The sequence below is a fragment of the Rhizobium sp. C1 genome (assembly GCF_021026335.1).
Taxonomy (GTDB): domain Bacteria; phylum Pseudomonadota; class Alphaproteobacteria; order Rhizobiales; family Rhizobiaceae; genus Ensifer_A.
The window spans coordinates 57672-114183 of record NZ_JAJNCY010000001.1 but is presented as its reverse complement, the minus strand read 5'-3'; the positions used below and the strand labels follow the sequence as shown (position 1 = coordinate 114183).

General features: G+C 61.1%; 57 protein-coding genes and 1 pseudogene (2 of these 58 only partly in view). 27 read left to right on the top strand and 31 right to left on the bottom strand.

Annotated elements, in window-relative coordinates:
• On the top strand, positions 1 to 699 hold the 3' portion of the coding sequence (locus LQK83_RS00525; RefSeq protein WP_230835341.1) for an MFS transporter. Its footprint begins 567 nt before the window's first position; only the last 699 of its 1266 coding nucleotides appear in the window; the start codon falls outside the window, past its left edge; it ends in the stop codon at positions 697 to 699.
• Between the two features lie 9 nt (positions 700 to 708).
• Here the strand turns inward: LQK83_RS00525 and LQK83_RS00520 are convergent, their stop codons facing one another.
• Complete coding sequence (locus LQK83_RS00520; protein ID WP_230835340.1) at positions 709 to 1629, bottom strand: DMT family transporter; 921 nt, start codon at positions 1627 to 1629, stop codon at positions 709 to 711.
• Positions 1630 to 1857: 228 nt separating this feature from the next.
• On the opposite strand from LQK83_RS00520, the gene LQK83_RS00515 reads away from it, so the two are divergent.
• Genes LQK83_RS00515 through LQK83_RS00505 form a run of 3 tightly spaced genes read left to right on the top strand, consistent with a single transcriptional unit; the run spans position 1858 to position 2922 of the window.
• On the top strand, positions 1858 to 2067 hold the full coding sequence (locus LQK83_RS00515) for a YgaP family membrane protein (RefSeq protein ID WP_230835339.1): 210 nt from the start codon (positions 1858 to 1860) through the stop codon (positions 2065 to 2067).
• Entirely contained in the window at positions 2064 to 2582 is a 519-nt protein-coding gene (locus LQK83_RS00510; RefSeq protein ID WP_230835338.1) for an RNA polymerase sigma factor, read from the top strand. Before LQK83_RS00515 ends, LQK83_RS00510 begins: the two co-directional genes overlap by 4 nt.
• A gap of 4 nt (positions 2583 to 2586) precedes the next feature.
• Positions 2587 to 2922: a carboxymuconolactone decarboxylase family protein gene (locus LQK83_RS00505; RefSeq protein ID WP_230835337.1), complete on the top strand. Its 336-nt coding sequence runs from the start codon at positions 2587 to 2589 to the stop codon at positions 2920 to 2922.
• A gap of 238 nt (positions 2923 to 3160) precedes the next feature.
• Here LQK83_RS00505 and preA read toward each other — a convergent pair whose 3' ends face one another.
• The 3 genes from preA to LQK83_RS21710 all read right to left on the bottom strand — a co-directional run bounded on the left by preA (position 3161) and on the right by LQK83_RS21710 (position 6841).
• Positions 3161 to 4474: an NAD-dependent dihydropyrimidine dehydrogenase subunit PreA gene (gene preA, locus LQK83_RS00500; protein WP_230835336.1), complete on the bottom strand. Its 1314-nt coding sequence runs from the start codon at positions 4472 to 4474 to the stop codon at positions 3161 to 3163.
• Between the two features lie 22 nt (positions 4475 to 4496).
• Positions 4497 to 5828 (bottom strand): NAD(P)-dependent oxidoreductase, encoded by a 1332-nt coding sequence (locus LQK83_RS00495; protein WP_230835335.1) that lies wholly within the window; start codon positions 5826 to 5828, stop codon positions 4497 to 4499.
• Positions 5829 to 5962: 134 nt separating this feature from the next.
• On the bottom strand, positions 5963 to 6841 hold the full coding sequence (locus LQK83_RS21710) for a helix-turn-helix domain-containing protein (protein WP_230835334.1): 879 nt from the start codon (positions 6839 to 6841) through the stop codon (positions 5963 to 5965).
• Positions 6842 to 6975: 134 nt separating this feature from the next.
• On the opposite strand from LQK83_RS21710, the gene pobA reads away from it, so the two are divergent.
• The 5 genes and pseudogenes from pobA (at position 6976) to LQK83_RS21570 (ending at position 11814) form a co-directional block, all read left to right on the top strand.
• Entirely contained in the window at positions 6976 to 8145 is a 1170-nt protein-coding gene (gene pobA, locus LQK83_RS00485; RefSeq protein WP_230835333.1) for a 4-hydroxybenzoate 3-monooxygenase, read from the top strand.
• Between the two features lie 271 nt (positions 8146 to 8416).
• A pseudogene (locus tag LQK83_RS00480) lies at positions 8417 to 8734 on the top strand (DUF2325 domain-containing protein); the annotation flags it as partial.
• Entirely contained in the window at positions 8727 to 8954 is a 228-nt protein-coding gene (locus LQK83_RS00475) for a hypothetical protein (RefSeq protein ID WP_230835331.1), read from the top strand. The pseudogene LQK83_RS00480 and the gene LQK83_RS00475, both read left to right, overlap by 8 nt.
• 16 nt (positions 8955 to 8970) lie before the next feature.
• The gene (locus LQK83_RS00470) at positions 8971 to 9285 is read left to right on the top strand and encodes an antibiotic biosynthesis monooxygenase family protein (protein ID WP_230835330.1); all 315 of its coding nucleotides are present in this window, start codon (positions 8971 to 8973) and stop codon (positions 9283 to 9285) included.
• Between the two features lie 327 nt (positions 9286 to 9612).
• On the top strand, positions 9613 to 11814 hold the full coding sequence (locus tag LQK83_RS21570) for a calcium-binding protein (protein WP_269065133.1): 2202 nt from the start codon (positions 9613 to 9615) through the stop codon (positions 11812 to 11814).
• A 99-nt stretch (positions 11815 to 11913) separates the two neighbouring features.
• Here LQK83_RS21570 and LQK83_RS00460 read toward each other — a convergent pair whose 3' ends face one another.
• From LQK83_RS00460 to LQK83_RS00445, 4 genes are all read right to left on the bottom strand, one after another.
• Positions 11914 to 12285: a DUF423 domain-containing protein gene (locus LQK83_RS00460; RefSeq protein ID WP_230835329.1), complete on the bottom strand. Its 372-nt coding sequence runs from the start codon at positions 12283 to 12285 to the stop codon at positions 11914 to 11916.
• Positions 12278 to 12688: a group II truncated hemoglobin gene (locus tag LQK83_RS00455; RefSeq protein WP_230835328.1), complete on the bottom strand. Its 411-nt coding sequence runs from the start codon at positions 12686 to 12688 to the stop codon at positions 12278 to 12280. The genes LQK83_RS00460 and LQK83_RS00455 overlap by 8 nt, the downstream gene beginning before the upstream one ends.
• A gap of 259 nt (positions 12689 to 12947) precedes the next feature.
• Positions 12948 to 15179: a sensor domain-containing protein gene (locus LQK83_RS00450; protein ID WP_230835327.1), complete on the bottom strand. Its 2232-nt coding sequence runs from the start codon at positions 15177 to 15179 to the stop codon at positions 12948 to 12950.
• Between the two features lie 375 nt (positions 15180 to 15554).
• On the bottom strand, positions 15555 to 16193 hold the full coding sequence (locus tag LQK83_RS00445; RefSeq protein WP_230835326.1) for a TetR family transcriptional regulator C-terminal domain-containing protein: 639 nt from the start codon (positions 16191 to 16193) through the stop codon (positions 15555 to 15557).
• A 282-nt stretch (positions 16194 to 16475) separates the two neighbouring features.
• Between LQK83_RS00445 and LQK83_RS00440 the strand changes: the two genes are divergently transcribed.
• From LQK83_RS00440 to LQK83_RS00390, 11 genes are all read left to right on the top strand, one after another.
• Positions 16476 to 17726: a Zn-dependent hydrolase gene (locus LQK83_RS00440; protein WP_230835325.1), complete on the top strand. Its 1251-nt coding sequence runs from the start codon at positions 16476 to 16478 to the stop codon at positions 17724 to 17726.
• 193 nt (positions 17727 to 17919) lie between these two features.
• The gene (locus tag LQK83_RS00435) at positions 17920 to 18354 is read left to right on the top strand and encodes an endonuclease domain-containing protein (RefSeq protein ID WP_230835324.1); all 435 of its coding nucleotides are present in this window, start codon (positions 17920 to 17922) and stop codon (positions 18352 to 18354) included.
• Positions 18351 to 19808, top strand: a complete 1458-nt coding sequence (hydA, locus tag LQK83_RS00430) for a dihydropyrimidinase (protein ID WP_230835323.1) — start codon at positions 18351 to 18353, stop codon at positions 19806 to 19808. Before LQK83_RS00435 ends, hydA begins: the two co-directional genes overlap by 4 nt.
• Before the next feature lie 3 nt (positions 19809 to 19811).
• On the top strand, positions 19812 to 20468 hold the full coding sequence (locus LQK83_RS00425; protein WP_230835322.1) for a LysE family translocator: 657 nt from the start codon (positions 19812 to 19814) through the stop codon (positions 20466 to 20468).
• Between the two features lie 157 nt (positions 20469 to 20625).
• Positions 20626 to 21417 carry an ABC transporter ATP-binding protein gene (locus LQK83_RS00420; RefSeq protein WP_230835321.1) on the top strand — a complete coding sequence of 264 codons (792 nt, stop codon included), beginning with the start codon at positions 20626 to 20628 and terminating at the stop codon, positions 21415 to 21417.
• 165 nt (positions 21418 to 21582) lie between these two features.
• Positions 21583 to 22470: an ABC transporter permease gene (locus LQK83_RS00415; protein ID WP_230835320.1), complete on the top strand. Its 888-nt coding sequence runs from the start codon at positions 21583 to 21585 to the stop codon at positions 22468 to 22470.
• The gene (locus LQK83_RS00410; protein ID WP_230835319.1) at positions 22467 to 23339 is read left to right on the top strand and encodes an ABC transporter permease; all 873 of its coding nucleotides are present in this window, start codon (positions 22467 to 22469) and stop codon (positions 23337 to 23339) included. Before LQK83_RS00415 ends, LQK83_RS00410 begins: the two co-directional genes overlap by 4 nt.
• Positions 23340 to 23410: 71 nt before the next feature.
• A complete protein-coding gene (locus tag LQK83_RS00405; protein ID WP_230835318.1) occupies positions 23411 to 24397 on the top strand; it encodes an ABC transporter substrate-binding protein in 987 nt (328 codons plus the stop codon).
• Positions 24398 to 25029: 632 nt separating this feature from the next.
• Positions 25030 to 26226, top strand: a complete 1197-nt coding sequence (locus LQK83_RS00400; protein WP_230835317.1) for an efflux RND transporter periplasmic adaptor subunit — start codon at positions 25030 to 25032, stop codon at positions 26224 to 26226.
• A gap of 16 nt (positions 26227 to 26242) precedes the next feature.
• Complete coding sequence (locus tag LQK83_RS00395) at positions 26243 to 29563, top strand: efflux RND transporter permease subunit (protein WP_230835316.1); 3321 nt, start codon at positions 26243 to 26245, stop codon at positions 29561 to 29563.
• Between the two features lie 231 nt (positions 29564 to 29794).
• On the top strand, positions 29795 to 30478 hold the full coding sequence (locus LQK83_RS00390) for a Crp/Fnr family transcriptional regulator (RefSeq protein ID WP_230835315.1): 684 nt from the start codon (positions 29795 to 29797) through the stop codon (positions 30476 to 30478).
• Positions 30479 to 30604: 126 nt separating this feature from the next.
• Here LQK83_RS00390 and ureG read toward each other — a convergent pair whose 3' ends face one another.
• The 19 genes from ureG to urtA all read right to left on the bottom strand — a co-directional run bounded on the left by ureG (position 30605) and on the right by urtA (position 45305).
• The gene (gene ureG / locus LQK83_RS00385; protein ID WP_230835314.1) at positions 30605 to 31216 is read right to left on the bottom strand and encodes an urease accessory protein UreG; all 612 of its coding nucleotides are present in this window, start codon (positions 31214 to 31216) and stop codon (positions 30605 to 30607) included.
• A gap of 82 nt (positions 31217 to 31298) precedes the next feature.
• Positions 31299 to 31997, bottom strand: coding sequence for an urease accessory protein UreF (locus LQK83_RS00380; protein ID WP_230835313.1), 699 nt, complete (start codon positions 31995 to 31997; stop codon positions 31299 to 31301).
• Positions 31972 to 32439, bottom strand: a complete 468-nt coding sequence (locus LQK83_RS00375) for an urease accessory protein UreE (RefSeq protein ID WP_230835312.1) — start codon at positions 32437 to 32439, stop codon at positions 31972 to 31974. The genes LQK83_RS00380 and LQK83_RS00375 overlap by 26 nt, the downstream gene beginning before the upstream one ends.
• A gap of 133 nt (positions 32440 to 32572) precedes the next feature.
• Positions 32573 to 33181: a LysE family translocator gene (locus LQK83_RS00370; protein WP_230835311.1), complete on the bottom strand. Its 609-nt coding sequence runs from the start codon at positions 33179 to 33181 to the stop codon at positions 32573 to 32575.
• A gap of 21 nt (positions 33182 to 33202) precedes the next feature.
• Positions 33203 to 33493: a type II toxin-antitoxin system RelE/ParE family toxin gene (locus tag LQK83_RS00365; protein WP_230835310.1), complete on the bottom strand. Its 291-nt coding sequence runs from the start codon at positions 33491 to 33493 to the stop codon at positions 33203 to 33205.
• Entirely contained in the window at positions 33490 to 33765 is a 276-nt protein-coding gene (locus LQK83_RS00360) for a hypothetical protein (RefSeq protein ID WP_230835309.1), read from the bottom strand. Before LQK83_RS00360 ends, LQK83_RS00365 begins: the two co-directional genes overlap by 4 nt.
• 160 nt (positions 33766 to 33925) lie before the next feature.
• The gene (locus LQK83_RS00355) at positions 33926 to 34465 is read right to left on the bottom strand and encodes a peroxiredoxin (protein ID WP_230835308.1); all 540 of its coding nucleotides are present in this window, start codon (positions 34463 to 34465) and stop codon (positions 33926 to 33928) included.
• Between the two features lie 285 nt (positions 34466 to 34750).
• Positions 34751 to 36463 (bottom strand): urease subunit alpha, encoded by a 1713-nt coding sequence (gene ureC, locus LQK83_RS00350; protein WP_230835307.1) that lies wholly within the window; start codon positions 36461 to 36463, stop codon positions 34751 to 34753.
• A gap of 126 nt (positions 36464 to 36589) precedes the next feature.
• The gene (locus LQK83_RS00345) at positions 36590 to 37216 is read right to left on the bottom strand and encodes a Urease operon accessory protein (RefSeq protein WP_230835306.1); all 627 of its coding nucleotides are present in this window, start codon (positions 37214 to 37216) and stop codon (positions 36590 to 36592) included.
• Positions 37217 to 37218: 2 nt separating this feature from the next.
• Positions 37219 to 37638, bottom strand: coding sequence for a lysozyme inhibitor LprI family protein (locus LQK83_RS00340; protein ID WP_230835305.1), 420 nt, complete (start codon positions 37636 to 37638; stop codon positions 37219 to 37221).
• 2 nt (positions 37639 to 37640) lie between these two features.
• Positions 37641 to 38078 (bottom strand): lysozyme inhibitor LprI family protein, encoded by a 438-nt coding sequence (locus LQK83_RS00335; RefSeq protein ID WP_230835304.1) that lies wholly within the window; start codon positions 38076 to 38078, stop codon positions 37641 to 37643.
• On the bottom strand, positions 38078 to 38383 hold the full coding sequence (locus LQK83_RS00330) for an urease subunit beta (protein WP_112696384.1): 306 nt from the start codon (positions 38381 to 38383) through the stop codon (positions 38078 to 38080). Before LQK83_RS00330 ends, LQK83_RS00335 begins: the two co-directional genes overlap by 1 nt.
• Before the next feature lie 19 nt (positions 38384 to 38402).
• A complete protein-coding gene (locus LQK83_RS00325) occupies positions 38403 to 38705 on the bottom strand; it encodes an urease subunit gamma (RefSeq protein ID WP_109857016.1) in 303 nt (100 codons plus the stop codon).
• Between the two features lie 25 nt (positions 38706 to 38730).
• A complete protein-coding gene (locus tag LQK83_RS00320; RefSeq protein ID WP_230835303.1) occupies positions 38731 to 39555 on the bottom strand; it encodes an urease accessory protein UreD in 825 nt (274 codons plus the stop codon).
• A gap of 138 nt (positions 39556 to 39693) precedes the next feature.
• The gene (gene urtE, locus LQK83_RS00315) at positions 39694 to 40389 is read right to left on the bottom strand and encodes an urea ABC transporter ATP-binding subunit UrtE (protein WP_230835302.1); all 696 of its coding nucleotides are present in this window, start codon (positions 40387 to 40389) and stop codon (positions 39694 to 39696) included.
• A gap of 1 nt (position 40390) precedes the next feature.
• Entirely contained in the window at positions 40391 to 41152 is a 762-nt protein-coding gene (gene urtD / locus LQK83_RS00310) for an urea ABC transporter ATP-binding protein UrtD (protein ID WP_230835301.1), read from the bottom strand.
• Positions 41149 to 42309, bottom strand: coding sequence for an urea ABC transporter permease subunit UrtC (urtC, locus tag LQK83_RS00305; protein WP_230835300.1), 1161 nt, complete (start codon positions 42307 to 42309; stop codon positions 41149 to 41151). Before urtC ends, urtD begins: the two co-directional genes overlap by 4 nt.
• Positions 42306 to 43829, bottom strand: coding sequence for an urea ABC transporter permease subunit UrtB (gene urtB, locus LQK83_RS00300; RefSeq protein ID WP_442966706.1), 1524 nt, complete (start codon positions 43827 to 43829; stop codon positions 42306 to 42308). The genes urtC and urtB overlap by 4 nt, the downstream gene beginning before the upstream one ends.
• A gap of 189 nt (positions 43830 to 44018) precedes the next feature.
• Entirely contained in the window at positions 44019 to 45305 is a 1287-nt protein-coding gene (gene urtA / locus LQK83_RS00295; protein ID WP_230835299.1) for an urea ABC transporter substrate-binding protein, read from the bottom strand.
• Between the two features lie 471 nt (positions 45306 to 45776).
• On the opposite strand from urtA, the gene LQK83_RS00290 reads away from it, so the two are divergent.
• The 7 genes from LQK83_RS00290 (at position 45777) to LQK83_RS00260 (ending at position 53124) form a co-directional block, all read left to right on the top strand.
• On the top strand, positions 45777 to 46679 hold the full coding sequence (locus LQK83_RS00290) for a branched-chain amino acid ABC transporter permease (RefSeq protein ID WP_230835298.1): 903 nt from the start codon (positions 45777 to 45779) through the stop codon (positions 46677 to 46679).
• A 4-nt stretch (positions 46680 to 46683) separates the two neighbouring features.
• A complete protein-coding gene (livM, locus tag LQK83_RS00285; protein WP_230835297.1) occupies positions 46684 to 48069 on the top strand; it encodes a high-affinity branched-chain amino acid ABC transporter permease LivM in 1386 nt (461 codons plus the stop codon).
• Complete coding sequence (locus LQK83_RS00280; protein ID WP_230835296.1) at positions 48069 to 48935, top strand: ABC transporter ATP-binding protein; 867 nt, start codon at positions 48069 to 48071, stop codon at positions 48933 to 48935. Before livM ends, LQK83_RS00280 begins: the two co-directional genes overlap by 1 nt.
• On the top strand, positions 48935 to 49663 hold the full coding sequence (locus LQK83_RS00275; protein ID WP_230835295.1) for an ABC transporter ATP-binding protein: 729 nt from the start codon (positions 48935 to 48937) through the stop codon (positions 49661 to 49663). The genes LQK83_RS00280 and LQK83_RS00275 overlap by 1 nt, the downstream gene beginning before the upstream one ends.
• Before the next feature lie 21 nt (positions 49664 to 49684).
• The gene (locus tag LQK83_RS00270; RefSeq protein WP_230835294.1) at positions 49685 to 50047 is read left to right on the top strand and encodes a DUF6867 family protein; all 363 of its coding nucleotides are present in this window, start codon (positions 49685 to 49687) and stop codon (positions 50045 to 50047) included.
• A 117-nt stretch (positions 50048 to 50164) separates the two neighbouring features.
• Complete coding sequence (locus tag LQK83_RS00265; protein WP_230835293.1) at positions 50165 to 51286, top strand: branched-chain amino acid ABC transporter substrate-binding protein; 1122 nt, start codon at positions 50165 to 50167, stop codon at positions 51284 to 51286.
• Between the two features lie 200 nt (positions 51287 to 51486).
• The gene (locus LQK83_RS00260) at positions 51487 to 53124 is read left to right on the top strand and encodes an acyl-CoA synthetase (RefSeq protein ID WP_230835292.1); all 1638 of its coding nucleotides are present in this window, start codon (positions 51487 to 51489) and stop codon (positions 53122 to 53124) included.
• Positions 53125 to 53130: 6 nt separating this feature from the next.
• On the opposite strand, the gene LQK83_RS00255 is transcribed toward LQK83_RS00260, so the two are convergent.
• The 4 genes from LQK83_RS00255 to LQK83_RS00240 all read right to left on the bottom strand — a co-directional run.
• Positions 53131 to 53544 carry a hypothetical protein gene (locus LQK83_RS00255; RefSeq protein WP_230835291.1) on the bottom strand — a complete coding sequence of 138 codons (414 nt, stop codon included), beginning with the start codon at positions 53542 to 53544 and terminating at the stop codon, positions 53131 to 53133.
• A complete protein-coding gene (locus LQK83_RS00250; protein WP_230835290.1) occupies positions 53519 to 53770 on the bottom strand; it encodes a type II toxin-antitoxin system prevent-host-death family antitoxin in 252 nt (83 codons plus the stop codon). Before LQK83_RS00250 ends, LQK83_RS00255 begins: the two co-directional genes overlap by 26 nt.
• Before the next feature lie 75 nt (positions 53771 to 53845).
• Positions 53846 to 54760 carry a response regulator transcription factor gene (locus LQK83_RS00245; RefSeq protein WP_230835289.1) on the bottom strand — a complete coding sequence of 305 codons (915 nt, stop codon included), beginning with the start codon at positions 54758 to 54760 and terminating at the stop codon, positions 53846 to 53848.
• Positions 54753 to 56512: the 3' portion of a hybrid sensor histidine kinase/response regulator gene (locus LQK83_RS00240; RefSeq protein WP_230835288.1), read on the bottom strand. Its footprint extends 1630 nt past the window's final position; the window shows 1760 of its 3390 coding nt (coding positions 1631-3390); the start codon falls outside the window, past its right edge; the stop codon is at positions 54753 to 54755. Before LQK83_RS00240 ends, LQK83_RS00245 begins: the two co-directional genes overlap by 8 nt.

Genomic DNA, 56512 nt, shown 5'->3' with positions numbered 1-56512 from the left:
CCTGAGCGGATTGACAACAAGGTCGCGCGCGGCCTCGCGCATGACGAGGGCGAGACCGGTCCTTCGGGCTTCAGCGTGCTGTTCGAACGCAAGGGCCTGCTGGCGCTCGCCGTCGTGCTGATGATCTTCCATTTCGGCAATGCCCCGATCAGCCGGCTGATCGCGCAGAGCTTCTCGATCCAGCTCGGAACCCCCTTCCGCACGACCGCCATCACCACAGGCGTTTCCCAGCTTTCGATGATCGTGATGGCTCTGGCCGCCCCCTTTCTCATCCGCCGCTTCGGGCTCGCCAGCGTGATCCTCATCGGCCTCATCGCCCTGCCGGTGCGCGGCGCGATTGCGGGCGCCTTCACCTCCTTCGGCTCGATCTATCCGGTGCAGATCCTCGACGGCGTAGGCGCCGGCCTGATCGGCATCGCCACGGCCATCGCCGTTGAGCGCATTCTCTCCGGCACAGGCCGGTTCAATGTCGGATTGGCGGTCGTCGGGACGATCCAGGGCATCGGCGCCTCAACGAGCAATATCGTGGCCGGCTGGCTGACCGATCTCGGCGGCTACAAGCTCGCCTACTGGTTCCACGGCGGCATTGCCTTCATCGCGGTCATCGTCTTCTTCATCTGGCGGCACGACATAGCACCGCCCCGGCCGGGAGATGGCGAACGCGCCGCCGAGCCGGAACCCGCGCCCGCTATCCCTTGAGCCTGCCGCTCAGTCGGGCAACAGGCCGGAAATCACGAGCCCCAGCGCCGTTACCAGTGCACCAACCCAGATGGTCACGCCAACCCAGCCGTGACCGATCAGGCCTTCCAGCAGAATGATGAAGGACGGCGTGAGATAGCCATAGGACAGCGTCTTGGAGGCCGGCAGGCGCATCGAGGCATATTGCAGAAGCATGAAGGTCACGGCGGTCGTCGCCACAGCCAGATAGAGCACCGCGACCCAGACCTCCGCCGGAAAGGCAGTGAGGTCCGTATGGATCAGCGCGGGAATGCCGGGGATCATCAGCCACGCACCTGTCGCCGCCACCGCCCAGAAACCGACAAAGATCGGCGGCTCGCCGCGACTGAACAGCCTGAGCAGCGGCGCATAGGCCGCATGACACACGATGCCGATGAAATAGATCGCCTCGCCGCGCCCGACGTCAAAGCCGAGAATGGCGTTGATGTCGCCGCGGAAGATCACCCACACGGAACCGATGGCGGCGACGACGAGGCTCAGCAGAACCGGTGGCTTGGTATGCTGACGCATGAGAAACCAGGCAAATCCGGCCGAGATCAGCGGCATGAGCGTGAACACCGCCCCCGTGGCCACCGGCGAGGTAAATTCCAGCGCCGTGAACATCGTGAACATGTAGACCGCCATGAGAAGCCCGAGCACCACATAGCGCCAAGGCTCCTTCGGGATCGTGAGCTTCACCTTCATGATTTGCGTGGCAACCACCCACATGACCGCGACGGAGAGAATGTAGCGCAGCGCATTGATTGCCGCCGCCGAAGCATATTTCGCCGCAATGCCGCCCAGCGAAAACGATCCGGAGATCATAAGCGCAAAACACAGCATCGCCAGATGCGCCATCCACTTCTCGCGGCCGGTGGCATGAGCGTTATGGGCGGTCTTGATCTCGGACATGCGGGGACTCTGGCATTGGCATTCACGAATGCCCTGAGCTTTCCACGATGCCGGCGGCAATTCCAACAGATATTGTTGAGACCACAGCACTTTTGTTGATTGAAGCCTCTGCCCGGCGCCTGAACCTCAGCCCGCGCAAAATATTCGCCAGTCCCGCGAATCCTTTTGGGCCCTCCCCGCCTCTTTACCGGCAAGACGATCCGTCTTGTCTGACGAAGGAGGGTTTACATGGCATTCTACCGCAATAACATCGGACGCGTACAACAGGTGGTGCGCATCGTGGCCGGAGCGACTTTCGTGGTTATCGGGCCGCTCATGTTGGCGGCCCCGTGGAACTGGCTGGCAGCGGCAGCCGGGATCGGCATGGTGCTCACCGGCTTCATCGGCTGGTGCCCGGCCTGCGCCGTCGCAGGGATCGGCAAGGGGGAAAGATCATGACTGCGGGCGCGATCCCTCACGAGACCTTCGAGGCAGCGCAGCGTGGCGACCAGGCAGCTATCCTGAAGCTACTGGAGAAAACCCAGCCCGATATCCGCCGCTATGCCCGCGCCTCATGCCGCACGTCCTCCGATGTCGATGATGCGACGCAGGAAGTGCTATGGCTCCTCTCTCGCCATATCGGCGCGATCCGCGCCTTCGCAGCACTTTCCGGTTGGCTGTTCAAGGTGGTGCAGCGCACCTGCATGAAGCTCGCCCGCGATGTCGGCCTGATCGCCCGGGACGATGATGCTCTCGAGCGGGTGCTCGCCGCCCGGCAGGAGAGCGAATTGCGCCTCGACCTCGCCGCCGCGTTCGAGGCGCTGCCGCAGTCCTATCGCGAGGTCGCCGTCATGCGCGACCTGCACGAGATGACGATCGACGAGATAGCCGCAGCGCTTGGCCTATCCCGGCAGGCCGTGAAGGCAAGGCTGCACCGCGCCCGCCTGCTGCTGCGCGAATATCTGGCGAGGTGAGATCGTGACCGCCTATCAGAAACCGCAAGACCTTCTGACCGTCCCGCATCTGGCAAGCCTTGCCCCGACAGAGGCCAAGGCCTTCCTCGCCTTCAACCATGCCTGCGAACGCGACGACGGCGAGATCCCGCGCAAGTATCGCGAACTGATTTCGCTCGCCGTGGCGCTCACCACGCAATGCGCCTACTGCCTCGACGTCCACTCGAAGGCCGCAGCGAAGGCAGGAGCGAGTGCCGAAGAACTCGCCGAAACCGCCATGATCGCCGCCGCCGTCCGCGCCGGCGGGACATTGGGCCATGCGCTCATGGCGTTGAGGTTGTTCGAGGGGCAGACAGAGTAGCGCAATAGAGGCAACCGCGACGGCGGCTCTCCCTCCCCCTTGTGGGGAGGGTTGGGGAGGGGCCTTTTTTTTGCCGCGAACTTCGGCGGTCTTGGCAAAGTCCCCCTCTGGCTGCCGCCATCTCCCCCACAAGGGGGGAGGCGGATGCGGTAACCGCCTGCCCACTTCGGCATATAGACATGACAAAAAAGAAGGCCCCCGTTTCCGGAGGCCTCGCTGTTCTCTCAATCCGATTTCTTCACTCCGCGGCGACCTTCGCCATCGGATTGTTCGGATGCGTCGTCCAGTTGGCATACTCGGCAGACACGACCTTGCCGGTGCGCTTGTCGATTTCGCCGGGCTGCTTTTCGACCATGGTGATGCAGCTTTCGACCGGGCAGACATCGATGCAGAGGTTGCAGGCGACACATTCCTCTTCGATGACCTCGAAGTGGCGCACGCCGTTGACCATGTTGGTGATCGCCTGGTGCGAGGTGTCCTCGCAGGCGATGTGACAGCGGCCGCACTTGATGCAGGCGTCTTGGTCGATATGCGCCTTGGCGATATAGTTGAGGTTCAAGTACTGCCAGTCGGTGACGTTCGGCACGGCCTTGCCACGGAAGTCGTCGAGCGTGGCATAGCCCTTCTCGTCCATCCACGCTTCAAGCCCGGTGATCATTTCCTGCACGATCTTGAAGCCGTAGGTCATGGCCGCCGTGCAGACCTGCACATTGCCGGCCCCGAGCATCAGGAATTCCGCCGCATCGCGCCATGTCGTGACGCCGCCGATGCCGGAGATCGGCAGACCGTAGGTTTCCGAATCGCGGGCGATCTCGGCGACCATGTTGAGCGCGATCGGCTTCACCGCCGGGCCGCAATAGCCGCCATGCGTGCCCTTGCCGTCGATGGACGGCGTCGGCGAACAGGTGTCGAGGTCGACGCCGGTGATCGAATTGATCGTGTTGATCAGCGACACGGCATCCGTGCCGCCGTTCTTCGCCGCGCGCGCCGGACGGCGCACATCGGTGACGTTCGGCGTCAGCTTGGTGATGACCGGCATGCGCGTATACTGCTTGCACCAGCGCACGACCATCTCGACATATTCCGGCACCTGACCGACGGCGGCGCCCATGCCGCGCTCGGACATGCCGTGGGGACAGCCGAAGTTGAGTTCGATGCCATCGGCCTCGGTCTCTTCGACCAGCGGCAGGATCGCCTTCCAGGCCTCCTCCTCGCAAGGCACCATGATCGAGGCGATCAGCGCCCGGTCGCGCCACTTCTTCTTCACAGCCTTCATTTCCTGAAGGTTGACCTGCAGCGGGCGGTCGGTGATCAGCTCGATATTGTTGAGGCCGAGAAGACGACGGTCCGCGCCCCAGATCGCGCCATAGCGCGGGCCGTTGACGTTGACGACCGGCGGACCTTCCTCGCCCAGCGTCTTCCAGACCACGCCACCCCAGCCGGCGGCATAGGCGCGCTCGACATTATAGGCCTTGTCGGTCGGCGGCGCGGAGGCGAGCCAAAACGGGTTGGGCGATTTGATGCCGACGAAATTATTGCGGATATCAGCCATTTTGAATTCCCCTTCCCGCGCTTCAGGCCAGAGCCTTGATGATGGACATGGCCGCATCGCGGCCCATGGCGACGGCGGAGACGGTCAGGTCCTCGCCACCGGTTGCGCAGTCGCCGCCGGCCCAGACACCGGCAACGGAGGTACGGCCCTCTTCGTCAATGACGATCTTGCCCTTCTCAATCCTGATCGTGTCGAGACCGGCAATGTCGAGCGTCTGGCCAATGGCGGTGAGGATCTGGTCGCAGGCGATATCCACCGTATGGCCGGTTTCCTTGAGAAGGCCGTTTTCGAGATGGGTATAGGCCATGGTGATGCCGGTGACATGGCCGCTGTGGCTGAGCACCGCCTTGGGCGCCAGCCAGTGGCGGATCAGCACGCCCTTGGAGGCGGCCAGTTCCTGCTCGTAGAGCGAGGCATTCATATGCTCCTGGCCGCGCCGGTAGCACATCGTCACCTCTTCGGCGCCGAGCAGTTTGGCCTGAACAGCGGCATCCACTGCCGTCATGCCGCCGCCGATGACGACGACGCGGCGGCCGACCGGCACATCGCTCTTCGTTTCGGCCTGGCGCAGGTTGGCGATGAACTCGACCGCATCGACCACGCCGAATTCATGTGTGCCCTCAACGGTCAGCGCATTGACGCCGCCAAGGCCGATGCCGAGGAAGACTGCGTCGTGCTTGGCCTTAAGGTCTGCCAGCGTGAAATCGCGACCCAGCATCTCACCGTCCAGCACGTCGATACCGCCAACGGAGAGGATATAGTCGGCCTCCTTCTGGGCGATATCGTCCGTCGCCTTGTAGGTGGCGATGCCATATTCGTTGAGGCCGCCGGCCTTTTCGCGATGGTCATAGACCATGACATTGAAGCCATGCATGGCCAGCCGATGCGCTGCCGCAAGACCCGCAGGACCTGCCCCGACGACGCCAACCGATTTCCCGTTGGACGCCGGGCGGGTGTAGAACTGCTTGCCCGCGCCCATCGCCTTGTCGGTCGCGTAACGCTGCAACCGGCCGATCTCGACCGGGCGCTCCTCGGCCGTGTTGCGCACACAGGCCTGCTCGCACAGCGTTTCGGTGGGACAGACGCGGGCGCACATGCCGCCCATGATGTTCTGGTCGAAAATCGTCTTGGCAGCACCGATGGCGTTCCCCGTCGAAATCTGACGGATGAATAAAGGCACATCGATGGAGGTGGGACAGGCCGTCATGCACGGCGCGTCATAACAGAAATAACAGCGGTCCGAGGCAACCAGCGCTTCGTGGTCCGAAAAGACCGGATGCAGCTCGGAAAAATTCTTCTCGTATTCGGCAGGCGAAAGCCGGCCAGCATGGATCCCAGGTTCCAGTCGTCCCATGTTGTTCCCCTATGTGTAACGGCTAGTGAGGGAACGCTAACTCAGTTCAAAAATTTTATCAAACGGTAAAAATATGCCCGCGACGATTTTTTTGGCCTGCCCAAAGCTTGGGCATTTTCGCCGATTATCGAAGATCAATTTTCAGCAAAAAGCCTTTGCTGCTCGCGGTTTCGATAGGCTTTCGGCGTGATGCCGGTCTGGCGCGAGAAGAGCCGGTTGAAATAGGCAGGATCGGAAAAACCGAGATCGAAGGCGATCTGCTGCACGGTCATGGAAGTGAAGACGAGATCGCGCCGCGCCTCTTCCATCACGCGCTCGGCGATCAGCTGTCCGACCGATTGCCCGGTGATCTTGCGGCAGACGCGGTTGAGATGCACGGGCGTGAGCGCAAGCTTCTCGGCATAGAATTCCACCGGCTGCTGCTGACGGAAATGCAGCGCGATCAGCGTCTTCAGCTTCTCGATCCGTAAGCTGTCGCGCTCCGCCTCCCCCGCCATCCTTCCGCCCGCAGCCCCGATGCGGCCAACGAGGATCATCGTCGCCGAGAGGCAGGCGCGGACGAACTCGCCATCGATGCCGAACCCCGCCGCCACTTCCGTATTGATGCGCCCGATGAGATCGCGCACCAGCCGCGCATCGTCGTTCGCCTGATCCAGCCGATGCGCCAGCGGGCTTTCCATCAGCGCCGGTGCCGGCACCACGGGAAGCCGCGAAAGCACGAAGGTCAGCACGTTGCCGTCAATATCCGGCGAAAAACGGAAGCCATGCACCCGCTCCGGCGGCACTGTCACCAGCGCGCCGGGCGAGAGCGGAATGGCGCGGTCCGGCAGCACCAGTTCCCCCTCGCCCCCGCGAATGTCGAGAAACTGAAAAAAGGCCTCATGCCTGTGCGGTCGGATTTCCCAATGGTTCACGCTGCTGCGCGCGGGAATGGATTCGGAATGAATCCAGAAATCGCCGACCGCCGCGCGGTCTTCGCCATAGAGCGCATAAGTGGGTATGGCTTGCCGCACTGCAGCATCTCCTGATGTTTCAAAAGTGCAATATTTTGACCGGTTTTTCCATTGTTCGCAAGCGGCGCGGATTTATCATTCAGCAAGATTGAAAGCGTCGGGTGGGAGCCCGGCGAAATGGGAGGAACTCGCTTATGCGCACTCAAGTCGCCATCGTCGGCTGCGGCCCGTCCGGCCTTCTGCTCGGCCAGCTTCTCACCAATGCCGGCATCGACAACATCATCCTAGACCGCGTCGACCGCGACTATATCCTGGGCCGCATCCGCGCCGGTGTGCTGGAAGTCGGCATGGTCGGCATGCTCGACAAGGCCAAGTCCGGCGACCGCATGCATGCCGAAGGCCTCGTCCATGACGGCTTCAGCCTCTCCTTCGACGGCGTCCAGCATCGCATCGACCTCAAGGGCCTGACCGGCACCTCCGTCATGGTCTATGGCCAGACGGAACTGACCCGCGACCTGATGGACAAGCGCATCGAGACCGGCGGCCTGACGATCTACAACGCAGCCAACGTCACCCCGCACGATTTCGACACCGACCATCCTTACGTCACTTATGAAAAGGACGGCGTCACGCATCGCATCGATGCCGATTTCATCGCCGGCTGTGACGGTTTCCATGGCGCTTGCCGCGCCGCCGTGCAGGACAAGGGCGTCAGGAATTTCGAGAAGGTGTACCCGTTCGGCTGGCTCGGTGTTCTCGCCGATGTGCCGCCGGTCGATCACGAGCTGATCTATGCCCATCATGCGCGCGGCTTTGCGCTCTGCTCGCAGCGTTCTCTGGTCCGTAGCCGCTACTATGTTCAGGTGCCGCTGACCGACAAGGCAGAAGAGTGGTCGGACGATGCCTTCTGGGACGAACTGCGCCGCCGCATTCCAGCCGACAAGGCGGAAGCCTTGAAGACCGGTCCGTCGATCGAAAAGTCCATTGCGCCGCTCCGGTCCTTCGTCGCCGAACCGCTACGCTTCGGCCGCATGTTCCTGGCGGGCGACGCCGGCCACATCGTGCCGCCAACAGGCGCCAAGGGCCTCAACCTCGCGGCCTCCGACATCCATTACCTCTTCTCGGGCCTGCAGGAATTCTACGGCGAGAAATCATTTGCCGCACTCGACGACTATTCCCGCCGCGCACTGTCGCGCATCTGGAAGGCCGAGCGCTTCTCCTGGTCGATGACCATGCTGATGCACACGTTCGAAGCCGAAGGCGAATTCGGCCTGCGCATGCAGCAATCGGAATTCGCCTACCTCACAAGCTCAAAAGCTCCGCAGCTCGCCATGGCGGAGAACTATGTGGGCCTGCCCTACTGACGACGAGACACAGAACACGCCTCCCAAGGCCGGCGGCTTCGAAAGGGGCCGCCTTTTGTTTTTCCGGACGAAAATAGGACGTTTCTCTTATCTGAAAAAAGATGACTCTTTTCATCCACTTTAATCTTTACCAAAATAATCATGTTTTGTATGTTGCCGTCACTGGACATCCTCTGGAGGGACGCAAGTGGCGAAAAAGACTTCGAAAAACGCGAGCAAGCAGGACTCGCGAAAGAATGGTGGCGACTGTAGTCCCGCCGAGACAAAGGCCGATCTGAAGAGCTTTCTCTATGTGGGCGGACGCGATTGCCAGGTGGCGCATCTGCGCCAGATCGCCTCGGCCCATGGGGCTGAGTTGATCCATCACGACGGCGGCCTGCGCGAAGCGGTCAGCCGCATCGACACGGTGCTTCCTTCCGTCGATTGTGTCTTCTGCCCCATCGACTGCATCAGCCACGACGCCTGCCTGCGCGTGAAAACCGGCTGCAAGAAGCACGGCAAGCGCTTCATCCCCTTGCGCAACGGCTCCAAGTCAAGCCTCGAACGCGCACTTCAGGACATCAAGGACGGACGGCTGAAACATGCGTGACCGAGACGATAACGGGCTTCGCGGAATGATGCGCCTGCATGATATAGCGGCCGCCTATGGCGATGGCTTGATCCCGGAGCTTTACGATCTTCTGGCGCGACCCGCACCGCCGGTCGAGATCGCCGGCAATGTCGTGGCCTTCCAGCCTCGCCGCGACGAGCCCTTGAATGCTCGCGAAACTCCGCCACATAAGGATGAGACCGCAGGTTCCAGAAACTGATAGCCAGAGGCCCCGCATGTATATCGCCATGAACCGTTTCAAGATCGCCAAGGGCTCGGAGAGCCAGTTCGAGGACATCTGGCGCAACCGCGATTCGAAGCTGAAGGAAAATCCCGGCTTCGTGGAATTCCACCTCCTGCGCGGCAAGACGCATGACGAAGAGGGCTTCACGCAATTCGTCTCGCATTCCACCTGGGAAAGCGAAGAGGCCTTCATCGGCTGGACGAAATCGGAAAACTTCCGCGCGGCTCACAAGACCGCAGGCGACAACCGCAGCATCTATCTCGGCCCGCCCGTCTTCGAGGGGTACACGTCCGTCATCGACGGCTAAGCCCCTGTCGGGGGTTGAGACGCGACGGCATGCAGCTTGGTCAAGTGCAGACACCCATTGACGCGTACGCGCGAGTCAAAGATCCATTTTGCGCTCAAGATACATAAGCAAAAACAGTATTTAAGCGCGAATTAATATAATCATTCCGCGTCGCCTCGTCCGCTTTTATATTGACGAGCACGTAAACGTAAGGAATGATGGTTATCAATTCGTCAATGCCGTTGAGGAGCGGCATGGGCGAAAGCGCCTGTCAGGGAGCCTCGTCGGGGACAGGTCCTCTCTTGATGGAACGCCGTGGTTGAAGCGTATCAGGGAGGAGATCGATTCATGGCCATCTCGAATTACACGACATCACAGCTTGGGATTCTTCAGGCCTTCGGCCTTTCGCCGACCGGGCTCCTGAATTACCAGGCTAACCCGCTCGGCGGTTTCAGCCTCGGCGGCATGAGCGGCCTGTTCGATGGCCTTTTGCCGGAAACATATGGTGGCAGGTCCATTAGCTTTACCGCGCCGAACTGGCTGGCGCAGGTCGGCCCCAGCCCCGAATTCACGAGTTTCGGTCTTTTCAACGGAACCTTTGTGCGGGCCTTTTTACCGGCGCCCACGCCCGCCGCATCCGCATCGACGCCGCAACCGCCGAACCCTTCGACCGGCATGTTCGGCTACAAAGACTATTCGGCAGAAAAATCTGCACAGCTGGTAGATACGGCATTCAAGCTGGCAACCTATGAGCAGATGGACAAGATCTTCGGCATCAATGTCGGCGGGATCGTCAATCAGATCGGCAATGTCATGCCCGATGGCCTGGCGGCCAACAGGATGCATCTCGAATTGCCCGCGGGATGGTCGAAAGTCGCCCCCGCGGCCCTCGGCCTGGGCCAGAACGCGCTCGATCCGGATGGCTATTACATCATCAAGAGCCCATTGACCGGCACCACCTACAGCGGCCCGCAAGCGCAGATCCTGGAGCAGCACGACAGCGCAGGCCACATCACCGGCCTTTCCGTGACCTTTATCGGCACGAACTCTCCCGTTGACGTGCTGGATTATCTCCAGCTCAACAGCGGAGAGATCGCTCCCAACATGGAGCCTCTGCTCAACGCCGTGCGCGATTACGCGGTCGCCCATCATCTGGGCGCGCAGGATGTGATCGTCACCGGCTATTCGCTGGGAGCGGCCTATACCAACGTCATGGCCCGCTTCGCCGACAGCCTGTCCGGCGGCTTCTTCGCCAACAGCAACTACATCGCCTACGAAGTGCCCTATATCTACGACCAGAAGGATCGGGTGCTGAATATCGGCTACGAGAACGACGTCGTGCATCGCGCGGCGGGCGACTGGGGCAGCCTTGCCCAGGCCGTAGCCGCCGCTCCAGGCCTGATCGGCCAGGATTACAACCTGCATTCCTCGACCGACAATCTGGTTCTGTTCAGCGACGATTATGCCAGCCCCACCTGGCCCGCAGGCCCGTTCGCGCTCTACAACATTGTCGGCGGCTGGAGCGCGCATGTCGCCGGCATCACGAGCGACGGCCTGCAGCGCATCATGAATTCGCATTTCTACGAATTCACCACCCGCGACAGTCTTGTCATCGTGTCCAATCTCAGTGGCCTGACCCGCGGCACGACCTGGGTGCAGGACCTCGACAGGCCTTCGGACCGCTACGACCACGTTGGCGATTCCGCCTTCATCGTCGGCACCGCCTATGATGACAAGATCGCGGGCAACCGCGGCAACGACTATATCGATGGCATGGACGGCAACGACATCATCCGGCCCGGTACAGGCGCCAACCGCATCGAGGGTGGCGCCGGCAACGACACGCTGCAGCTTCAGGGCACGATGAGCGACTGGACAGTGACCAAGCTTTCGGACGGGACGCTGGCATTCTTCTCCAAGTCCTACGGGATGAACATCGTCTCGGGCGTCGAACAGGTGACCTTCCTGGAGACCGGGCCTCTGCACACCCCCCGCAACTACGACATCGTGTCGGACCGGCTCGAAGATCAGACCTTCAGCGGTTCGTTCGAATGGCTCGACCAGGATGTGGCCTTCGTCAAGAGCACACAAGGGACGGCGGGCAACGACGTTCTGACCGGCAAGTTCGTCTTCGGCTTGGCCGGTGATGACATCATCAACGGCACAAGCGGCAACGACGTGCTTTACGGCGGCAGCGGCAATGACAAGCTGAACGGCGGCGCCGGCAATGACTTCATTTATGGCGGTGAAGGCAACGATGTCCTGACAGGGGGCGGTGGCAACGACCTGCTCAACGGCGGCCTCGGCAACGACCAGTTCGTCTTCGACGCCAAGCTTGCCGGCTTTGTCACCATCGAAGACTTCCGCCTCAGCGCGGACGAACTTGACATGATCGTGGTAAAGAACAGCGGCTACTCCAGCGCCGCCGAATTGCTGAGCCATGCCCACCAGACAGCGGACGGTGTGCTCTTCGACTTCGGCAGCGCGGACCTGCTGATCGCCCATGCCCACACGTCGGACATTACCAAGGACATGCTGCTTCTGGCCTGACCCTGGCAAGCAGCACATGGTCTCCGCCACGGACAATTTGGAGGCGGAAGACGCAAATGCAAAGCCCGGCGCCCGGATGTCAAACCGGGCGCCGGGCTTTCACGATTGAGGCCTCTGCGACAACAGCGCGCCCACGCCAATCACCAACCAGCCGGCCATCATGATCATGCCGCCGGACGGAGCAGACATCGGGAAAAGCCCGCTCCCGGTGAAATGGCGCTTCACCAGATCGCCGGCAAAAAGCAGAACGCCCAGAATGACAAGCAGCCCGGGCAGCGTGGCGAAACGCAGACGATCGCCCGCTGCGATCAGCCCGAGCAGCGCCGGCGCATGCACCAGGCACATAAGCGCCGCGCCGCCCAGAAGCCGCTGATCGTCCATATGCGATGCGGCGGCGGCAAGCCCGATGCCGCACATGCCAAAAAGCCCGGCAAACACGCCGAAAAGCCGAATTCGGATCGTCTCAGGCATGCGGCTCCCCCTCCTCGCGGTTCTGCATGTGATGCGCAAGCTGCTCCACCGGCTTCCAGATGATCTCCCTGAGCTTGGGATGCTCGATCGTCTCATCCATCGCCATACGGAAGCACAAGAGCCATTCGTCACGCTCGGCCGCGCCGATCGGCGCGCTGAAATGGCGCGCGCGCAACCGGGGATGACCGTATTTCTCGATATAGAGCTGCGGACCGCCCATATAGCCGGTCAGATAGTCGTAAAGCTTGTCGCGCGAACGCTCGAGGCTCGGCGGATGGATCGCGCGGCAGTTCTTCGCTTCCGGCAGCGTGTCCATCAGATCGTAGAAACGCGCGACCAGCTTTCGGATGGTCTCCTCGCCGCCGATGGCTTCGTAAAGCGTGATGGTCTCTTCTGTGCTCATCGCCAAATCCTGTCTGGAAAATATCCGGCAAGAGGGCGAGGCCTTCTGGGAGCGCATGAACGCACCTGGGCGGCGGCCCCTCCGCTTCTTGCAGCCAGACCCTGCATAAGCATGTGCGGAAAGAAGTAGCAAGGCGGCGATTTGGCGCGTCGGCGAAAGGGCGTGATCGCAACAGAAGCGGCAATGCATTCAGGCGGGGAGCAGCACAGGCGCTTGATGGCACGCGAAACTCTGCCTCGTCCCGACGTCACGGCGAAAGTTACAGGCGGCGACCGACAGCCCTTTTGCGAGCTGATGCATGTCCTTGCCCATTGCCGGCGAGGTTATGCCCCGCATTCCCCTTGCCGAGCAGCTCGCGGACATCGATCGACGGCATCGGCCTGCCGAGGAGATAGCCTTGCAGATCGTCACAATGATTGGCGCGCAGAAACTCCATCTGCCCCAGAGTCTCCACGCCCTCGGCCAGCACACGCAAACCGAGCCGTTGCCCCATCGCGATGATCGCGGAGGCGATGGACGCGGCGGCCTCGTTCGTCTCGATATCGCGAATGATCGAACGGTCGATCTTCAACCGGTCGACAGGCAGCCGTGCAAGCGCACCGAGATTGGAAAAACCGGTGCCGAAATCGTCGATCGCGATGGAAATCCCGAGCGCCTTCAATTCACTCATGATCGAAATGGCTTTGCTCTCGTCATCGAGCAGCATGGATTCGGTTAGTTCAAGCTCCAGCAGCGCCGGATCAATCCCGCTCTCGGCAAGCGCCGTACGAACCTGTTCGCGGATCTCCCCCCCCGAAAACTGCTGCGCGGACACATTGACGGAGACGCTGCGGCGAAGCCCGAAATCACGTCCCCAACGGGCAGCTTCCCGGCAGGCGCGCGTCAACACCGCCCCGCCGAGATCCACGATCAGACCTTCCTGTTCGGCAAGAGGAATGAAGGCCCCGGGCCCCAGCCGCCCCTGTTCGGGGTGCTGCCAGCGCGCCAGCGCCTCGAAACCGTAAATACAGGAGTCGTGCAGGCTCATCAGCGGCTGGAAATCGAGGTCGATGCGGCCAGTCTCGATCGACATCCTGAGCGTGTCTATCTGCTGTCTGCGCTGTTCCTGCAAGCGCGAAAATTCGGGATCGTAGAGTTCAATCCGGTCGCGCCCCACCTGCTTGGCCCGGTGCAGCGCTGTCGTCGCGTGGCTCAGCAACTCCTGCGCATCGCCGCCATGGCGAGGAAAGACGGCAAGACCGGCACTGACCGATACGTTCAACCTCAGGCGATTGATCTCCAGGGGCTTGCGGACTGAACCCAGAAACTCCTTGAGCGCGGTAGCGGCGTCCCGCCCTTCGCCCTTGCGAAGCACAACCACGAATTCGTCGGCACCGAGACGGGCAACCAGATCGCCCGGGCGCAGCGCAGCCACCATGCGCGCGCTGATCGCGCTCAGGAAGGCGTCCCCCTCGCTATGGCCATGCCGGTCGTTGATCTGCTTGAAATCATCGACATCGAGAACCGCGACCCCGACAGCCCGGCCTTCCGCAGAAGCCGAGGCAAGTTCCACCGCCAGCATTTCGGAAAATGCCGAACGGTTCGGCAACCCCGTCAGGCTGTCGCGCTCCGCCATGATGCGCAGCTGCGCGGTGACGCGTTCGCGCTCGAGGGCAAGCTCGGCAAGCCGCGCCCCGAGCGCAAGACAGCGGGCTTCGAACTCGCTCGGCAGCCGCGGCTGGCGCGAATAGAGCGCGAACGTTCCATGCACAGTCCCGTCGGCGTTGAAATAGGGCATCGACCAGCATGAGCGCAGCTCATAAGGCGCCGCGACGGGGCGGAAGGCTTCCCAGTTCGGGTCGGTGAGAATATCCTGCGTGTAGATCGGCACGCCCCGGAAGCAGGCCGTTCCGCACGTTCCCGCATTGTCGGCGACCATCATGCCGATCAGGCTTTGGCCGTATTCCGCGGCCATCGAGGGCGCGATGATTTCAGCGACCATGGAGCGGTCGGCGGAAAGGATCAGCAACGAGCCCCAGAACCCTTCGAGCAAGCCTTCGCAAAGCGAGGTGATGCGCGCAAAGACCTCCGCAACAGGACGATCAGCCGCCAGCATTTCCAGCACGTCGATCTGAGCCTCGAGCAGTACGCGCGACTGCATCGCCTCCGTCGACTGGCGGACCTGACCGCAAACAGCAATGACATCTCCGGATTCGTCGAACACCGGATATTTCGACGTCTGATTCCAGCGCGAACCGCCCTGCGGAAGTTTCCACTGATAAGGATCGAGGAATATCGGTTTGCCCGTGGCAAAGATCTCGGCGTCTTCCCTTATGTATTGACTGGACAGCTCTTCGGCGAAAAGGTCGCCATCGCGCCTGCCGTTGATTTCCTCCGGTGGCAGCCCGACGGAAAAGGCGCATTCCCGGTTGGCAAGGACATAACGCCCTGCCCGATCCTTGATGAATATCTCGTCCGGAAGCTGATCGAGAGCCGCAGACAGAAGATCCATACGCGCGGCCTGATCTTCAAGCCCGGACAAAGCAGCAAGAAGCCTTGTTCGCTCTGCATCACCGAGACCAGCGTGAGCATTCAGGACATGCTCAATCTCAAGGTACGACGACTTCCTGCCCTTCAAGTGCACCCCCCGGCCTCACGCGTCCGTCCGCTGTCTAAAAAAAACGTTATTCAAACCATTCACAGTGACGCGTAAAATACATGCAACATAGTTTCATTATGCAACACTACAACGTTTGCGTACAGACTGCTCGATTACAACGACTCGATGTTAACACGCCGTAAAAGACGAAACTTGCGTTAAATCAAAACAGCGATGCCATGCTCCGCCAGAATCGATCGCTACCCTTGATATCACAGTTTCACAGTCTCAGGGTCTGACCTGAAGTCCGCTCATGTAAAGCTGTTCGAGAAACCGGGCGGCATCCTCGAAGCGGCCGTCGCCGCTGCGGGCCGGCCCAAGGACAGCTTTCACCTGTACGTCGAAATCGGCATAGTGCTGCGTCGTCGCCCAGATGGAAAAGATAAGGTGATAAGGATCGCAGCGGCCGATCTTGCCCGCCTTCACCCAGGCACGGATCACCTCGGCCTTTTCATCGACAAGCTTTCTCAGATCATCCAGCTCTTCCACGATGGACGGCGCGCCGCGCAGGATCTCGTTTGCAAACAGCCGGCTTTCGCGCGGGAAGTCGCGCGACATTTCCAGCTTGCGGCGGATATAGCTCTTGATCTCGACTTCCGGATTTCCCTCCGCATCGAATTCCCGCAGCGGATCGAGCCATGTGTCGAGCACACGATCGATCAGCGCCCGGTGCATCGCCTCCTTGGTGCGGAAATAATAGAGCAGATTGGGCTTCGACATGCCGGCCACCTCGGCAATCTGGTCGATCGTCGCCCCCTTGAAACCGTGCATGGAAAAGACGTCCAGAGCCGCCTCGAGGATGATCTCCTCCTTCTCCTCCTGGATGCGTGTCCTGCGCTGCGTTTTCGCCGCTCTCGGTATCGCCATATCACCCCTCATCGTCCGCCACCTGAGCGGAATTGCCTTTTGAAAAGGCACTGCGAACTTAATATGCACTTATCGACGATTTTCTCTGATGTGACTGCTTTTTTCGTCTTGAGTGCAGCAACGGAAGCTGTAATGTTTACCAACCGGTCAAATTATCCGTCATGCAATTTACAAACGCAACGCGGATTTTGTGAAAAAACAAGAAAAGAAAACCGGTCGGAACAATGAGGCGAAGACCACGCAAAAGTGGCGCGCCGAGACAGAAAACTGAGGAGAATTTCCATGGCTGCACCGGGCCAGAACATGCGCGTCAATGCCGATCGTCTGTGGGACAGCCTCATGGACATGGCGAAGATCGGCCCCGGCATCGCGGGCGGCAACAATCGCCAGACGCTGACCGATGCGGATGCGCAAGGACGCAAGCTCTTCCAGTCCTGGTGCGAGGCAGCTGGCCTCACCATGGGCGTCGACAAGATCGGCAACATGTTCATGACGCGCCCCGGCACCGACCCGGATGCGCTGCCCATTTATGTCGGCTCGCATCTCGACACCCAGCCGACCGGCGGTAAATATGATGGCGTGCTCGGCGTTCTCGCCGGTCTCGAAGTCATCCGCTCGATGAACGACCTCAACATCAAGACGAAGCACCCCATCGTCGTCGTCAACTGGACGAACGAGGAAGGCGCGCGCTTCGCCCCCGCCATGCTCGCCTCCGGCGTCTTCGCCGGCATCCACTCGCTCGACTACGCCTACGATCGCAAGGACATGGAAGGCCTGCGCTTCGGCGACGAACTCGCCCGCATCGGCTGGATTGGCGACGAAGAGGTGGGTGCGCGCAAGATGCACGCCTATTTCGAATATCACATCGAACAGGGACCGATCCTCGAAGCCGAAGACAAGCAGATCGGCGTCGTCACCCACTGTCAGGGCCTCTGGTGGCTGGAATTCACGCTGACCGGCAAGGAGGCGCATACCGGCTCGACGCCGATGAACATGCGTGTGAACGCCGGGCTTGCCATGGCCCGCATCATGGAAATGGTGCAGACGGTGGCGATGGAAAACCAGCCGGGCTGCGTCGGCGGCGTCGGCCAGGTGAAATTCTCGCCCAATTCCCGCAACGTACTGCCCGGAACCGTTATCTTCACCGTCGATATCCGCTCGCCGGATCAGGCGAAGCTCGACGGCATGCGCGCCCGCATCGAGAAGGAAGCCGCCACTATCGCCGAAGCGCTCGGCGTCGGCTGCTCGGTCGAGGCCGTCGGCCATTTCGACCCCGTCACCTTCGACCCCACCCTCGTCTCTGCAGTGCGCAAGGCCGCGGAAGACCTCGGCTACAGCCACATGAACCTCATCTCCGGCGCCGGCCATGACGCCTGCTGGGCCGCCAAGGTGGCGCCTGCCACCATGGTCATGTGCCCCTGCGTCGGCGGCCTTTCGCACAACGAGGCGGAAGAGATTTCCAAGGAATGGGCGGGTGCTGGTGCCGATGTGCTGCTGCGCGCAGTGGTCGAGACGGCGGGGATTGTGGAGTGAATTCATGATGGCATTCCGTGCCGCCCCCTCATCCGGCCCTTCGGGCCACCTTCTCCCCGATGGGGAGAAGAGGGAGCACGCTTTTGCCGTCTCGGAAAATCAGCGAGGTCGGGCGCCAAGAGCAAGGCAAACGCCCGCTTCTCCCCCGCGGGGAGAAGGTGGCCCGAAGGGTCGGATGAGGGGGCGGAGCGACATGCGCAATCCGGACAAGTCTCTCACCAAGCGAACCCAACGCGGCACCTCATTGGCGCGCCAACTCCGACACGATGAAACGGAGGCGGAATTTCGTCTATGGGTCGATCTGAGAAACAGGCGCCTCAATGGCTACAAGTTTTCACGCCAGATCCCGCTCGGCCCCTATATTGCAGACTTTGTTTGCAGACAGAACAATTTGATCGTCGAAGTGGACGGATCGCAGCACGCTGAAAATCCCATGGACGAACTCCGCACGGATTGGCTGAACCGCCAGGGATACGCAGTCCTGCGCTTCTGGAACAACGAAGTACTGACGGAACGCCGCAGCGTTCTTGAAACGATTCTCGCGGTCCTTGAGGGAAGGATCGTCGAAAGATGTGACTCGACGCGCTTCTATCCGGCGCGGAACCATAACAAGGGAACAGCATCATGAGCAGCACAGTCATCAAGGGCGGCACGATCGTCACCGCCGACCTGACATACAAGGCGGATGTGAAGATCGAGCATGGGGTGATCGTGGAGATCGGCCCGAACCTCGCCGGCAATGAAATCCTGGATGCGACCGGCTGCTATGTCATGCCGGGCGGCATCGATCCCCATGTGCATCTCGAAATGCCTTTCATGGGCACCTATTCGTCCGATGATTTCGAGAGCGGCACGCGCGCAGGTCTCGCCGGCGGCACCACGATGGTCGTCGATTTCTGCCTGCCCGATCCTGGCCAGTCGCTCGTGGATGCGCTGAAGCGCTGGGACAACAAGTCGACCCGCGCCAATGCCGACTATTCCTTCCACATGTCGATCACATGGTGGGGCGAGCAGGTCTTCAACGAGATGGAGACCATCGTCAAAGAGAAGGGCATCAACACCTTCAAGCACTTCATGGCCTACAAGGGCGCGCTAATGGTGGATGACGACGAGATGTTCTCCTCCTTCCAGCGCTGCGCCGCACTCGGCGCGCTGCCGCTGGTGCATGCCGAAAACGGCGACATCGTCGCGCAGATGCAGCAGAAACTGCTCGCCGAAGGCAATAACGGCCCCGAGGCCCACGCCTATTCCCGCCCCGCCTCCGTCGAGGGCGAGGCAACCAACCGCGCCATCATCATCGCCGACATGGCCGGTGTTCCGCTCTATGTGGTCCACACCTCCTGCGAACAGGCCCATGAAGCCATTCGCCGCGCGCGCCAGAACGGCATGCGCGTCTATGGCGAGCCGCTGATCCAGCACCTGACGCTCGACGAGAGCGAGTATGCGAATGCAGACTGGGACCATGCCGCCCGCCGCGTCATGTCGCCCCCCTTCCGCGACAAGAAGCATCAGGACAGCCTCTGGGCCGGCCTTGCGTCGGGCTCGCTGCAGGTGGTCGCGACCGACCACTGCGCCTTTACCACCGAGCAGAAGCGCTATGGTGTGGGCGATTTCACCAAGATCCCGAACGGCACCGGCGGCCTTGAAGACCGCCTGCCCATGCTCTGGACCTATGGCGTGGCGACCGGCCGCATCACCATGAACGAGTTCGTCGCCGTCACCTCGACCAACATCGCCAAGATCCTCAACGTCTATCCGAAGAAGGGCGCAATCCTCGTCGGAGCCGATGCCGACATCGTCGTCTGGGACCCCAACCGCGAAAAGACGATCACGGCGGCGAGCCAGCAATCGGCCATCGACTACAACGTCTTCGAAGGCAAGAAGGTGAAAGGCCTGCCCCGCTTCACGCTCACCCGCGGCTATGTCGCCGTCGAGGAATCCAGCATCAAGACCCGCGAAGGTCACGGCCAGTTCGTCGCCCGAGACCCCTTCCCCGCCGTGTCGTCGGCTCTGTCGACCTGGAAGGAAGTGACGGCGCCGCGCAAGGTGCAGCGCACGGGCATTCCGGCGAGCGGGGTGTGAGCCATGGATTGGTCTAATCTCGCCGCATTCGCTGTCACTGAACTCCTGCTTTGCCTATCGCCGGGACCGGCAGTTCTGCTGGTCGTCGGTCTGTCGATGCGGCAGGGCTTCTGGCGGTCGCAAGCTGCGGCAGCGGGCATCTTGACGACGAACGCCATCTATTTCGCACTGTCGGCGGCAGGCGTCGCATCGCTGATCCTCGCCAGCGCAATGCTGTTTTATGTGCTGAAGATTATCGGGGCGCTTTATCTCGCCTGGCTGGGCATCAAGATGGTGGCTCCGCTGGTCGGAGCCTGGTGGCGCGGCGAGAAACACGACGCGCCCTTCGCGGAAGCATCGAAAATGCCACGCGCGAAAACCCCGCCACTGGAACTCTACTGGAAAGGCATCAGTCTTCAGGCCGCCAACCCGAAAAACCTTGCATTCTTCGTTGCCATCCTGCCCCAGTTCATCGATCCGCATGGACCGGTTGCGTTCCAGATGGTTGTCCTCGGCAGCGTTTCTGTCCTGCTGGAACTGCCGGTCTTGGTCATCTACGCCCTCTCCTTCTCCGCGCTGGCCAAGGTCATCACGGAACGGGTCGTCCTCTGGATAGAAGCCATCGCCGGCGGCATCCTGATGCTGTTGGCAGGTGCCTTGGCATGGGAGCGGAAGACTTGATGGCAAAGCAACTTGCATTCGGGGTCATTGCCGGATGACATAGGAGCAACCTCTAAAGAACAAGACAAGGACGACAAGTCCGGGGAACATCATCGGCGCGACGTACAAGAGAGCGAAAATCGCCAGCGCAGCGCCTCATAAAATACACTGGGTGAACATGGCAGAAAATCAGTCTTCCGTCGTTTCGGCGAAAAATCTGGGCCTGACCTTTCAGACGAATGACGGACCCGTCAACGCGCTGACCGGGGTCAATCTGGAGGTGCGCAAGGGCGACTTCGTGTCCTTTATCGGCCCGTCCGGCTGCGGCAAGACGACGTTCCTGCGCGTCATTGCCGATCTCGAACGTGCGACCGAAGGACAGATCCTCGTCAACGGCACGACGCCGGAAGATGCGCGCAAGAACCGCTCCTATGGCTATGTGTTTCAGGCCGCGGCGCTCTATCCCTGGCGCACCATCGAGAAGAACATTGCCCTTCCCCTTGAAATCATGGGCTATTCCAAGGACGAACAGAAGAAGCGGATCGAGCATACGCTTTCGCTGGTCAACCTCTCCGGCTTCGGCAAGAAATATCCCTGGCAGCTTTCCGGCGGCATGCAGCAGCGCGCTTCGATCGCCCGCGCGCTCGCCTTCGACGCCGATCTTCTTCTTATGGACGAACCCTTCGGCGCGCTCGACGAAATCGTCCGCGACCACCTGAACCAGCAGCTTCTCGAACTCTGGGCGCGCACCAACAAGACGATCTGTTTCGTCACCCACTCGATCCCGGAGGCCGTCTATCTCTCGACCAAGATCGTCGTCATGAGCCCGCGCCCCGGCCGCGTCACCGATGTGATTGAATCGACACTGCCGAAGGAGCGCCCGCTCGACATCCGCGAAACGCCGGAGTTTCTGGCCATTGCCCATCGTGTCCGCGAGGGGCTGAAGGCGGGGCATAGCTATGATGATTGAGTGCGGCATTCTCCGCTACTCTCCCCCCTTGAGGGGGAGATGTCTGCGTAGCAGACAGAGGGGGGTGCGCCACCCTCTGTCGTCCATGGGGCGCCCCCCTCTGTCACTTCGTGACATCTCCCCCTCAAGGGGGGAGAGTGACGCTGCGGCAAGCGGAGATCGCCCATGACCACCCTCCGCACCAAAGTCTGGCCCATCCTCGCAGTCCTCGTCGTCATCATTGCGGCATGGTATGCCGCAGCCCTGATCATGAACCGTACGCTCGCCGTCGAGGAAGCCGCCCGCAAGGGCGAGGTGCTGACCACGGGCGCGATGTGGCTGAAATCCTATTCCATGGACAAACCGCTGCTCCCCGCGCCCCACCAGATCGTCAAGGAAATCTGGAATTCCACAGCGACGATGAGCATCACGTCCAAGCGCTCTCTGGTCTACCACGCCTGGATCACGCTTTCCGCCACCCTCCTCGGCTTCGCCCTCGGCACGGCACTCGGCATCGCGCTCGCCGTCGGCATCGTGCATAACCGGGCCATGGACAAGTCGATGATGCCGTGGGTCATTGCCAGCCAGACGATCCCGATCATGGCGATTGCGCCCATGCTCATCGTGGTGCTGAATGCCATCGGCATTTCCGGCCTTCTGCCCAAGGCGCTGATCTCGACATATCTCTCCTTCTTCCCCGTCGTCGTCGGCATGGTGAAGGGGCTGCGCTCGCCGGAAATCATCCAGCTCGATCTCATGCACACCTATCATGCCAGCCGCACACAGGTGTTCTGGAAGCTGCGCTTCCCCGCCGCCATTCCCTTCCTCTTCGCCTCGCTGAAAGTCGGTATCGCCATTTCGCTCATCGGCGCGATTGTGGGTGAACTGCCGACCGGCGCGGTCGCGGGCCTCGGCGCGCGGCTCCTCTCCGGCTCCTATTACGGCCAGACGATCCAGATCTGGGCGGCGCTCTTCGTCTCCTCCATCGTGGCCGGCCTCCTCGTCTTCATCGTCGGCGGCATCGAGCGCCTCGTCTATCGTATGATGGGCGCCAGACCGGAGGCCACGGCATGAGCGCGATTGTCGTCATCATCCTGGCACTTGCCGTCTGGCTCGGAAGCTGGGCGCTGAACGAATATCTCGTCCGCCTGAAACCGGCGGGACCCGCTGCCGAGCGGCAGATCGGCTTTGCCGTGCCAGCCATTTTCGGCATCTGCCTTCTCGCGCTCTGGGAACTGCTTGCCCGCGGCCTCGCCATTCCGGAAATCCTGCTCCCCGCCCCCAGCATCATTATCGAAGCGGCGCTCAACGCCCTGCCGATCATCGGCATCGATGTCTGGCAGACGGTGTTCAAGGAAGTTCTGCCCGGCTACGTCATTGGCTGCGGCGCGGGCTTGCTCGCGGCATTCGTCATCGACCGCTCGCCTTTCCTCAAGGCGGGCCTGCTGCCGCTCGGCAATCTGGTCTCGGCGCTGCCCATCGTCGGCCTCGCGCCGATCATGATCATGTGGTTCGGCTTCGAATGGCAGTCCAAGGCGGCGATCATCGTCACGATGATCTTCTTCCCGATGCTGATCAACACGATCACCGGCCTTGCCGCCTCGGGCCACATGGAGCGCGATCTGATGCGCACCTATGCCGCCTCATGGCCGCAGACGCTGCTGAAGCTGCGCCTGCCCGCCGCATGGCCTTTCATCTTCAATGCGCTGAAGATCAATTCGACGCTCGCCATGATCGGAGCGATCGTGGCCGAATTCTTCGGCTCGCCCTCGGTCGGCATGGGCTTCCGCATCTCGACCGAAATGGGCCGCATGAACACGGCCATGGTCTGGGCGGAAATTCTGGCCGCCGCCATCGCCGGCTCGCTTTTCTACGGGATCGTCGCGCTGATCGAACGCAAGGTCACGTTCTGGCATCCCTCTGTCCGTGGGGGGCAGAGGTAAAAGGCAGGTTCGCCTGCCTCAATCAAGGTTCCGTCCGTGGTGGACGGGAGAAACAAAAAGAGGGTTGAACAATGAAAAAGACAATTGCTTCGCTCATGCTCGGCACCGCGCTCGCCCTTTCCGGCGTGGCGGCACATGCTGCCGACAAGGTCACGCTGCAGCTGAAATGGGTCACGCAGGCCCAGTTCGCCGGCTATTTCGTCGCCAAGGACAAGGGCTACTACAAGGAAGAAGGTCTCGACGTCGACATCAAGCCGGGCGGCCCGAACATCGCACCGGAACAGGTGATCGCCGGCGGCGGCGCCGACGTCATCGTCGACTGGATGGGTGCGGCCCTTGCTGCCCGCGAAAAGGGCGTTCCGCTCGTCAACATCGCCCAGCCCTACCAGAAATCCGGCCTCGAAATCATCTGCCCCAAGGATGGTCCGATCAAGAAGATCTCCGACTTCAAGGGCCACACGGTCGGTGTCTGGTTCTTCGGCAACGAAGTCCCCTTCTTCGCACTGATGAACAAGGAAGGCATTCCAACGGACGGCGGACCGAACGGCGTCAAGGTTCTGCAACAGAGCTTTGACGTCCAGCCGCTCATCCAGAAGCAGGCCGACTGCATTCACGTCATGACCTATAACGAACTCGGTCAGGCCATCGACGCCGGCTTCACGCTCGATAAGCTGACGGTCTTCGACTACACGAAGATGGGCGCCGACCTGCTCGAAGATGGCCTCTACGTGATGCAGGACAAGCTGAAGGATCCGAAGTTCAAGGGAGACATGGTGAAGTTCGTCCGTGCCTCGATGAAGGGCTGGGCCTATGCCAAGGCGCATCCGGAAGAAGCTGCCGGCATCGTTCTCGACAACGACTCCACCGGCGCGCAGACCAAGGAACACCAGGTCTACATGATGGGTGAAGTGGCGAAGCTCTTGGGCGACTCCACCGGCGTCCTCGACAAGGCCGCCTATGACCGGACGGAAGCCGCCGTTCTGGCGCAGAAGATCATCACCAAGAAGCCTGAAGGCGCCTGGACGCATGAGATCACCGACGCTGCGCTGAAGAAGTGATCGGCGCAAATCTGAAAACCGGTGCGCGGGCTCAAAGGCCCGCGCATTGCCGTTTTCAGAAGAACATCCCGCTGCTGCCAGCTTCTGACAGCAGTCGCTAAGGTCCGCGATTGAGCTTCCATCGGCAGCGCAATAAAGATCGCGTGCCTGCAATTCGAAGTCTCAGGGGCTTTCCGCCTTCGCATTCGACGCTTCGTGAAATGCATCAGGAGGCGATTTGCGAATAACAGTGTGCATCTTCTTCAAAACCATTTGCCGTGCAGCCGCGTAACGGTGATCAACAAGGGTGAGACGGGATTTTTTGCACCGCCGCAAAAAACTGGAATATCGCTGCGCAATATGTTGTATTAAAGCTCTATCGAATGGACCAGCTCACTTGTCATCTGAGTAGTTGATCCCCACATGCCGCGAGGTCGTTTTCGAGCAGTTGGGAGCACCGCCCCAATGTGATGGAAACATAGCATAAATTGATTGGTTATCTCGCATTTTTCAATGCTTACAAGCTGAACGACTATACGTTTTTCGACTTGAGAATGAGGGGCTTTCTGTCTGCAAGCGTGGGCATAGACAGGAAGAAAGGAAAGTCGCAGGGGCGCGTTTGACAACGTGCCGGCAGAGGGTTCGAAACAGACATGACGACGACGACATCCAAAGCAAACTGGCTGCTGGCAACGGTGGCTATTCTGATGGCTGCACCGGTTTGGGCAGAAGACGCGCCCGCGACGCCAGATGCAAAGCCCTTGATCAATGCCCCGTCCATCGTTGTCACCGCCGTGACCGAGCGGAAGCTGACGGATCGTGTTTTGACCTCCGGCACCATCCAGCCGGTCGAGGAAGTCTATGTGCAGCCGCTCGTCGAGGGCCTGTCGATCAAGACGCTCAAGGCCGATGTGGGCGACAAGGTGAAGGCGGGCGATGTGCTCGCAAACCTTATGGACGACACGCTGATCCTGCAGAAGAGCCAGCTCGAGGCCAACAAGGCAAAGGTCATTGCCGCCGGCGCGCAGGCAGAAGCTCAGCGCCTGTCTGTCAAGACCAATCTCGATGAGGCCAATCGCCAGCTTGGCCGTGGCGAAGCGCTCGCCAAGAGCGGTACGATCTCGACGGCCCAGCTCGACCAGTTGAAGGCCGCAGCCACCTCGGCGGCCGCCTCGCTGAACTCGGCCGAGCAGGCGATCAAGGCTAATGCCGCCGACATGAAGGTCATAGAGGCGCAGATCGCCGATATCGATCTCAAGCTCTCGCGCACCGCGGTCAAGGCCCCGGTCGATGGCGTCATCTCCGCCCGCACCGCCAAGGTGGGCGCTATTGCCAGTGGCGGCGGCCAGCCGCTCTTCACGCTGATCCGCGACGACGCGCTGGAACTGAAAGCGGACCTCGCCGAAGAAGATGTGCTCAAGGTCGCCAAGGGTCAGAAGGTGACGATCTCGCTCGCCGGTTCCGGCACGAAGATCCCCGGCACCGTCCTGAAGGTCGACCCGACCGTGAACGCGACAACGCGGCTTGGTTCGGTTGAAGTCAAGATCGACAATCCGGAGACCGCCCGTTCCGGCATGTATGCCCAGGCCGACATCACGGTGGCCGAGCGCACCGCTCCCTCGCTGCCCGTGACCGCCGTCACGACCAACAGCGAAGCGACAACCGCACGTCTCGTCAAGGACGACGTCGTTCACATCGTGCCGGTCGAAACCGGCATCCAGGACGGCCAGTATATCGAAATCCGCAAGGGCCTTGCTCCCGGCGACAAGGTCGTCGCCAAGGCGGGCGCCTATGTGCGCGATGGCGACCGCGTGAAGCCGGTCGAGTCGCTGGCCGCGACAACGAACTGAGAGGCGCGAGGCGACGATGAACTTTTCAGCCTGGTCGATCCGCAATCCCGTAGCACCCTTGCTGGCGTTTTTCCTGCTGCTCTTCATGGGCATTCAGGCTTTCAACAAGCTGCCCATCACGCGTTTCCCGAATATCGACGTGCCGGTCATCTCGGTGGCCGTCAGCCAGAGCGGTGCGGCGCCCTCCGAGCTTGAAAGTCAGGTCACCAAGATCATCGAAGACGCGGTCGCCGGCATAGCCGGCATCGACTACATCCAGTCGAACATCACCGACGGCCTATCGACAACTGCGGTCGTCTTCAACATCGAAGTTCCGACCAATCAGGCGCTTCAGGACGTCAAGGACGCGGTCGACCGCATCCGCAGCACGCTTCCCGCCTCGATCGACGACCCCAAGGTCTCGAAGATCGACGTCGAAGGTCAGGCGATCCAGACCTACGCCGTCTCCTCGCCCAACATGACGCTGGAAGAGCTGTCGTGGTTTGTGGACGACACCGTGAAGCGCGCACTGCAAGGCGCCAAGGGCGTCGGCCGCATCGACCGTTTCGGCGGCGCCGACCGCGAAATCCATGTCGCACTCGACCCGCTGAAGATGAAGTCCTTTGGCATCTCCGCCTCGGACGTCAACACGCAGCTGCGCCTGACGAATGCCGACCTCGGCGCCGGCCGCGGCCAGATCGCCGGCGGCGAACAGACGATCCGCACACTCGGCGATGCCCGCTCGGTGGCCGCGCTCGAGCAGAAGACGATTGCGCTTCCCAACGGCCGCTTCGTCAAGCTTTCCGATATCGGCACGATTACCGACACTTACAAGGAGCCGGTCTCGTTCTCGAATTTTGACGGCAACCCCGTCGTCACCTTCGCCGTGTTCCGCGCCAAGGGCGCCAGCGAAGTGACCGTCGCCGACGAGGTGCAGAAAGCGCTCGACAAGGTCAAGGCGAAGAACCCCAATGTGAAGATCGAGCTGGTCAATGACAGCGTCTACTTCACCTATGGCAATTACGAAGCCGCTATCGACACGCTGATCGAGGGCGCGCTTCTCGCCATCATCGTGGTGTTCCTGTTCCTGCGCAACTGGCGCGCCACGCTGATTTCGGCCGTGGCGCTGCCCCTCTCCGCGATCCCGACCTTCTGGATCATGGATCTCATGGGCTTCTCGCTCAACCTCGTCAGCTTCCTCGCACTGACGCTGGCGACCGGCATTCTCGTTGACGACGCCATCGTGGAAATCGAGAACATCGCCCGCCATATCCGCATGGGCAAGACGCCCTATCGCGCGGCAATCGAAGCCGCAGACGAAATCGGTCTGGCCGTGATTGCGACGACCTTCACGATCATCGCCGTCTTCGCGCCGGTCTCCTTCATGCCGGGCATTCCGGGCCAGTATTTCATCCAGTTCGGCCTCACCGTCGCCTTTTCGGTCTTCTTCTCGCTTATGGTGGCGCGCCTCATCACACCAATGATGGCCGCCTATCTGATGCGTTCCAAGGACAGCGTGCCGGACCACGGCGACCACGATGGCGCGATCATGCGGGCCTATACCGGGCTCATCCGAACGACGACACGTCCCGTCGCGCGCTATCTCACACTGCTGGCCGCGCTAGGCTTCCTCGTCGGCTCGGTCTACTTGCTGAGCAAGGTTCCCGGCAGCTTCCTGCCGCCGGAAGATTCCGGCCGCATCACGCTTTCGGTGGAACTGCCGCCCAGCACCTCGCTGGACCAGACCAACAAATCGACAGCCGCGATCTATGACAAGGTCAAGGATATCGCCGGAGTGCAGGACGTCTTCATCCTCGGTGGTTCCTCGCCCAAGGGCGACCTGTCGATCACCAAGGCCACTGTGACGCTGCTGCTGAAGCACAAGGAAGCCTCGCTGGTTACGGCTCTCGTCAACGACCTTGCCGGGAACCTGCCGGTGATCGGCCAGTATCTGCCGAAAGTGACCCCGAAGGGTCGCGTTCGTCCGCAATGGGATATCGAAAAGGAAGTCTTCGCCAAGCTGAAGGATATTCCGGACGTGCGCCTGCTGCGTCTCAACGACCGCGGCGACCGCGACCTCTCTTTCAACATCCTGTCGGCCAACGAGGCGGACCTGAACAAGGCCGTCGCCCTGCTGGAATCGCGTCTGCGTCAGGAATCGGTTCTGGCCAATGTCAGCTCGGAAGGCGCGCTGCCGCGCACCGAACTGCGCATCATGCCGCGTTCGGATCAGATCGCTCGCCTCGGCATCACCGTGCAGCAGATCGCCGAAGCGGTGCGCGTGGCGACGATCGGCGATGCGGATGCCGCGCTGCCGAAGATGGCGCTCGACAATCGCCAGATCCCGATCCGCGTCATGTTCAATCTGGACATGCGTCATGACTTGGCAGCGATCAAGGCGATCCGCCTGCGCACTGCTGCAGGTGCGACCGTTCCGCTGGCCAGCGTGGCCGATGTGATCTTCTCGGAAGGTCCGAGCTCGATCAAACGGCAGGACCGCAACCGCGTCGTGACCATCGGCGCCGACCTGCCGCAGGGCGTGGCGCTCGACACCGCCACCGCCCGCTTCAAGGCAGCCGCCAAGGAGGTCAAGCTGCCGGCCAGCGTCCAGTTCCTGGAAAGCGGCGACGCCAAGGTTCAGGGCGAGATGGTGCACAGCTTCGGCAACGCCATGCTGCTCGGCCTCCTCCTTGTGCTGATGGTGCTGATCCTGCTCTTCAAGGACGTCATCCAGCCGTTCACGATCCTGTTCTCGCTGCCACTCGCCATCGGCGGCGTGGCGGCAGGCCTGATCGTAACCGGCAATTCGCTGTCCATGCCTGTTCTCATCGGTATCCTGATGCTGATGGGCATCGTGACGAAGAACGCGATCCTGCTCGTCGACTTCGCCATCGAGACGATGCACAAGGGCGAAAATCGCGTGCAGGCCATGATCGAGGCCGGCCGCAAGCGCGCGCGCCCCATCGTCATGACCTCGATCGCCATGTCGGCCGGCATGCTGCCCTCAGCGCTGGGTGTCGGCGAAGGCGGCGCGTTCCGCTCGCCGATGGCGATTGCGGTGATCGGTGGCATTATTGTCTCGACCGTGCTGTCGCTCGTCGTCGTGCCGTCCTTCTTCCTGATCATGGACGACCTCTCCCGCCTGCTGGGCCGCCTCTTTGGCCGCATCATCGGCAAGAAGGAAGATGAGGCCGAACCTCCGAGTGCCGAAGAGCTCGGCGCGGCGGTCGCCCAGACCGGCCGCACCGTGCAGTCGCTCGACGAGCGCCTCACAGCGCTGGAAACAAGGGCGGACAAGGACGCCTCCAACCGGGCGGCGAGCAATATCCGCGCCCTGCCCAACCTCGCGGCGGAATAGCCGCCGCGACGACCTCCGACGAACACGATGGCCGGGTGAAAATCCGGCCATTATCAATTCCGGAGTTGATCGAAATCAAACCGGCCCCTTCTTGAACGCGGTATGACAAGACCAATGCAGCGTTGGGTGGCTTGGTTGACCAGAGCGACTTGGCGACAGGATCAACCCCGCGCGCTGCTGCGCTATGGGCGCTCCCTTGGTGGACGCCCATGAGGCCGGGAGATGTGAACTGTGATCAAGGTCTTGAAATTGAACGTTCGCGAAAAAGAGATTCTTCTGCGATCCTATTTTCTGAGCGAACTGCCGTCGTCCACGGCCGCCCGGATTGTCGAGCACGTGATCGTGGCAAGCCACGAAGCGCGTGATCCGATCTTCAAGCAGGGTGAGAAGGCGGACTATTTCTACACCGTGCTGACCGGCTTTGTCCGCGTCTTCCGTCTGAGCAAGGATGGCCGCGAAGCCGATATCGGCATCTACGGCCCCGGCGAGACTTTTGCAGAGGGCGTGATGTTCAACGGCGGCATCTACCGCTTCTGCGCGCAGTCGGCAGAGGCCGTCACGATTGCCCGTTATGAAGTCGACAAGATCAAGCAGTTTGCCTCCCAGGACCCTGCGATCGGAATTGCTTTGACAGCTTCGCTGTCACGCAATCTCGATCAGGCTCTGGAATGCGTCGCGGACGACCGTCTTCACACGGCCCCGCAGCGCGTCGCCAACTTCATTCTGCAGAACTGCCCGGAAAATGCGAATTCCGCCCGTTTCCGGCTGCCGTTCCAGAAGAGCCTCCTGGCCGGCAAGCTGGGTCTGGCGCCAGAAGCCCTGTCACGCGCCTTCTCGGCCCTGAAACCGGCCGGCGTCAGCGTCCATGGCCGCATCATCGAGATCGGCGATGTGAACGCGCTGAGGAATTTCTAGCCGGCCCACGGCTCCGGACACACGTTTCCACGGGGGTGGACGGGGCGGCTCGCCTCTTTCGAAAGAAAGAGCGGGCCGTCCCACTTTTCAGGACATGCCCGCACAGGCTCCCGCGGGCACCAGAGATCAGAGCCCGCCCTGCACCTTCAGGAAATCGACGATCGCGCCAACGCCCTCGCCGCGCTTCATGTTGGAAAACACGAAGGGCCGCCCGGCCCGCTGCTTGGTGGCATCCCGCTCCATGACGCCCAGATCGACATCGACATGCGGAGCCAGATCGGCCTTGTTGATGACCAGCAGATCGGAGCGCGTGATCCCCGGCCCGCCCTTGCGCGGAATTTCCTCGCCCTGGCAGACGGAGATGACATAGATCGTGATATCGGCCAGATCGGGCGAGAAGGTCGCCGCCAGATTGTCGCCGCCCGATTCGATGAAGACGAGATCGAGATCGGGGAAGCGCTGGTTCAGCCCCGAAATTGCCTGCAGATTGATCGAGGCGTCCTCGCGGATCGCCGTGTGCGGACAGCCCCCTGTCTCGACCCCGACAATCCGATCAGACGTCAGCGCCTGCATGCGCACCAGAGCATCGGCATCCTCGCGTGTATAGATGTCGTTGGTCACGACAGCCACCGAATAGTCGCCGCGCATGGCCTTGCACAGTTCCGCCGTCAGCGCCGTCTTGCCGGAGCCCACGGGGCCGCCGATGCCCACCCTCAGGGGTCCGTTCTGCGATTTCATGGGGTCATTCTCCAGTTTTCAAAGCCATTCCAGGAAAAGTGGAAACCGGTTTCCCGTCCGGAATTGCATACAAGCGAAAATATCACGAGCGGAACAGCCGCGTCGCCTGCGTCTCATGTTTCAGCGAGGAAATCTCGGCGATAAAGGTCGCCGAACCAAGATCATCTTCGGTGCAGTCTATGAGGCCGTCCGCAAGCGACGCCACATGCTCCTCGAAGGAGGCCAGCAACCCGACGCCCTGTTTCTGTCCGATCACGCCGCAGCGGATCGCAACCGAAACCAGCTGGCTGAGATTGGCGTGCAGATAGGCCGCAAGCCCCGCCTCGAGCCCCGTCTCGTGTGCCCCGGCCATCGCGCCAGCGGCCACCGGATAAGCGACCCGCCCGTCGGTACGCACGCGCACCTCGTCCAGCGCCGCATGCGGCCAATCGCGCGCGGCATCGACAAAGGCCGTGCCAAGCGACACGGTCTCCGCCAAACGTTCGGCAGAGCCCGCAAGGGCCAGCGCCAGATCGTTGATCTCGGCCAGAACAGTCTCACCGCAGGCGCGGTAGCTCAACGAGAAAAAGATTGCGTCCGTCTTCATCGCGCCATGCGCCATCAACCCGTCGAGCCATACGGCAAGACTGTCGCGGTCGCGAATGCGGCCATCGGCAATCGCCCGCTCCAGCCCGCCCGAATAGGCGAACGCCCCAATCGGAAAGGCCGGCGACAGCCAGGTCATCAGACGGATCAGCGCCGTGGTATGCCGGCGTTCAGTCGTGGTGATGGCCATGTGCATGACCCTGCCCTCCGGAGTGATAAGCGCCGCGCACCGGTTGGAAAGCTTCGCGAACATGTCGGACCGTGGCACCAAGGCCGATCAGCATGTCCTCGATGACGTGATCGCGGAGAATGAGGATGCGCCCCTCCTCGACCTGTGCGGCGAGATGCCTGTTGCCGAGATGCCAGGCGAGCTCGATGAGATGCAGACGGTCGCGGGGCACGATTTCGAGCAGATCCTCTTCCGCCGCGACGACTTTCAGACAGGTTCCGTCATCCAGCGACAACAGATCTCCATCCGCGAGCATCACAGTTTCCTTGAGATCCAGCATGACCATGCCGCCACTTTCTGGATGCAGCAGCTTGCGCCGCAAATGCCGCCCGTCATGCGGCAGCACCACCGTATCGACCGGCGGAGAATGTGGCTCTCCGGAAGCCAGAACCGAGATCGCGCGTAACATGGAAATCCTTCAGCAAACGCGTGAAATCAAATCCAATTCACAGGCGAAAGGCAAGCCGTTGCGAGGCCCGGCATGACAAAAATGTTGCACCGCAACCGTCTGGGCAGATTAAATTTTGTCCATCTTGGTGCTGTCAATGGCGCGACAGCGCCATCGATCCGCCGGCAGCAATCAGTGCGCCGCCAACAAGACGATTGAGATTGACGAAAACACGGGTCGACTTGATGAAACGACCGAGCACCGCCCCCGCCGCCGCATAAAGGGCAACGGCCAGAACCTCGAGAACGAGGAAGGCACCACCCATCTGCAAAAGCTGCGACCAGGCAGGCATTGACGGATCGATGAACTGCGGAAAGAAGGCCGTGAAGATCGCAATGGCCTTCGGATTGGCAATCGCCATGGTGAAATCCCGCCGCATCAGCGCCTTCAGCGCGACATCGCCGGACTGCATCTCGGCAAACTGTTTGGCCTTCCGCAGCAACTGAAAGCCGGTATAGACGAGGTAGACGGCACCGGCGATCTTGATCACCAGAAACGCTTCGGCAGATGCGGCCAGCACGGCGCCCAGCCCGAGGACGGTGATCCCGATCAGCGCGGCAAAGGCGGGAATGCGGCCCAACCCGCCGAGGCAGGCCGTGAAAAAGCCCAGCCGCGCGGCGTTGGAAAAGGCCAACATGTTGTTCGGCCCCGGCGCGCAATTCAGCGCGAAACAGGCGGGAATGAAAAGTGCCCAGGCGATCATGAAATTCCCCTCATATGATCATTAACGCCGCTCTTCACGGCCATGCCAGATGCGCACAACGAACAACCTTTCCTGCTCTTCGTCCAGCCGATAGCGAAGGATATATGCACTATTGCCGAATGGAATGAAAAGCTGCCGGTCAGTTGGCCGCTCTTCCATGACAATTCCGAGCCTCGGATTTTCCTGGAGCCGAAGAAAACCGCTCTTGATCGCCATCATGGCTTTCTCCGCAGCAAGCGGGTTGCGAGAAAGAAGAAAGCCCTGGAGCCGCCGCAGGTCCTGCCGAGCCTCAGGCAGTACCCGGATCTTCAAGCGGCACCCGCCACCTTGCGCCGCGCCTCATCAGCCAGAGTGTCGAGTTCGACAAGAATATCCTCAAGCGAGATTGACTCGCCCGTTTCAAGATACTTCGCCCACCGCCGGTCATCCTCGGCAAATTCCTCGGCCAATCGCTCGGCCTCATCGGCATGTTGCCGGAGAACGTTTTCCGCGAGTTCGGACAAGGTCGATCCCTCACGTTCCGCAATGACGGAAAGACGCTCAATCAATTCGCGGTCGATGGCTAGATGTTCTTTTGTGCTCATGGGGCTATCATAACACACAGCTGGGCCGCTCTAAAACCCGCATAAAACGGGGAATACAGCTGCCCCATTGGCAGATCATTCCCGGAACGACAAGGGCCGGCACACCGAGAGATTTGCCGACCCTTTCATATGATCCGCTGAATTGCGAGCCCGCTGAAACTCAGGCGGCCTGCTTGCGGCGCAGGGCTTCCAGGATATTCTGCGGGGAGGAAACGCCGTAGGGATCAGTGTCGCAATTGTCGGAGAAACCTTCCTCCTCGAACCACTGCTCCACGACGCCATTGTCGATGACGGCGGCGTAGCGCCAGGAGCGCAGGCCGAAGCCCAGATTGTCCTTGCGCACCAGCATGCCCATCTTGCGCGTGAACTCGCCCGAGCCATCCGGGATGAGCTTGACGTTTGCGAGACCCTGCGACTTGCCCCAGGCATTCATCACGAAGGCGTCGTTGACAGAGATGCAATAGATCTCGTCGATACCCTCAGCCTGGAATTCGGAATAGAGCTTTTCAAAATCCGGCAGCTGGTAGGTCGAGCAGGTCGGGGTGAACGCGCCCGGCAGCGAGAAGAGGACGACGCGCTTGCCGCCGAAATAGTCCGCGGAGGTGACATCCTGCCAGCGGAACGGATTGGGGCCACCGATCGATTCATCGCGAACGCGCGTGCGGAAAGTAACGTCGGGCACCTTGCGGCCAATGAGCATGGATCGTCTCCTTCGAAAAATGAACAGGCCCCGCCAAAGGGCCGACAGAACAATACTTATTTTAGATAATCACTTTTCGAGTGCAGCGCAGCATAGGAGGTGGATTTCAACAGCCGCGCATGGGAGCTATTCGCTCAGCGCATGGCGGAAGGCCGAAAATCGCACCTAACGCCGGCTCTCATGCGCCATAGCTTTGGCTGCACTGGGGCCAAAGGCCCTGTGCCGGCAACATGAGAAGTAGCCCGCCGACCCTTCATGGAGTGCCGGCGGGTGTCTTGCTTGAGATCAGAACAGAAAATACCGCTGCGCCATCGGCAGAACCGTTGCCGGCTCGCAGGTGAGCAGAACGCCATCGGCCCGCACCTCATAGGTCTCCGGGTCCACCTCGATATGCGGCATCGCCGCGTTGTGGATCATAGAAGCCTTGGTCAGCCCGCCGCGGGTGTTCTTCACCGCGATCATGTTCTTGGCCGTGCCGAGCTTGTTCTTCAGCCCACCATCCAGCGCTGCCTGCGAAACGAAGGTGACGGAAGAGTTCGTCAGCGCCTTGCCATAGGCGCCGAACATCGGGCGGTAATGCACTGGCTGCGGCGTCGGGATGGAGGCATTCGGGTCGCCCATCGGGGCAGCCGCAATCGTGCCGCCGATCAACACCATATCCGGCTTCACGCCGAAGAAAGCCGGGTTCCAGATGACGAGGTCGGCGCGCTTCCCGATCTCGATGGAGCCGATCTCATGGCTGAGCCCATGCGCCAGCGCCGGGTTGATCGTGTATTTGGCGATGTAGCGCTTGACGCGGAAATTGTCGTTGTCGCCGGTCTCTTCCGGCAGGGGCCCACGCTGACGCTTCATCTTGTCTGCTGTCTGCCATGTGCGGATCGCCACTTCGCCGACACGGCCCATGGCCTGGCTGTCGGAAGAGATGATCGAGAAAGCGCCGATGTCGTGGAGAATGTCTTCCGCCGCGATCGTCTCCTTGCGGATGCGGCTCTCGGCAAAGGCGATGTCTTCCGGGATCGACGCCGACAGGTGATGGCAGACCATCAGCATGTCGAGATGCTCGGCAATCGTGTTGACCGTATACGGCCGCGTCGGGTTGGTGGACGACGGAATGACATTCGGCTGGCCGCAGATCTTGATGATGTCCGGCGCGTGCCCGCCGCCCGCCCCTTCCGTGTGGAAGGCATGGATGGTGCGGCCCTTGATCGCCGAGATCGTGTCTTCCACGAAGCCGCTTTCGTTAAGCGTGTCGGTGTGGATCATCACCTGCACGTCGTATTCGTCAGCGACGGACAGGCAGCAATCGATCGCGCCCGGCGTCGTGCCCCAGTCCTCATGCAGTTTCAGCGACGATGCACCGGCCAGCACCATTTCTTCCAGCGCGCCAGGCAGCGAGGCATTGCCCTTGCCGGCAAAGGCGAGGTTCATCGGGAAGGCGTCGGCGGCCTCGATCATGCGGGCAATGTGCCAGGGGCCGGGCGTACAGGTCGTGGCAAGCGTCCCATGCGCAGGCCCCGTGCCGCCGCCGAGCATGCAGGTCAGCCCGCTCATCAGCGCTTCCTCGATCTGCTGCGGGCAGATGAAGTGAATGTGGCTGTCCATGCCGCCGGCAGTGATGATCTTGCCCTCCCCGGCAATCGCTTCCGTGCCGGGGCCGACGATGATGTTGACTCCCGGCTGCGTGTCCGGGTTTCCGGCCTTTCCGATCGCGTGGATGCGACCGTCCTTCAGCCCGACATCCGCCTTGTAGATGCCGGAATGATCGACGATCAGCGCGTTCGTGATGACGGTGTCCACCGCGCCCGCCGCGCGCGTCACCTGACTCTGGCCCATGCCATCGCGAATGACCTTGCCGCCGCCGAATTTCACTTCCGAGCCATAGGTGGTGAAGTCCTTCTCCACCTCGATAAAGAGTTCCGTATCAGCGAGCCGCACCTTGTCGCCGGTTGTCGGGCCGAACATGCCGGCATAGGCCGCGCGGGACATTTTGTAAGACATGAGCCGTAAACTCCTGATCCGGTTAGAGCAATTCCGAGCCGAAAGTGGAAACCGGTTTCGCGTCCGGAATTGGGTAAAAACAAAGAGGTAGAACATTTCGGCGTTTCAGTGAAACGCCGAAATGTTCTAGGCGTGTTTCTGTTCAATGATCCGCGTGACCAGGCCCTTGGCCTCCAGCGGTTCGAGATAGCGTTTTTCGGCATCCCATGGATGCCCGTCCCAGCCCTGATGCGAGAAACCGGCAAGGCCGATGCGATCATCGCCCGCCATGCGGTTTTCGATCAGGTCGGCAATCGTCACGAGCCCGGTCGACGGCGTCACATAGCGCGCGGGCGAGAAGGCAGACAGCGCCTCGTCAAGCCGCTCGTGCACATCACGCGGAACGACCCGGAAACCCTTGCCCTCGCCTCGCGCATAGGCCCGGAAACCCTCGGAATAATCGTCGCAGAAATCATCGAGTTCGGGATGACTGACAGAGAGCGGTGCGCGCATTTCGGCAAATTTCTGCGGATCGCGCACGCACCAGATTTCCTCCGCCGCCTTCACCGAAGGATGGGCGCGCCAGCCCGGCTCTTCCAGCATCTTCTTGCCTGGCCGCCCGGTGTTGCAGACAACCACAATATCGGTGCGCGTAGCATCCTCGCCCGCAGAACGGCAGTCATTGAACCGCACGACCGCATGCGCATCGGCGATCGCTTCCCGGGCCCGCTGCCCGATCTCGCCATTGCCCACCACCATGAAGAGACGGCCCATTCCTACTTCGTCTCCCCGTCGTCCATCAGGGCCTTCAAATCGGCAATCCGCTTCTTCGTCAGCTCCTCCTGGCAACCGGCAACCAGCATCGGCTCCATGGACCCACCGCGCGCACCAAAGCCGATGCCCTCGCAATGCCCGTCGCGATAGTCGATCCAGGCACGCTGCGCCTTCTTGAGGGCCGCAGCCGCACCCTTCAGATTGGGCTGATCGGCATAGTCGTCATCCTGCTTCTTGGTGTAGGCAACCGCCTTCTTGTAGACAGCGTTCAGCTCGTCATCCGCCTTCTGGAAATCATCCCAGGCACAGATGTTCATCTCCGCCTGAGAGCCTTCCGGATTGCACTTCATCTCGTCATCGGCAAAGGCCGGGGACGCTACGAATAATGCTAAGGGTGCAAGGCAAAACGCGAGCTTCTTCATGGTCACTGCGCATCCTCGTTGGCGGCGCGCCCCTCTTCGAGCATCGACCGCAGTTCTTCCGTTCGCTTCTGCGTGAGTTCGGCCCGGCACGACGCGATCTCCATCGACTGCATGGACCCGCCGTCAGCACTCGGTTCCCCGCACTTCCTGTCGCGCTTCCTGATCCAGTCGCGCTGCGCCTTCTTCAGGATTGCAACGGCGCTTTCGTCGTCCGACTGAGGGTCCGAGTTGGCATCCTCCGACTTCGCAAAGGCCATGGCCTCGCGATAGACGGCATTCAACTCGTCATCGGCCTTTTGCAGATCATCGGACGCACAGGCGTTCATCTCCATCTGCGTACCGTCGGGATTGCATTCGATCTCGTCATCGGCCATCGCCGACGTCGCCCACAGCATTAGCAAAGGCGCGAGAACCGGAAGTAGCGTCCTCATGCGCGTCATCAGAGCTTGCCCATGACATCCTGACGGAAGCCATAAATCTCGCGGTTGCCCTCCATCGGGATCAGGTTGACGCTGCGCGTCTGCCCGGGCTCGAAGCGAACAGCGGTGCCGGCGGGAATGTCGAGCCGCAGGCCGCGGGCCTTCTCGCGGTCGAATTTCAGGCCCGGATTGGTCTCGTAGAAATGATAGTGCGAACCGACCTGCACCGGCCGGTCGCCGGCATTCGACACGTCGATCGTGATCACCGGAAGCCCGGCATTGAGTTCGATTTCGCCTTTGGCAGCAATGATTTCGCCCGGAATCATGAATCTTTCTCCCAGCTTCTTAGCGGATCGGCTCATGCACGGTGACGAGCTTCGTCCCGTCCGGGAACGTCGCCTCGATCTGCACGTCGTGGATCATCTCGGCCACGCCTTCCATGACCTGCGCGCGGGAAATGACATGCGCGCCGGCTTCCATGAGTTCGGACACGGGTCGGCCGTCGCGCGCGCCCTCGACGACGAAGTCGGTGATGAGCGCGATCGCTTCCGGATGGTTGAGCTTCACGCCCCGCTCCAGCCGGCGGCGCGCGACCATGGCGGCCATGGAAATCAGCAGCTTGTCTTTTTCTCGTGGAGTGAGGTTCATGGGGAATCCGCTGTATTGAAGAAACTCAAGTGTTCCAGACTTTCGGCAAGGCCGCACCATTGCGCAAGAGCGAAATGACCGGGCTCAGAATTTTTCTGAGACGTTGCCCGTCCGCCGCCGCGATCCGGACAATCAGCTTGCCGTCCCACTGGCTCGCGCCCGCATCCGCGTCACCCAGCACTGCCCGAATTTTAGGCAGAAGCACCTCACCCGAAGGTCCGCAATAAAGCAGCGTGGCGAAAGCGAGGTTCCCGGCAAGCACCGGCGCGAGGCTTGCAATGTCGTTGACCGCGCCATCGAGCCGCGCGTCCTCCGCATGAATGAGGCGACCCGCGCGGCGAATGCGCCAGCGGTCGCGGAAGAGACCGGTATTGACGAGTTCGCCCATGGCCGTTCGCCCGAGGATCACTGCCTCGACGCCCACAAATTCGGCATCAGTCGCCAGATCGACATCGAGCCGGCGGTTGAGATGGCCGTAATCGAAGAGGATCGTTTCCTGCGGCAGCCAGGAGAGCCGCGCCCCCTCGCCCGCTCTCAAGACAGCCTCGACTTCGGCTGCACCTTCACTGGCCTTGTAGACCTTCTCGCAAGCCTGCGTGGTGACCGTCACATCGGTATTCGCTTCGGCCTCGACGGCCCAGGAAATCCGGTCGCCCCCCGTCAACCCGCCGGATGTGTTGATCAGCACGGCTTCCAGCGTGTCGTCGAACGTGTCGGGAAGCCTGATTTTTGCGCAGCCTTCCTGAAACAGCGTCTCGATCCGGCTCTTGCCGTCCGAGCGCTTGACGGAAAGCCTGCCGCTTCCCTTGGCTCTTTGCGGACGGCCAATCACCGCTTCCTGCACGCTCATTTCAGTAACTCTCTGCTTCTCATTTCCGATCGGCCGGAGGATGACTCCAGGCCTCGCCCACGAAAAAGCAAGAACCGGACCAGACAGCAGAAAGTCATGCGCAACTCGCTATATTTCGCGAGTGAACGTAACCCCCGATCACACCGTCAGGTGCCGCCGCGCCTCCTGCGTGTCGAGCGTTTCCGCCAGCCCCTCGTGAACGATCTCGCCGCGATCCATGATATACACATAGTCCGCCAGTTCGCGGCAGAAATCGAGATACTGTTCCACAAGCAGAATGGCCATGCCGGTGGAATCGCGCAGATATTTCAGCGCCCGGCCGATATCCTTGATGATCGACGGCTGGATGCCTTCCGTCGGCTCGTCGAGAACGATAATCTTCGGCCGCGTCACAAGCGCCCGCCCGATCGCAAGCTGCTGCTGCTGCCCGCCGGACAGGTCGCCGCCGCGGCGGGCGAGCATGGATTGCAGTACCGGAAACAGGCTGAAGATATCGTCCGGAATGTTCCGCTCGGCCCGCTTCAGCGGCGCGTAACCCGTCTCGAGATTCTCCTTCACCGTCAGCAGCGGAAAGATCTCGCGCCCCTGCGGCACATAGCCGATACCGGTCTTCGCACGGGCATAGGGCGGCAGCCCGTTCAGCACCGTGCCCTGAAAGGCAATCTCGCCGCCAGAGAGCGGGTGCTGGCCGGTGACCGCGCGCAAGAGCGACGACTTGCCCACCCCGTTGCGCCCGAGCACGCAGGTGATCTTGCCCATCTCGGCCTTCAACGACACGCCGCGCAGGGCCTGTGCTGCGCCATAATGAAGGTTTGCGTTTTCAACGGTCAGCATGTCATCGCCCCAGATAATTCTCGATCACCTTCGGATCGTTCGACACGAAATCGATCGAGCCCTCAGCGAGCACCGACCCTTCGGCCAGGCACGTCACCTTCACACCCAGATCGCGGATGAAGCCCATGTCGTGCTCGACCACCACGACCGAGCGGGTCTTGGCGATTTCGCGGAGCAGGATGGCGGTTTCCGCGGTCTCCGCATCCGTCATGCCGGCGACCGGCTCGTCGACGAGGAGAAGCTGCGGCTCCTGCGCCAGCAGCATGCCGATTTCCAGCCACTGCTTCTGTCCATGCGACAGGTTGGCGCCGAAATCATCCTTGCGATGGGTCAGCCGAACCGTGGCGAGAATTTCCTCGATACGGTCCTTGTCCTCGCCCGTGAGCTTGTAGAACAGCGTGCCGAAGACACCGCGCTTCCGGTTCAACGCCAGTTCCAGATTGTCCCATACGGTATGGCTTTCGAACACAGTCGGCTTCTGGAATTTCCGGCCGATGCCGAGCTGGGCGATATCCGCTTCGTCCTTGGTCGTCAGGTCCACAGTGCCGTTGAAGAACACTTCGCCAGAGTCAGGGCGGGTCTTGCCGGTAATGATATCCATCATCGTTGTCTTGCCCGCCCCGTTCGGGCCGATAATGGCGCGCAGCTCGCCGGGCTCGACCACGAAGGAGAGCGAGTTCAGGGCCTTGAACCCGTCAAAGGAGACCGAGACGCCGTCGAGATAGAGAAGGCTGCTTGGCTTGTAGTTTTTCAGATCGCTCATTGCGCCGCCTCCGCCTGTTCTGCACCCGTGGTGTCTGCGGGCTTGTCCGCGACCGCAGCCTTCGCCTTGCGCTTGGCCATGAACTCGGCGACCGTGCCGACGATCCCCTTGGGCAGGAAGAGCGTGACGGCGACGAACAGTGCGCCGAGCGCGAAGAGCCAGAATTCCGGCCAGATACCCGTGAAGATCGTCTTGCCGCCATTGACCAGGATGGCGCCGAGGATCGGGCCGATCAGCGTGCCGCGCCCGCCGACCGCCGTCCAGATGACGACTTCGATCGAGTTGCCCGGCGCGAATTCGCCCGGATTGATGATGCCGACCTGCGGCACGTAAAGCGCGCCGGCGACGCCCGCCATCATCGCCGAGACGACGAAGGTGAAGAGCTTGTAGTTCTCGACGCGATAGCCGAGGAAGCGTGTACGGCTTTCCGCATCGCGGATACCGACCAATACCTTGCCGGCCTTGGAGCGCACGATGCCAGAGGCGATCATGAGCGACAGCGCCAGCGCAATGGCCGAGGCCGCGAAGAGCACGGCGCGAGTGGAGTCCGCTTGCACTTCAAAGCCGATGATGTCCTTGAAGTCGGTCAGACCGTTATTGCCGCCGAAGCCCATGTCGTTGCGGAAGAAGGCGAGCATCAGCGCATAGGTCATGGCCTGCGTGATGATCGACAGATAGACGCCGTTGACGCGGGAGCGGAAGGCGAACCAACCGAAGATGAAGGCAAGCAGGCCCGGCACGAAGAGCACCATGACACAGGCAAACCAGAACATGTCGAAGCCATGCCAGAACCAGGGCAGCGACTTCCAGTTCAGGAAGACCATGAAGTCGGGCAGGATCGGGTCGCCATAGGAGCCGCGCGAGCCGATCTGGCGCATCAGATACATGCCCATCGCGTAGCCGCCGAGCGCGAAGAAGGCGCCGTGGCCAAGCGAGAGAATGCCGCAGAAGCCCCAGACGAGATCGAGCGCCAGCGCCAGCAGCGCATAGTTCAGATACTTGCCGAAAAGCTGCATGACATAGGTCGGGATCTGCAGCGGGTTCGACGCCGAGAGCGACAGGTTCAGGACCGGTACGATGACGGCGATAGCAAGCAGGATGAGGATTGCAATCGAAACGCGCTTGTCGAGCGACTTGAGGAGGAACGAGGTGATCATGCTTCCACCGCCCTTCCCTTGAGCGCGAAGAGGCCGCGCGGTCTTTTCTGGATGAAGAGAATGATGAGCACGAGAACGATGATCTTTCCGAGCACTGCGCCCGCGTAAGGTTCAAGGAACTTGTTGACGATGCCGAGCGAGAGTGCGCCCACCAGCGTCCCCCACAGATTGCCGACGCCGCCGAACACCACGACCATGAAGCTGTCGATGATGTAGCCCTGACCAAGGTTAGGTGAGACGTTGTCGATCTGCGAGAGCGCCACACCGGCGATCCCCGCGATCCCGGAGCCCAGCGCGAAGGTCATGGCATCGACCCAGGGGGTGCGGATGCCCATGGAGGAGGCCATGCGGCGGTTCTGCGTGACGGCGCGCATCTGCAGGCCGATCGGCGAACGCTTGAGGAGTGTCAGGAGCGCGAAGAAGACGCCGAGCGTGAAGATGACGATCCACATGCGGTTCCAGGTGATCGTCAGCCCGCCAAGCTCGAACGCTCCGGACATCCAGGACGGATTGCCGACTTCGCGGTTGTTCGCACCGAAGATGGACCGCACGGTCTGCTGAAGGATCAGCGAAATGCCCCAGGTGGCCAGCAGCGTTTCCAGCGGCCGGCCGTAGAGGTGACGGATGACGAGGCGTTCAATGGCCAGTCCGACGAGAGCGGCGACCAGGAAGGCAACAGGAAGCGCAATGGCCAGAGACCAGTCGAACAGGCCGGGCGCATTCTGGCGGATCACTTCCTGCACGACATAGGTCGAATAGGCGCCCAGCATGACCATCTCGCCATGCGCCATGTTGATGATGCCCATGACGCCGAAGGTGATGGCAAGACCGATGGCGGCCAACAGCAGGACAGAGCTCAGCGAAATGCCGTACCAGACATATTGAGCGGCATTCCACAGTTCGAGCGAGCTGTTGATCGAGGCAATGGCGGAAGCGACCTGCGGCTTGAGACTATCATCCACCGTGCCGGCAATCGAGGAGAGCAGCGACAGCGAGTCCTGGCCGCCGACGGCGCGGATTTCGGCAATGGCCTTCGACTTTTCGTCGGGACCGAGATTGGAGAGAAGCACGGAGGCGGCCCGCGCCTGCGTCATGACCTTCTTCACCTCGCCGTCGGTTTCCTTGGCAATGGCGGCGTCCAGCGCCGGCAGCGCCTCGGCATTCGGGGATTTCAGAATGGTCTGCGCGGCGGCAAGCCGGACGGCGCGGTCCTTAGACTGCAGGGTCAACCCGCCCAGCGCATCGCGAATCGCGCGGCGCAGGCTGTTGTTGACCCTGATCTTGTCGATGGCGGCCTTCTGCTCCTCGCCGACAGCCTTCTGCGTCAGCGGATCGATGAGCTTGAATTTGGAGCCAGACTTTTCGGTGATGAAGACCTGCTTGTCGGCCTTGCGGAAATAAAGCTCGCCATCACCCAGCGCTTCCAGCGCAGGAACGACGGAGGCGTCGCCTGTGGCGGCGAGCGCGTTGACGGCATCTTCAATGGCCTTGAAATTGTCCGAAGCTAGCGCATTCACCATCGCGCTGGTCGCCTCGGCGGCGCGGGCCGCGGTGTGGGCGCCCGGCATGGCCACGAACAAGGCCAGAATGAGAGCGCCGAGGATTGTCTGGATCGCTTTGAACATGGGCCTCAATCGATTTTCAGGTCGTGTCAGAAGAGGAGAAGGCGAGCGCAGGACGCCCGCCTTCGTGCGAAATTCGCTTGAGGATCAGGAACCCTTGCCGCCGCACTTGCCGGTTTTGACGTTGAAGTTGCCGCAAGACATCGGCTTGCGCCAATCCGAGATCAGGTCCTTGGAGTCCGGCAGATAGTCGGACCATGCGTCGCCGACAACTTCAGGCGTTTGCTGAACGATGTCGAACTGGCCGTTGTCCTGGATTTCGCCGATGAGAACCGGCTTGGTGATGTGATGATTCGGCATGACGGTCGCATAGCCGCCCGAGAGGTTCGGAACCGTGACGCCGATGATCTTGTCGAGAACCTTGTCGGTATCGGTCGTGCCGGCGGCCTCGACGGCCTTCACCCAGGCATTGAAGCCGATATAGGCAGCTTCCATCGGGTCATTTGTGGTGCGCTTGTCGTTCTTGGTGAACGCATGCCATTCCTTGATGAATTCGGCATTCGCTGGCGTGTCGACCGATTCGAAGTAGTTCCAGGCAGCGAGGTGGCCAACCAGCGGCTTGGTGTCCATGCCGGAGAGCTCTTCTTCGCCAACCGAGAAGGCAACAACCGGAATGTCTTCGGCCTTGATGCCCTGGTTGCCGAGTTCCTTGTAGAAAGGAACGTTGGCATCGCCGTTGATGGTGGAGACCACGGCCGTCTTCTTGCCTTCGGAACCGAATTTCTTGATCGAGGCCACTTCGGCCTGCCAGTCGGAGAAGCCGAACGGCGTGTAGTTGACCTTGATGTCTTCGGCCTTGACGCCCTTGGACATCAGGTAGGCCTTCAGGATCTTGTTGGTCGTCTGCGGATAGACGTAGTCGGTGCCCTCAAGCACGAAGCGCTTCACGCCTTCCTTGTCCATCAGATAATCGACGGCCGGGATTGCCTGCTGATTCGGGGCAGCGCCGGTGTAGATGATGTTGCGGGAAGACTCTTCGCCTTCATACTGTACGGGATAGAAGAGGATCGAGTTCAGCTCTTCGAAGACCGGCAGGACCGACTTGCGCGACGAGGAGGTCCAGCAGCCGAAGACAGCCGCAACCTTGTCCTTGGAGATCAGTTCGCGGGCCTTTTCGGCAAACAGCGGCCAGTTGGACGCCGGATCGACGACAACAGGCTCAAGCTTCTTACCGAGAACGCCACCCTTCTTGTTCTGCTCGTCGATAAGCATGAGCATGACGTCCTTCAACGTCGTCTCGGAAATCGCCATGGTGCCCGACAGCGAGTGGAGGACGCCGACCTTGATCGTATCTTCGGCGAAAGCGCCGGAAATTGCCGTTGACGACATGGCGGCGGCAAGCGCCAGCCCCATCAGTTTGGTTTTGAAATTCATGACTCGAAAACCCCTCTGGAATTTGTGTTGGCGGCCGACTGCCGCAAGGCCCAGGCACTATCCGACGGGATTGTGCGCTGCGACATACGTCAATTGACGTAGGACAAGGGGTAATTCAGGAAATTCGAACATGCCTGGGGACCGTCGCAAATGAAATAATTATTGTCGCCAATAGCATCATAAAATGCGCCAGCCTGATGAAATTGCTGCAAGAGAAGTCCAAACCACCTTCACTCGCCCTTGACGAAACGAAATAAGTCTTTCCAGCAAGTTCGATTCGACGCCTGACACGCATGCTGCATGGCAAAAATCAAACCGTACCGGAGGGTATCGTTGGGAAAGGCAAAAAGTGGAAGTTTTCTCTTCCCTTTTGGATTGAAAGCGGTATGGAATGGAGACTGTGCCAGAGCCCAAAAATAAGGCACGCAATAAAAAAGATGCATGGAACAACAGGCATCTAGGGGAAAAGGTATGGAGTATTTTATCCAGCAGCTCATCAACGGGCTGACTCTTGGCTCCATCTATGGCCTGATCGCAATCGGCTATACGATGGTTTATGGCATCATCGGCATGATCAATTTCGCCCATGGCGATATCTTCATGCTCGGCGGCTTCGCCGGTCTCATCGTTTACCTCCTCATCATGACGGTCTTTGGCGGCGCTCCTATCGCAGTCGCGCTGCTTTGCATGCTGATCGTCGCGATGGTGACCACGAGCCTGTGGAACTGGTCGATCGAGCGGGTGGCCTATCGCCCTCTGCGCGGCTCCTTCCGCCTGGCGCCGCTGATCACCGCGATCGGCGTGTCGATCGCGCTGTCCAACTTCATCCAGGTCACGCAGGGTCCGCGCAACAAGCCGATTCCGCAGATGGTCAACTCGGTCTACACGATCCAGGGCATCTCCATCTCGCTCAAGCAGATCGTGATCGTGGTCATCACCGTCGCGCTTCTGGCCGCCTTCTGGTACATCGTTGAAAAGACGCCGCTTGGCCGCGCACAGCGCGCTACCGAGCAGGACCGCAAGATGGCCGCCCTTCTCGGTATCGACGTCGACCGCACGATTTCCATCACCTTCGTCATGGGCGCGGCACTTGCCGCCGTCGCCGGCACGATGTTCCTCATGTACTACGGCGTGATTGTCTTCACCGACGGCTTCGTTCCGGGCGTCAAGGCGTTTACCGCAGCCGTTCTCGGTGGAATCGGTTCGCTGCCGGGCGCCGTCATCGGCGGGCTGCTGATTGGCCTGATCGAATCGCTCTGGTCAGCCTATTTCACGATCGCCTACAAGGATGTCGCAACCTTTGCCATCCTCGCTTTCGTGCTGATCTTCAAGCCGTCCGGCCTGCTGGGCCGTCCTGAAGTCGAAAAGGTTTGATCCGATGGCGACCGTGACCAATCCCTCGACCGTTTCGGCCGGGTCCCTGACGGCAAAGGCTCTGCGCGAAGCGACCTTCACCGCCGTCATGACCTTCTTCATGTTCGTGCTGTTCATCGGGCTCAAGACCGACCAGAACATGCGCAACGAACTCATCCTCGTCCCGCGCTGGGGTCTCCTGGCGACCTTCGTCGCGATCGCCTTCTTTGGCCGCTTCGCCATGGTCGCCTGGCTCCAGCCCTGGCGTGCCGCCAGCAAGGCAGCCAAGGACGCTGCACCAGCGGACACCTCGGACGCCGGCTTCGTGAAGCGCAACTTCTCGAAGCTCGCCATCCTCGCGCTTGTTCTCTATCCGCCGATCATCCTGTGGCTCTTCGGCGCGCAGGGCTCGCTGAAATATATCGACAATTTCGGCATCCAGATTCTCATCTACGTGATGCTGGCCTGGGGTCTGAACATCGTGGTCGGCCTCGCCGGTCTGCTCGACCTCGGCTACGTCGCCTTCTATGCGGTGGGTGCCTATTCCTACGCGCTGCTGTCGATCAATTTCGGCTTCTCCTTCTGGATCCTGCTGCCGCTCGCCGGCATCCTGTCTGCCTTCTGGGGCATCATCCTCGGCTTCCCCGTCCTGCGCCTGAAGGGCGACTACCTTGCCATCGTGACTCTTGCCTTCGGGGAAATCATCCGCCTCGTTCTCATCAACTGGCAGGATGTCACCCAAGGAACGTTCGGCATTTCCGGCATTCCGAAGATCACGCTTTTCGGCATTCCCTTCGACGCCTCGCCCCATGGCTTTGCGAAGATATTCCACCTGCCGATGTCCTCGGCCTACTACAAGGTCTTCCTCTTCTATCTCATCCTTCTGCTGTGCCTTCTGACGGCTTTCGTCACGATCCGGCTGCGCCGCCTGCCCATCGGCCGCGCATGGGAAGCGCTGCGTGAAGACGAGATCGCCTGCCGCTCGCTCGGTATCAACACAGTCACAACCAAGCTGACGGCATTCGCCATCGGCGCAATGTTCGGCGGCTTTGCCGGCTCCTTCTTCGCAGCGCGCCAGGGCTTCGTCTCGCCGGAATCCTTCGTCTTCCTCGAATCGGCCGTCATCCTGTCGATCGTGGTTCTCGGCGGCATGGGCTCGCTGACCGGCATTGCAATCGCCGCGATCGCGATGGTTGGCGGCACCGAGCTTCTGCGCGAAATGGACTTCCTGAAAGCGGTCTTCGGACCCGACTTCACGCCGGAACTCTACCGCATGCTGATCTTCGGCCTCGCCATGATCATAATGATGCTGGTCAGACCGCGCGGCTTTGTCGGCAGTCGCGAACCCACGGCCTTCCTCTTCGAGCGCAAGTCCGTATCCGGCTCCTTCACCAAGGAAGGACACGGCTGATGAGCGCGGTGGCAAATACAATGACGAATGACGCAATTCTGAAGGTCGAGCATCTGTCGATGCGCTTTGGTGGCCTCATGGCCATCAACGACCTCTCCTTCGAAGTCCGCCGCGGCGAGATTACGGCCCTCATCGGCCCGAACGGCGCCGGCAAGACGACCGTGTTCAACTGCATCACCGGCTTCTACAAGCCGACGATGGGCATGATTTCCATGCAGCAGAAGAGCGGCAAGTCATACTATCTGGAGCGCATGGCCGATTTCGAGGTCACCCGTGATGCCAAGGTCGCCCGCACATTCCAGAACATCCGCCTCTTCTCGGGGCTGACGCTTCTGGAAAACCTGTTGGTCGCACAGCACAACGCGCTGATGAAAGCCTCGGGCTACACGGTTCTGGGCCTGCTCGGCTTCAAGTCCTACAAGGATGCCAGCAAGGAAGCGGTCGAGAAGGCCCGCTACTGGCTGGAAAAGGCAAGCCTGATCGACCGCGCCGACGACCCGGCCGGCGACCTGCCCTACGGTGCCCAGCGCCGTCTGGAAATTGCCCGCGCCATGTGCACCGGCCCCGAACTGCTTTGCCTCGACGAACCGGCTGCCGGCCTGAACCCGCGCGAATCGCAGGAACTCAACAAGCTGCTGCGCTCGATCCGCGCCGACAACGGTACGTCTCTGCTCCTCATCGAGCATGACATGTCCGTCGTCATGGAAATCTCCGACCACGTCGTCGTTCTGGAATATGGCCAGAAGATTTCCGACGGCGATCCCGCCCATGTGAAGAACGACCCGCGCGTCATCGCCGCCTATCTGGGCGTCGACGACGATGAAGTGGAAACCGTTCGTCACGAAGTCGAAGAGGGCGCGCACTGATGACCGCTGAAACATTGCTGAAAGTTGAAGGCGTCGAGACCTTCTACGGAAACATCCGCGCCTTGGCCGGCGTCGATGTCGAGGTGAAGAAGGGCGAAATCGTCAGCCTCATCGGTGCCAACGGCGCCGGCAAGTCGACGCTGATGATGACCATCTGCGGCAGCCCGCAGGCGCGTGTCGGCACCGTCACCTTCGACGGTCAGGACATCACCCGGATGCCCACGCACGAGATCGCTCGCCTGCGCATCGCGCAATCGCCGGAAGGCCGCCGCATCTTCCCGCGCATGACGGTCTACGAAAACCTTCAGATGGGCGCGAGCCTGGATAACCAGAAGTTCTTCAACGAAGACGTCGAGAAAATGTTTGCCCTCTTCCCGCGCCTCAAGGAACGCCAGTTCCAGCGCGGCGGTACACTCTCGGGCGGCGAACAGCAGATGCTGGCGATCGCCCGCGCACTGATGGCCCGGCCGAAGCTGCTCATGCTGGACGAACCGTCTCTCGGTCTCGCACCGCTGGTCTCCAAGCAGATCTTTGCGGCCATCAAGCTGCTCAATGAAACGCAGGGCCTCACCGTCTTCCTCGTCGAACAGAACGCATTCGCGGCGCTGAAGCTGTCGCATCGCGCTTATGTGCTCGTGAACGGCTCGATCACGATGAGCGGCTCGGGCGCCGAACTTCTCGCCAATCCGGAGGTCCGCGCGGCCTATCTGGAAGGCGGGGCGCATTGAGGTCGGGAAAGGGATAGTCATATGCAAGGCTTGTTTTTCGAATCCGACGATACCGTTCACACCGTCATCCGTGTCATCGTGATGCTGCTTTGCTTCTGGACGGCCTGGATGAGTGGCAAGGGTGCATCGCAAGGCTGGAAGACTTATCCGGCCGTCGTGATCTACACGGCACTGCTCACTGTGGGCGTCCGTTTCATCCATCATGCATTGTTCAACGGACCCATGTTCTTCGGGCAGGCGCCCTTGTTTTATGTCATGGACTTCGTTGTGCTTTTGGTGTTCTCTACTGCTGGCTACCGCTACACGCGGACCAATCAGATGGTGAACGCCTACTACTGGCTTTATGAAAAGGCCTCGCCTTTCTCGTGGAAGGACAAGGCCTGACCAGAGGGACGGAGGCAGGGGGAACCGCCCTCGCCTCTTAAATTGCCGGTGCGATCTTTGGTGGGTATTGCATTGGCTAATCAACAAACTGACCCGCTTGAATTTGGGAGTTACAGAATGAAGAAGTCACTTCTGTCCGCCGTTGCGCTGGTCGCAATGGTTGCCTATAGCGGCGCCGCCCGGGCTGACCTGCTCATCGGCGTTGCCGGCCCCCTGACTGGCCCGAACGCCGCTTTCGGCGCGCAGCTTCAGAAGGGTGCCGAGCAGGCTGTCGCAGACATCAACGCTGCCGGCGGCATCAACGGCGAGAAGGTCGCCATTGAACTCGGCGACGACGTTTCCGACCCGAAGCAGGGCATCTCGGTTGCCAACAAGTTCGTTGCTGACGGCGTGAAGTTCGTCGTCGGTCACTTCAACTCCGGCGTTTCGATCCCGGCGTCTGAAGTTTATGCCGAAAACGGCATCATGCAGATCACGCCCGCTTCGACCAACCCGAAGTTCACCGAGCGCGGTCTGTGGAACACGTTCCGTACCTGCGGCCGTGACGACCAGCAGGGCGCAGTTGCCGGCGCTTACATCGCCAAGCACTTCCCGAAGGCCAAGGTTGCTATCGTTCACGACAAGACGCCTTATGGCCAGGGCCTCGCTGACGAAACCAAGAAGGCTCTCAACGCCGCCGGCATCACCGAAGTGATGTATGAAGGCATTCAGCCGGGCGAAAAGGACTACTCCGCGCTCATCGCCAAGATGAAGGGCGCCGGCGTAGACATGGTCTATTACGGTGGCCTGCACACAGAAGCCGGCCTGATCCTGCGCCAGATGGCCGACCAGGGCGTCAAGGCCACGATGATGTCGGGCGACGGCATCACCTCGAACGAACTGGCCTCGATCGCCGGCGACGCCGTCAACGGCACGCTGATGACCTTCCCGCCGGATCCGCGCAATAACCCGAACGCCAAGGAAGCTGTCGAGAAGTTCCGCAAGGCCGGCTTCGAGCCGGAAGCCTACACGCTCTACTCCTACGCAGCCGTTCAGATCATCGCGCAGGCAGCCAAGGCCGCTGGCTCGACCGATCCGACCGCTGTTGCGGAAGCCGCCAAGTCCAAGGGTCCGTTCAAGACCGTGATCGGCGACATCGGCTTCGACGCCAAGGGCGACATCACCCGTCCGGACTACACGATGTACACCTGGGGCAAGGGCTCCGATGGCAAGTACACCTACAAGGAAACCGGCCTCTAAGCCGACCCTTCTGTCCTGACGGACCAGCAGAGGCCCGGTGTCGTTCGCACCGGGCCTTTTCTTTTGTCAAAATCCATCCCAAAGTTGTAGTTACGGCCCCGCATCGGGAGGATAGAAGATGCGGCAGGGAGATGGAGCATCGGCGCAGGCGGTAACCACGTTGCGCGCGAGATGCCCGGACGCGATATTGGGAGGACGCAATGAATATCCATTCGGCACACAGTATTTACGAACACGATCTCGATAAGAATGACGCCAATTACAGCGCCATGACGCCGCTGGGTTTCATCCAGCGCACGGCTGCGATCTACCCCAACAGAACCGCCGTCGTTTACGGCGACATCCGCCGCTCCTGGGCCGAGACCTGGGCGCGCGTCCGCAAGGTCGCGAGCGGCCTGAAGCGCCGCGGCATCGGCCTCGGCGACACGGTGTCTGTGATTGCCGGCAACATCCCGGAGATGTTCGAGGCGCATTTCGCCGTCCCGATGACCGGGGGCGTGCTGAACACGATCAACACCCGCCTCGACGCCGCGGCAATTGCCTTCATCCTCAATCACGCCGAAGCCAAGATGGTGATGGTCGATCCGGAATTTGCAGGCGTTGCCGAACAGGCGATCCACATTTCCGGCCGCGACATTCCGGTCATCAATATCGAGGACGCGACATGGCCCGAGAGCCACATGATCGGCAGCGACACCTATGACAAGCTGCTTTCCGAAGGCGATGAAAACGACGCTTGGACCTGGCCGTCGGACGAGTGGAACGCCATCAGCCTCAACTACACGTCCGGCACGACGGGCGACCCGAAGGGCGTCGTCTACCATCACCGCGGCGCCTATATCAACGCGCTTGGCAATATCCTCGACTGGGGCATGGGCAAGCATCCGGTCTATCTCTGGACCCTGCCGATGTTCCACTGCAACGGCTGGTGCTTTCCCTGGACCATCGCTGCCGCCGCCGGCACCTCCGTCTGCCTGCGCGCCGTCCGCGTCGAGCCGATCTACGATCTGATCAAGCGCGAGAAGGTGACGCATTTCTGCGGTGCCCCGATCGTTCTCAACCTGCTGGCCCACGCGCCCGACGCGCTCAAGCAAGGCATAGACCACAAGGTTTCGATCATGACGGCTGGCGCCGCCCCGCCCGCTGCGGTGATCGAGGCGATGGAAAAGCTCGGCTTCGACGTGACCCATGCCTATGGCCTCACCGAAACCTACGGCCCCGCCGTCGTCTGCGCCTGGCATGACGAATGGAACGATCTCGACATTTCCGAAAAGGCGCGGCTGAAGGCCCGGCAGGGCGTACGCTACACCGTGCTCGACGGTCTGATGGTCGCCGATCCCGAAACGCTGGAGCCTGTGCCGTCAGACGGCGAAACGATGGGCGAGATCTTCTTCCGCGGCAACAATGTCATGCGCGGATACCTCAAGAACCCCTCCTCCTCCGACAAGGCCTTCAGCGGCGGCTGGTTCCACTCGGGCGACCTGGCCGTCATGCATCCGGACGGCTATATCCAGATCAAGGACCGCTCCAAGGACATCATCATCTCCGGCGGCGAAAACATCTCCTCCATCGAAGTCGAAGGCGTCCTCTATCGCCATCCCGCGGTCATGGAAGCCGCCGTCGTCGCCAAGCCGGACGAAAAATGGGGCGAAACCCCCTGCGCCTTCGTCGGCCTGAAGGACGGCGCCACTGTCACCGAAGCCGACCTCATCGCCTTCTGCCGCGCTAACATGGCCCACTTCAAGGCCCCCAAGACCATCGTGTTTGGGTCGCTGCCGAAAACCTCGACGGGGAAGATCCAGAAGTTCATTCTGCGAGAACAGGCGAAGGGGTTGTGAGGGGCGCTACGAGCGCGCTACGCCAGAGAGGCGGCGCATCCGCGCTGCCTCTTTCACGGTCGCTGCAATACGCGCCAGGAAAGCAGGGCTGACACTTCCAATGGGCTGCGTCGCCTCGAAATCGAAAGCCTTGTCCAGTTCCACCCGATTATACTCGTCCAGAATGATCCAGCAGGGATAGGCAAGACCCGCCCTACGGCATTCCATTTCACCGAAGGCCAGGTGCAGCCGGTCTGCATCGGGTTGTTGCGATGTGATGGGAAACAGAAAGACCGCACCCGGATTATCCAGCGTTTTGACGACGATGCAGGCAGGGCGCGCTTTGCGGCCAGTCTCCTCACCGGCGTCGGCTTGCCTTTTCCAGAGATAGAAGAAGCGAACGATCTGCCCTCGTTCAAACATCGGGACCGTTTTCGTCAAGGATGGCATCCAGCCCGGCCATCAATTCGTCATGCACTGCGTCAGGCGCATCATCGAGGCCATAGGCTTTCGTATGCCCCTGCCCTTTCAGCCGCTCATAGGTCGCTGCATTCAGGATCACGAGCTTCTCCTTGCCGCGCTTGGTCAGCGCCACAGGCTCGATCAAGGCCGCTTCCAGGATTTCGCCGGACGCTCGGTTCATGTCGGAGAAGGTGAACTTTTTCATCGCAGACCTCAGATACGTATTTCACCTAAAATACGTATTTTATGCGATCTAGACAATAGGGCGAGTATGCGCCCCTCACCCCTCATGCAGCACAGCCGCCGCCTTCACCGCAGCGGACGCCCGGTTCTCCACCCCGAGCTTCACATAAATCTGCTCCAGATGCTTGTTCACCGTGCGCGATGAGAGCCCCAGGATCTCGCCGATATCGCGGTTGGCCTTACCCTTGGAAATCCATACCAGCACTTCGGCCTCGCGCCCCGTCAGCCCGAACTGACGCTTCAGGATTTCGTCGTCGGCCTCCTTGTTGGCCGATGTGATGCGGAAGAGGATTTCATTGGCGCCGACTTCGCCGAGATAGTTGAGATGCAGGCTCGCCCGATCACCCAATCCGATGGCAAGCGGCGCGTCGATCGAGAAGCCGGCACTTGAGCGCGCGCCGAGCCAGCGCGCGATCTCCTGCGTAATCGCCACCTGCCCCGCTTCGCTGCCGGAGGCGAGGTTGAGAAGCCGCGAGGCCTGCGGCGTGGCCCATTTCAGCTCACCATCCGCCGTCACCGCCATCAGATGCCGCCCCGCGGCATCGAGCGCCACGCGAGCATGCTGCGCCGAACGGGCATTGGCGAGATGAACCCGGATGCGGGCGCGAAGTTCATCGATATTGATCGGTTTCGTCAAATAGTCGACGCCACCCGATTCCAGCGCGTGGACGACATGCTCGGTTTCGGTCAGCCCCGTCATGAAGATGACCGGCACGGGGGCAATCGCAGCATCGGCCTTCAGGCGGCGGCAGGTCTCGAACCCGTCCATCGCGGGCATGACCGCGTCCATGAGAATGATATCCGGCGTGATCTTGCCAGCAATATTGATACTCGCCTGCCCCGATGTCGCGATCAGTACGGAAAAGCCCGTCTGTTCCAGTGCATCGGTCAGGAACCCGAGAGCCTCCGGGCTGTCGTCGACAATGAGAACAATGTCACGCGGCTCAGCCATCGGCGGTCTCCGTTTTCATGCCGTCCAGAAACCGCGCATAACCTGCCATGTCGAATGCCTTCACATATTCCCCCAGCGCCTCGGCAAACGGCCGATAAGCCGGATCTTGCGCCATTTCCGCCAGCTTGCTTTCAATGCCGCGGATATAGCCGATCTCGCCCAGCTGAACGAGTTCGCGCAGGTGCGACGGCGACGGCGCGCGGATCGGCTGTGGCGCGACGGCCTCGATTGTAACCGCTTCAACCTCATCCTCGTAAAGCCATGTCAGCTTCAGATGCAGCTGCAGCTTGGCGTAAAGCTGCTTGATGTCGAAAGGCTTGGCAATCGTGTCGTCATGGCCTGTCTCCGCTGCAGCACTCGCTCCGTCGCCGATATTGGCCGAGAGCATCAGGATCGGAGCGCGCGTTCCGCCATCCCTGAGACGCCGCACCAGTTCCCAGCCATTCATGCCCGGCATGGAAATATCGACAAAGAAGAGGTCAGGCGTACAAGCCGAGACCAGCGCCAGACACTCGCCCCCGCCCTCGGCCGTCAGAACCGTGAAGCCGAGCGGCTGAAGGATTTCCAGCATCAGATCGCGATGATCGGCATTGTCGTCCACCACCACCACCGTTCGCCGGACACCGGCGTAGCCCCTGACCGATCTTTCCGCGCTTTCTGCCACACCTGCGCGGTTGACCGGCGGAAGGCCGAGGCGGATCGAAAAGGTCGTCCCCTCCTCCGGCTTGCTGGTGACGGCAATCTCTCCACCGAGCATATGCGTCAGCAGCCGCGTGATCGTCAGCCCGAGCCCGAGCCCCGGCATTGGCCGGATACTGTCGGCATCGCCGCGCTGGAACGGCTCGAAGATATGCGGCAGGTTCGCTTCCGAAATCCCGCGCCCGGTGTCCGAAATGGTGAAGGTCGCAACCTGGCTGCGATAGTCCGCCCGTACGCTGACGCGCCCCTCGTCGGTGAATTTGAGTGCGTTCGAAATCACATTGACGAGGATCTGCCTGAGCCGCTTCTCATCGGTGCGCACATGGCGCGGCAGAGCAGGCTGGCGCTCGAACAGGAATTCCAGACCCTTGGCCTGCGCCTGCGGGCGGAACATGTCGACGATCTGGTCGAGGAAGTCGTGAATATTGACCTCGCCCTGATAGACCTGCAATCGCCCCGCCTCGATCTTGGAAATGTCGAGCAAGCCGTCGATCAGGCCGGAGAGATGCTCGGCCGAGCGCTTGATCACCTTGATCGCCGACTGGCGCGGCTGCGGGATCGTCGCGTCGCGCTCGAGGATCTGCGCATAGCCAAGCACGGCATTGAGCGGTGTGCGCAATTCGTGGCTCAAGCCGACCACATAGCGGCTCTTGGCGCGGTTGGCCGCTTCCGCCGCATCCTTGGCGTCCTGCAGCGCAGCGTCAGTCTTGCGGTGAGCGGCGATTTCGCGCAGCAGCAGCGAGTTCTGTCGGGTCGATTCCTCTTCCGCCACCACCCGGCTGTCATGCGCCAGAACGAAGAACCAGGCGGCGATGCCGGCCAGAATGGAGAAGACAAAGAAGACGGCGAGCGTGATGTCGTCCACCACATGCGCGGTTTCCGGCGCACCGCGGCTTGCCCGCGCCGCAATCATCCAGAGAATGGCGCCAATGGCTGCGATGGCCACGCTGGCCGTCATCAGATAGCGCCCGAGCCGTGTCGAAAGCTTCGCGACCACAGGCTCGGGCAGGACGGCAGCCGCCGCCTGCCCCACCTGATATTTCAGCCGCGCCT

Coding starts and splice junctions, on each gene's coding strand:
- LQK83_RS00245 (WP_230835289.1), bottom strand. CDS start 54,760: ATGGCTGAGCCGCGTGACATTGTTCTCATTGTCGACGACAGCCCGGAG.
- LQK83_RS00470 (WP_230835330.1), top strand. CDS start 8,971: ATGTATATCGCCATGAACCGTTTCAAGATCGCCAAGGGCTCGGAGAGC.
- LQK83_RS00375 (WP_230835312.1), bottom strand. CDS start 32,439: ATGTTACGCGCGATCTCGGTTCTGGCTTCCGGAGAGCCACATTCTCCG.
- preA (WP_230835336.1), bottom strand. CDS start 4,474: ATGGCTGATATCCGCAATAATTTCGTCGGCATCAAATCGCCCAACCCG.
- urtE (WP_230835302.1), bottom strand. CDS start 40,389: ATGCTGACCGTTGAAAACGCAAACCTTCATTATGGCGCAGCACAGGCC.
- LQK83_RS21570 (WP_269065133.1), top strand. CDS start 9,613: ATGGCCATCTCGAATTACACGACATCACAGCTTGGGATTCTTCAGGCC.
- pobA (WP_230835333.1), top strand. CDS start 6,976: ATGCGCACTCAAGTCGCCATCGTCGGCTGCGGCCCGTCCGGCCTTCTG.
- LQK83_RS00425 (WP_230835322.1), top strand. CDS start 19,812: ATGGATTGGTCTAATCTCGCCGCATTCGCTGTCACTGAACTCCTGCTT.
- LQK83_RS00360 (WP_230835309.1), bottom strand. CDS start 33,765: ATGAGCACAAAAGAACATCTAGCCATCGACCGCGAATTGATTGAGCGT.
- LQK83_RS00320 (WP_230835303.1), bottom strand. CDS start 39,555: ATGAGCGTGCAGGAAGCGGTGATTGGCCGTCCGCAAAGAGCCAAGGGA.
- LQK83_RS00495 (WP_230835335.1), bottom strand. CDS start 5,828: ATGGGACGACTGGAACCTGGGATCCATGCTGGCCGGCTTTCGCCTGCC.
- urtA (WP_230835299.1), bottom strand. CDS start 45,305: ATGAATTTCAAAACCAAACTGATGGGGCTGGCGCTTGCCGCCGCCATG.
- LQK83_RS00435 (WP_230835324.1), top strand. CDS start 17,920: ATGCGCAATCCGGACAAGTCTCTCACCAAGCGAACCCAACGCGGCACC.
- LQK83_RS00515 (WP_230835339.1), top strand. CDS start 1,858: ATGGCATTCTACCGCAATAACATCGGACGCGTACAACAGGTGGTGCGC.
- LQK83_RS00520 (WP_230835340.1), bottom strand. CDS start 1,629: ATGTCCGAGATCAAGACCGCCCATAACGCTCATGCCACCGGCCGCGAG.
- LQK83_RS00450 (WP_230835327.1), bottom strand. CDS start 15,179: ATGGATCTTCTGTCTGCGGCTCTCGATCAGCTTCCGGACGAGATATTC.
- LQK83_RS00440 (WP_230835325.1), top strand. CDS start 16,476: ATGGCTGCACCGGGCCAGAACATGCGCGTCAATGCCGATCGTCTGTGG.
- LQK83_RS00415 (WP_230835320.1), top strand. CDS start 21,583: ATGACCACCCTCCGCACCAAAGTCTGGCCCATCCTCGCAGTCCTCGTC.
- LQK83_RS00325 (WP_109857016.1), bottom strand. CDS start 38,705: ATGAACCTCACTCCACGAGAAAAAGACAAGCTGCTGATTTCCATGGCC.
- LQK83_RS00395 (WP_230835316.1), top strand. CDS start 26,243: ATGAACTTTTCAGCCTGGTCGATCCGCAATCCCGTAGCACCCTTGCTG.
- LQK83_RS00420 (WP_230835321.1), top strand. CDS start 20,626: ATGGCAGAAAATCAGTCTTCCGTCGTTTCGGCGAAAAATCTGGGCCTG.
- LQK83_RS00455 (WP_230835328.1), bottom strand. CDS start 12,688: ATGAGCACAGAAGAGACCATCACGCTTTACGAAGCCATCGGCGGCGAG.
- LQK83_RS00345 (WP_230835306.1), bottom strand. CDS start 37,216: ATGGGCCGTCTCTTCATGGTGGTGGGCAATGGCGAGATCGGGCAGCGG.
- LQK83_RS00260 (WP_230835292.1), top strand. CDS start 51,487: ATGAATATCCATTCGGCACACAGTATTTACGAACACGATCTCGATAAG.
- LQK83_RS00445 (WP_230835326.1), bottom strand. CDS start 16,193: ATGGCGATACCGAGAGCGGCGAAAACGCAGCGCAGGACACGCATCCAG.
- LQK83_RS00370 (WP_230835311.1), bottom strand. CDS start 33,181: ATGATCGCCTGGGCACTTTTCATTCCCGCCTGTTTCGCGCTGAATTGC.
- urtB (WP_442966706.1), bottom strand. CDS start 43,829: ATGGTGAATGCGCTAGCTTCGGACAATTTCAAGGCCATTGAAGATGCC.
- livM (WP_230835297.1), top strand. CDS start 46,684: ATGGCGACCGTGACCAATCCCTCGACCGTTTCGGCCGGGTCCCTGACG.
- LQK83_RS00475 (WP_230835331.1), top strand. CDS start 8,727: ATGCGTGACCGAGACGATAACGGGCTTCGCGGAATGATGCGCCTGCAT.
- LQK83_RS00290 (WP_230835298.1), top strand. CDS start 45,777: ATGGAGTATTTTATCCAGCAGCTCATCAACGGGCTGACTCTTGGCTCC.
- LQK83_RS00400 (WP_230835317.1), top strand. CDS start 25,030: ATGACGACGACGACATCCAAAGCAAACTGGCTGCTGGCAACGGTGGCT.
- LQK83_RS00270 (WP_230835294.1), top strand. CDS start 49,685: ATGCAAGGCTTGTTTTTCGAATCCGACGATACCGTTCACACCGTCATC.
- urtC (WP_230835300.1), bottom strand. CDS start 42,309: ATGATCACCTCGTTCCTCCTCAAGTCGCTCGACAAGCGCGTTTCGATT.
- LQK83_RS00330 (WP_112696384.1), bottom strand. CDS start 38,383: ATGATTCCGGGCGAAATCATTGCTGCCAAAGGCGAAATCGAACTCAAT.
- LQK83_RS00405 (WP_230835318.1), top strand. CDS start 23,411: ATGAAAAAGACAATTGCTTCGCTCATGCTCGGCACCGCGCTCGCCCTT.
- LQK83_RS00265 (WP_230835293.1), top strand. CDS start 50,165: ATGAAGAAGTCACTTCTGTCCGCCGTTGCGCTGGTCGCAATGGTTGCC.
- LQK83_RS00410 (WP_230835319.1), top strand. CDS start 22,467: ATGAGCGCGATTGTCGTCATCATCCTGGCACTTGCCGTCTGGCTCGGA.
- LQK83_RS00340 (WP_230835305.1), bottom strand. CDS start 37,638: ATGAAGAAGCTCGCGTTTTGCCTTGCACCCTTAGCATTATTCGTAGCG.
- LQK83_RS00510 (WP_230835338.1), top strand. CDS start 2,064: ATGACTGCGGGCGCGATCCCTCACGAGACCTTCGAGGCAGCGCAGCGT.
- ureG (WP_230835314.1), bottom strand. CDS start 31,216: ATGAAATCGCAGAACGGACCCCTGAGGGTGGGCATCGGCGGCCCCGTG.
- hydA (WP_230835323.1), top strand. CDS start 18,351: ATGAGCAGCACAGTCATCAAGGGCGGCACGATCGTCACCGCCGACCTG.
- LQK83_RS00380 (WP_230835313.1), bottom strand. CDS start 31,997: ATGCACATGGCCATCACCACGACTGAACGCCGGCATACCACGGCGCTG.
- LQK83_RS00250 (WP_230835290.1), bottom strand. CDS start 53,770: ATGAAAAAGTTCACCTTCTCCGACATGAACCGAGCGTCCGGCGAAATC.
- LQK83_RS00275 (WP_230835295.1), top strand. CDS start 48,935: ATGACCGCTGAAACATTGCTGAAAGTTGAAGGCGTCGAGACCTTCTAC.
- LQK83_RS00355 (WP_230835308.1), bottom strand. CDS start 34,465: ATGCTCATTGGCCGCAAGGTGCCCGACGTTACTTTCCGCACGCGCGTT.
- LQK83_RS00280 (WP_230835296.1), top strand. CDS start 48,069: ATGAGCGCGGTGGCAAATACAATGACGAATGACGCAATTCTGAAGGTC.
- ureC (WP_230835307.1), bottom strand. CDS start 36,463: ATGTCTTACAAAATGTCCCGCGCGGCCTATGCCGGCATGTTCGGCCCG.
- LQK83_RS00460 (WP_230835329.1), bottom strand. CDS start 12,285: ATGCCTGAGACGATCCGAATTCGGCTTTTCGGCGTGTTTGCCGGGCTT.
- urtD (WP_230835301.1), bottom strand. CDS start 41,152: ATGAGCGATCTGAAAAACTACAAGCCAAGCAGCCTTCTCTATCTCGAC.
- LQK83_RS00335 (WP_230835304.1), bottom strand. CDS start 38,078: ATGACGCGCATGAGGACGCTACTTCCGGTTCTCGCGCCTTTGCTAATG.